The sequence below is a fragment of the Collinsella aerofaciens genome (assembly GCF_040910325.1).
In the GTDB taxonomy this organism is placed as follows: Bacteria; Actinomycetota; Coriobacteriia; order Coriobacteriales; family Coriobacteriaceae; genus Collinsella; species Collinsella aerofaciens_BL.
In genome coordinates this window covers 29,856-78,577 of the sequence record NZ_JBDGAV010000011.1, presented here as the reverse complement: position 1 = coordinate 78,577, position 48,722 = coordinate 29,856, and the positions used below count along the sequence as shown (strand labels likewise).

At 60.8% G+C, this 48,722-nt stretch carries 46 protein-coding genes and 1 pseudogene; 43 read left to right on the top strand and 4 right to left on the bottom strand.

Annotation, left to right across the window (positions count from 1 at the left end; translation table 11 throughout):
• From AB5Z25_RS06205 to rpsJ, 12 genes are all read left to right on the top strand, one after another.
• Nucleotides 1–774 (top strand): pyridoxal phosphate-dependent aminotransferase (locus AB5Z25_RS06205; protein ID WP_368135057.1); only part of this gene is annotated, 774 nt, incomplete at its 5' end.
• Between the two features lie 503 nt (nt 775–1,277).
• Nucleotides 1,278–1,799, top strand: coding sequence for a 50S ribosomal protein L10 (rplJ, locus tag AB5Z25_RS06200; protein WP_117646079.1), 522 nt, complete (start codon nt 1,278–1,280; stop codon nt 1,797–1,799).
• 102 nt (nt 1,800–1,901) lie between these two features.
• Nucleotides 1,902–2,279 (top strand): 50S ribosomal protein L7/L12, encoded by a 378-nt coding sequence (gene rplL / locus AB5Z25_RS06195; RefSeq protein WP_006235005.1) that lies wholly within the window; start codon nt 1,902–1,904, stop codon nt 2,277–2,279.
• Nucleotides 2,280–2,593: 314 nt separating this feature from the next.
• A complete protein-coding gene (locus AB5Z25_RS06190; protein ID WP_195239356.1) occupies nt 2,594–3,502 on the top strand; it encodes a UTP--glucose-1-phosphate uridylyltransferase in 909 nt (302 codons plus the stop codon).
• Nucleotides 3,503–3,789: 287 nt separating this feature from the next.
• Entirely contained in the window at nt 3,790–7,281 is a 3,492-nt protein-coding gene (rpoB, locus tag AB5Z25_RS06185) for a DNA-directed RNA polymerase subunit beta (RefSeq protein ID WP_271738607.1), read from the top strand.
• Nucleotides 7,282–7,287: 6 nt separating this feature from the next.
• Nucleotides 7,288–11,766: a DNA-directed RNA polymerase subunit beta' gene (locus AB5Z25_RS06180; RefSeq protein WP_195503394.1), complete on the top strand. Its 4,479-nt coding sequence runs from the start codon at nt 7,288–7,290 to the stop codon at nt 11,764–11,766.
• Nucleotides 11,767–12,076: 310 nt separating this feature from the next.
• Nucleotides 12,077–12,595 (top strand): RNA polymerase sigma factor, encoded by a 519-nt coding sequence (locus AB5Z25_RS06175; protein ID WP_368135056.1) that lies wholly within the window; start codon nt 12,077–12,079, stop codon nt 12,593–12,595.
• Nucleotides 12,546–13,622: a DUF4179 domain-containing protein gene (locus AB5Z25_RS06170; RefSeq protein WP_156600537.1), complete on the top strand. Its 1,077-nt coding sequence runs from the start codon at nt 12,546–12,548 to the stop codon at nt 13,620–13,622. Before AB5Z25_RS06175 ends, AB5Z25_RS06170 begins: the two co-directional genes overlap by 50 nt.
• Nucleotides 13,623–14,028: 406 nt before the next feature.
• Nucleotides 14,029–14,406: a 30S ribosomal protein S12 gene (gene rpsL / locus AB5Z25_RS06165; protein ID WP_006235012.1), complete on the top strand. Its 378-nt coding sequence runs from the start codon at nt 14,029–14,031 to the stop codon at nt 14,404–14,406.
• A 73-nt stretch (nt 14,407–14,479) separates the two neighbouring features.
• Complete coding sequence (gene rpsG, locus AB5Z25_RS06160; RefSeq protein WP_006235013.1) at nt 14,480–14,953, top strand: 30S ribosomal protein S7; 474 nt, start codon at nt 14,480–14,482, stop codon at nt 14,951–14,953.
• Nucleotides 14,954–14,972: 19 nt separating this feature from the next.
• Nucleotides 14,973–17,072 (top strand): elongation factor G, encoded by a 2,100-nt coding sequence (fusA, locus tag AB5Z25_RS06155; protein ID WP_022094183.1) that lies wholly within the window; start codon nt 14,973–14,975, stop codon nt 17,070–17,072.
• Nucleotides 17,073–17,133: 61 nt separating this feature from the next.
• Nucleotides 17,134–17,442, top strand: coding sequence for a 30S ribosomal protein S10 (gene rpsJ / locus AB5Z25_RS06150; RefSeq protein WP_022094184.1), 309 nt, complete (start codon nt 17,134–17,136; stop codon nt 17,440–17,442).
• A 116-nt stretch (nt 17,443–17,558) separates the two neighbouring features.
• On the opposite strand, the gene AB5Z25_RS06145 is transcribed toward rpsJ, so the two are convergent.
• Nucleotides 17,559–18,335, bottom strand: a complete 777-nt coding sequence (locus AB5Z25_RS06145) for a biotin--[acetyl-CoA-carboxylase] ligase (protein WP_368135055.1) — start codon at nt 18,333–18,335, stop codon at nt 17,559–17,561.
• 176 nt (nt 18,336–18,511) lie between these two features.
• On the opposite strand from AB5Z25_RS06145, the gene AB5Z25_RS06140 reads away from it, so the two are divergent.
• From AB5Z25_RS06140 to AB5Z25_RS06005, 28 genes and pseudogenes are all read left to right on the top strand, one after another.
• Nucleotides 18,512–19,471, top strand: coding sequence for a 3-oxoacyl-ACP synthase III family protein (locus AB5Z25_RS06140; RefSeq protein ID WP_368135054.1), 960 nt, complete (start codon nt 18,512–18,514; stop codon nt 19,469–19,471).
• 52 nt (nt 19,472–19,523) lie between these two features.
• On the top strand, nt 19,524–19,760 hold the full coding sequence (locus tag AB5Z25_RS06135; RefSeq protein ID WP_117583074.1) for an acyl carrier protein: 237 nt from the start codon (nt 19,524–19,526) through the stop codon (nt 19,758–19,760).
• 2 nt (nt 19,761–19,762) lie between these two features.
• A complete protein-coding gene (gene fabK / locus AB5Z25_RS06130) occupies nt 19,763–20,707 on the top strand; it encodes an enoyl-[acyl-carrier-protein] reductase FabK (RefSeq protein ID WP_368135053.1) in 945 nt (314 codons plus the stop codon).
• Entirely contained in the window at nt 20,695–21,621 is a 927-nt protein-coding gene (locus tag AB5Z25_RS06125; protein ID WP_368135052.1) for an ACP S-malonyltransferase, read from the top strand. The genes fabK and AB5Z25_RS06125 overlap by 13 nt, the downstream gene beginning before the upstream one ends.
• 30 nt (nt 21,622–21,651) lie before the next feature.
• Nucleotides 21,652–22,425, top strand: a complete 774-nt coding sequence (fabG, locus tag AB5Z25_RS06120) for a 3-oxoacyl-[acyl-carrier-protein] reductase (RefSeq protein ID WP_368135051.1) — start codon at nt 21,652–21,654, stop codon at nt 22,423–22,425.
• A gap of 36 nt (nt 22,426–22,461) precedes the next feature.
• Nucleotides 22,462–23,712, top strand: coding sequence for a beta-ketoacyl-ACP synthase II (gene fabF / locus AB5Z25_RS06115; RefSeq protein WP_368135050.1), 1,251 nt, complete (start codon nt 22,462–22,464; stop codon nt 23,710–23,712).
• A 3-nt stretch (nt 23,713–23,715) separates the two neighbouring features.
• A complete protein-coding gene (gene accB / locus AB5Z25_RS06110) occupies nt 23,716–24,192 on the top strand; it encodes an acetyl-CoA carboxylase biotin carboxyl carrier protein (RefSeq protein WP_368135049.1) in 477 nt (158 codons plus the stop codon).
• Between the two features lie 9 nt (nt 24,193–24,201).
• On the top strand, nt 24,202–24,624 hold the full coding sequence (fabZ, locus tag AB5Z25_RS06105) for a 3-hydroxyacyl-ACP dehydratase FabZ (protein ID WP_099432064.1): 423 nt from the start codon (nt 24,202–24,204) through the stop codon (nt 24,622–24,624).
• Between the two features lie 10 nt (nt 24,625–24,634).
• Nucleotides 24,635–25,978, top strand: coding sequence for an acetyl-CoA carboxylase biotin carboxylase subunit (locus AB5Z25_RS06100; RefSeq protein WP_035137491.1), 1,344 nt, complete (start codon nt 24,635–24,637; stop codon nt 25,976–25,978).
• A complete protein-coding gene (accD, locus tag AB5Z25_RS06095) occupies nt 25,965–27,689 on the top strand; it encodes an acetyl-CoA carboxylase, carboxyltransferase subunit beta (protein WP_368135048.1) in 1,725 nt (574 codons plus the stop codon). Before AB5Z25_RS06100 ends, accD begins: the two co-directional genes overlap by 14 nt.
• A gap of 40 nt (nt 27,690–27,729) precedes the next feature.
• Nucleotides 27,730–28,944, top strand: a complete 1,215-nt coding sequence (locus AB5Z25_RS06090; protein WP_368135047.1) for a PTS sugar transporter subunit IIC — start codon at nt 27,730–27,732, stop codon at nt 28,942–28,944.
• Nucleotides 28,945–29,094: 150 nt separating this feature from the next.
• A complete protein-coding gene (locus tag AB5Z25_RS06085; RefSeq protein ID WP_368135046.1) occupies nt 29,095–30,249 on the top strand; it encodes a cation diffusion facilitator family transporter in 1,155 nt (384 codons plus the stop codon).
• A 39-nt stretch (nt 30,250–30,288) separates the two neighbouring features.
• Nucleotides 30,289–30,915 carry a histidine phosphatase family protein gene (locus tag AB5Z25_RS06080; protein WP_368135045.1) on the top strand — a complete coding sequence of 209 codons (627 nt, stop codon included), beginning with the start codon at nt 30,289–30,291 and terminating at the stop codon, nt 30,913–30,915.
• Between the two features lie 448 nt (nt 30,916–31,363).
• The gene (gene rplC / locus AB5Z25_RS06075) at nt 31,364–31,984 is read left to right on the top strand and encodes a 50S ribosomal protein L3 (RefSeq protein WP_035137484.1); all 621 of its coding nucleotides are present in this window, start codon (nt 31,364–31,366) and stop codon (nt 31,982–31,984) included.
• Between the two features lie 46 nt (nt 31,985–32,030).
• On the top strand, nt 32,031–32,657 hold the full coding sequence (rplD, locus tag AB5Z25_RS06070; protein ID WP_006235032.1) for a 50S ribosomal protein L4: 627 nt from the start codon (nt 32,031–32,033) through the stop codon (nt 32,655–32,657).
• Entirely contained in the window at nt 32,658–32,945 is a 288-nt protein-coding gene (gene rplW / locus AB5Z25_RS06065) for a 50S ribosomal protein L23 (protein WP_006235033.1), read from the top strand.
• Nucleotides 32,946–33,124: 179 nt separating this feature from the next.
• The gene (rplB, locus tag AB5Z25_RS06060; RefSeq protein WP_138113074.1) at nt 33,125–33,955 is read left to right on the top strand and encodes a 50S ribosomal protein L2; all 831 of its coding nucleotides are present in this window, start codon (nt 33,125–33,127) and stop codon (nt 33,953–33,955) included.
• 32 nt (nt 33,956–33,987) lie between these two features.
• Nucleotides 33,988–34,248, top strand: a complete 261-nt coding sequence (gene rpsS / locus AB5Z25_RS06055; RefSeq protein WP_006235035.1) for a 30S ribosomal protein S19 — start codon at nt 33,988–33,990, stop codon at nt 34,246–34,248.
• Between the two features lie 14 nt (nt 34,249–34,262).
• A complete protein-coding gene (rplV, locus tag AB5Z25_RS06050) occupies nt 34,263–34,634 on the top strand; it encodes a 50S ribosomal protein L22 (RefSeq protein ID WP_006235036.1) in 372 nt (123 codons plus the stop codon).
• 6 nt (nt 34,635–34,640) lie between these two features.
• Nucleotides 34,641–35,351: a 30S ribosomal protein S3 gene (gene rpsC, locus AB5Z25_RS06045; RefSeq protein ID WP_006235037.1), complete on the top strand. Its 711-nt coding sequence runs from the start codon at nt 34,641–34,643 to the stop codon at nt 35,349–35,351.
• A pseudogene (gene rplP / locus AB5Z25_RS06040) lies at nt 35,351–35,764 on the top strand (50S ribosomal protein L16); the annotation flags it as partial. The gene rpsC and the pseudogene rplP, both read left to right, overlap by 1 nt.
• Before the next feature lie 89 nt (nt 35,765–35,853).
• Nucleotides 35,854–36,069, top strand: coding sequence for a 50S ribosomal protein L29 (rpmC, locus tag AB5Z25_RS06035; RefSeq protein ID WP_006235039.1), 216 nt, complete (start codon nt 35,854–35,856; stop codon nt 36,067–36,069).
• Nucleotides 36,070–36,085: 16 nt separating this feature from the next.
• Nucleotides 36,086–36,346: a 30S ribosomal protein S17 gene (gene rpsQ, locus AB5Z25_RS06030; RefSeq protein WP_006235040.1), complete on the top strand. Its 261-nt coding sequence runs from the start codon at nt 36,086–36,088 to the stop codon at nt 36,344–36,346.
• A gap of 118 nt (nt 36,347–36,464) precedes the next feature.
• Complete coding sequence (gene rplN / locus AB5Z25_RS06025; RefSeq protein WP_006235041.1) at nt 36,465–36,833, top strand: 50S ribosomal protein L14; 369 nt, start codon at nt 36,465–36,467, stop codon at nt 36,831–36,833.
• A gap of 13 nt (nt 36,834–36,846) precedes the next feature.
• Nucleotides 36,847–37,152 (top strand): 50S ribosomal protein L24, encoded by a 306-nt coding sequence (rplX, locus tag AB5Z25_RS06020; RefSeq protein WP_368135044.1) that lies wholly within the window; start codon nt 36,847–36,849, stop codon nt 37,150–37,152.
• Nucleotides 37,153–37,719: 567 nt separating this feature from the next.
• Nucleotides 37,720–38,799, top strand: coding sequence for a Gfo/Idh/MocA family protein (locus AB5Z25_RS06015; RefSeq protein WP_368135043.1), 1,080 nt, complete (start codon nt 37,720–37,722; stop codon nt 38,797–38,799).
• Nucleotides 38,800–38,802: 3 nt separating this feature from the next.
• Entirely contained in the window at nt 38,803–39,549 is a 747-nt protein-coding gene (locus AB5Z25_RS06010) for a DeoR/GlpR family DNA-binding transcription regulator (protein ID WP_368135042.1), read from the top strand.
• 224 nt (nt 39,550–39,773) lie between these two features.
• Entirely contained in the window at nt 39,774–41,264 is a 1,491-nt protein-coding gene (locus AB5Z25_RS06005) for a PTS fructose transporter subunit IIC (protein WP_368135041.1), read from the top strand.
• Nucleotides 41,265–41,628: 364 nt separating this feature from the next.
• Here the strand turns inward: AB5Z25_RS06005 and AB5Z25_RS06000 are convergent, their stop codons facing one another.
• Together AB5Z25_RS06000 and AB5Z25_RS05995 are read right to left on the bottom strand one after the other, a co-directional pair.
• Nucleotides 41,629–42,288 carry an RluA family pseudouridine synthase gene (locus tag AB5Z25_RS06000; RefSeq protein ID WP_233502584.1) on the bottom strand — a complete coding sequence of 220 codons (660 nt, stop codon included), beginning with the start codon at nt 42,286–42,288 and terminating at the stop codon, nt 41,629–41,631.
• Between the two features lie 15 nt (nt 42,289–42,303).
• Entirely contained in the window at nt 42,304–44,796 is a 2,493-nt protein-coding gene (locus AB5Z25_RS05995; protein WP_368135040.1) for a U32 family peptidase, read from the bottom strand.
• Between the two features lie 300 nt (nt 44,797–45,096).
• Here AB5Z25_RS05995 and AB5Z25_RS05990 point away from each other — a divergent pair, with 300 nt between their 5' ends.
• Complete coding sequence (locus AB5Z25_RS05990) at nt 45,097–45,474, top strand: RidA family protein (RefSeq protein WP_195232293.1); 378 nt, start codon at nt 45,097–45,099, stop codon at nt 45,472–45,474.
• A 112-nt stretch (nt 45,475–45,586) separates the two neighbouring features.
• Here the strand turns inward: AB5Z25_RS05990 and AB5Z25_RS05985 are convergent, their stop codons facing one another.
• Nucleotides 45,587–46,243: a helix-turn-helix transcriptional regulator gene (locus AB5Z25_RS05985; protein ID WP_233509000.1), complete on the bottom strand. Its 657-nt coding sequence runs from the start codon at nt 46,241–46,243 to the stop codon at nt 45,587–45,589.
• 352 nt (nt 46,244–46,595) lie between these two features.
• On the opposite strand from AB5Z25_RS05985, the gene AB5Z25_RS05980 reads away from it, so the two are divergent.
• Nucleotides 46,596–47,990, top strand: a complete 1,395-nt coding sequence (locus tag AB5Z25_RS05980; RefSeq protein ID WP_006235052.1) for a uracil-xanthine permease family protein — start codon at nt 46,596–46,598, stop codon at nt 47,988–47,990.
• A 195-nt stretch (nt 47,991–48,185) separates the two neighbouring features.
• Nucleotides 48,186–48,722, top strand: a 537-nt coding sequence (locus AB5Z25_RS05975) for an amidohydrolase family protein (RefSeq protein WP_368135039.1), incomplete at its 3' end; no start/stop codon positions are given.

Below are 48,722 nucleotides of genomic sequence, written 5' to 3'. Positions count from 1 at the left end.
GGCCTGTACGAGAGCATCGTCGTGGCCAATCACGCCAAGGCGGTCTTTTTGGATACGGAGCCTGCGCAATTCCAGATTGACGAGGAAGCGCTTCGCGCCCGCGTGACGCCGGCGACCAAGGCCATCGTCATCTGCTCGCCCAACAATCCTACGGGCTGTATCCTCAACGCGGCTTCGCTCGACGCCGTGGCGCACGTGGCGGAGCAGACGGGCATCTACGTGGTCTGCGACGACGTATACAACCGCCTGGTTTATGTGGATGGCTACGAGCGCTTTGCCCAGCGTCACCCGGAGCTTCGCGATCAGACGGTAGTCATCGAGAGCTTCTCCAAGCCCTGGGCCATGACCGGCTGGCGCCTGGGCTGGCTCGCAGCAGCGGCACCCGTCATCGCCGAGATCGCCAAGGCTCACCAATACTTAGTATCGAGCGCCGTCTCCTTCGAGATGGACGCCGCAGCCCGAGCCCTGACCGTCGACCCAACCCCCATGCTCGAAGTCTACCGAGCCCATCGCGAACGCGTACTCGCGGCCTTAGACGCCATGGGCCTCGACGCAGTAGAGCCCGCAGGAGCCTTCTACACTTTCCCGAGCATCAAAAAGTTCGGCCTAACCAGCGAAGACTTCTGCATCAAAGCCATCAAAGAGGCAAGCGTAGCCCTAGTTCCCGGAAACTGCTTCGGAACCGAAGGCCACATCCGCCTAAGCTACTGCGTCTCCGACAAAGATCTGGACGAAGGCCTCCGCCGCCTGTCCACCTTCATTTCAACCTTATAGCCCAACGGGACGCAACACATCAGCCCACCGACCCAAGCATTATGAGTGGGGCGCGTCGCTCAACGGACACGAGGATTCGCAGCAAAGTTACCGCAGCTCCGGTCCGAGGGGCCGGGTTGAGATTTTCGTAGATTCCGCACGAGCCGAAGAGCACTTAATGTGCTCTTCGTGCGAGCCAGGACTTGACCGAGCGAAAATCTCAACCCGGCCCCTCGGACCGGAGCGTATGCAGGGTTTGTGTACGAATCCTCGCGCCCGTTGACCGACGCCGGGGTCCCCGCCATAATACTTTCGGTTCACGCACGAATCCGCTGCCAGAGACAGCCGGCGCAAACGGGCCTTACCCGCGAGCTTAATGGGACTTCCCGCCAGCCGAGGTGGTCGAGTAGATATGTCTTCTCGCCCCCGTCGCTCATGCAGCGCGGGGGCTTTCTTTTTGGACATGCCCCCGTCACGTCCTTGTGGCGGACCGTGCCCGGAAAGAATTCGAGGAGGTGTAATTCATGCCCCAGCAGTACAAAATCGACAAGGTTGCAGAGATCGAGTCCCGTATCGCCGAGAACGCCGGTCTGTTCGTCGTCAACTACAACGGTCTGACGGTTAAGCAGGCTCAGGAGCTGCGTCATCAGCTTCGCGAGTGCGGCGCCGAGATGAAGGTCTACAAGAACAACCTGGTCAAGATCGCTCTCAAGAACCAGGAGCAGCCCGAGCTCGACGAGATCCTCGCCGGCCCCGTCGCTTATGTGTTCTACGAGACCGAGCCGGTCGAGGCCGCTAAGACCCTTAAGGACTTCTCCGCTAAGTCCAAGGGCGTCCTTGAGATCAAGGGCGGTATCTCCGACGGCAAGGCCGTTTCCGCTGATGATGTTAAGGCTATCGCCGAGCTGCCCACCAAGGACCAGCTTCTCGGCCAGATTGCCGGTCTCATCTCCGGTTTCGCTCGCGACATCGCTGTCTGCGTCAACGGCGTTTCCTCTGGTCTCGCTCGTTCGATCCAGCAGGTCTCCGAGCAGAAGGCAGCCTAGTCGCTGTTTTCACCCGCGGCGGCAACGCCGCACCCCTGGCGCATTCGCGCCGTGTTTTAACTGATCTCCGTGCACAGACACGGAAACCGAAAGGACTTAGAAATGGCTAAGCTTACCACCGATGAGATCATCGATGCTCTTAAGGAAATGACCCTTCTCGAGGCTTCCGAGCTCGTTAAGGCTATCGAGGACACCTTCGGCGTTTCCGCCGCTGCTCCTGCCGCCGTTGTCGCCGCTCCCGCTGCTGGCGCTGCTGAGGCCGAGGAGAAGACCGAGTTTGACGTCGTGCTCGAGGGCTTCGGCGACAACAAGATCCAGGTCATCAAGGCCGTCCGTGAGCTCACCAACCTTGGCCTGAAGGAGGCCAAGGAGGTCGTCGAGGGCGCTCCCAAGGCTGTTCTCGAGGGTGCCAAGAAGGAGGACGCCGAGGCTGCCAAGGAGAAGCTCGAGGCTGCTGGCGCTGCTGTCACCCTCAAGTAATCAGGCTTTCTCGCCAGATTTCTTTGCAGACGGGGTTCGCATTGCGAGCCCCGTCTTTTTTGTTTTTCGGTCCCTCGACATCGGTAGCTCAAACTGCCATGTTCTGTGATTTGCGTCGTATCGGGCACCCTGCCGTTGGGCAATAAAATTGCACCATTCGAGCAATAATTTGCGTTGACCTGCTGAAGAATTGTCTCTGCCTTGTAGCGACATATAGTTCCAGCGGTAAGATGCTTAGGTATCGCAATTTGGTCTGCGGCTGTGTGCCGCACGCATGGGGCGCTTTTGCGCCTGCGAAAGGATCTTTGAATAACATGAAGGCAATCATCCCCGCCGCCGGTCTTGGCACGCGTTTTCTGCCTGGCACTAAGTGCACGCCCAAAGAGATGCTGCCGGTGCTCGACAAGCCCGTCATTCAGTATGTCGTTGAGGAGGCGCTCGACCCCGAGGAGGTCGACGATGCCATCATCGTTACTTCTCCCGGCAAGCCCGAGCTGCTGAACTACTTCCAGCCCGATCGCTCGCTCGAGAACCTGCTGCGCGAGCGCGGCAAGAACGCCTATGCCGATGCCGTCGCCCACGCTGGCGGTATGCCGGTCGACTTCCGTTATCAGTACGAGCCCAAGGGCCTCGGCCATGCTATCCGCTCTGCTGCCGACGCCGTGGCAGGGGAGAACTTCCTGGTTCTTCTGGGCGACTACGTTGTGCCTAACCGCGACATCTGCGACAAGATGCTCGCCGTTTCCAAGGAGCACGGTGGCGCTTCGGTTATCGCCGTCGCTGCTTGCTCGCCCGAGGAAGTCAGCCGCTACGGCGTTATCGCCGGCGAGCGCGTCGGTTCGCTCGAGGGCGCCGAGGACGTTGCCGATGCAGAGCCGGGCGCTGTCTGGCGTATCGGCGGTCTGGTCGAGAAGCCCGCTCCCGAGGCTGCTCCGTCCAACCTGTACATCGTCGGCCGCTATCTGCTGAGCCCGCTGGTCATGGACCTGCTGGCAGATCAGCAGGCCGGCAAGGGCGGCGAGATCCAGCTCACCGACGCCATGGCCCGTTCGCTCGACCGCGAGGCCATGTATGCCGTCGTCATCGACCCGCTGTCGGGCTACGACACCGGCACTCCCTCTGGCTGGATGGCCACCAACGCCCTCATGGCTGCAAGCGATCCCCGCTTTGCCGGCGCCTTCTGGGACGCCATCGACGAGCGTGGCGGATTGATGCGCAAGTAAGCCTTCGGACATCGACATTTACGGGCGCGGACCTCGGTTCGCGCCCGTTTTTTATAAGAGCTGCGATTTCCGGCTCTCTGTTCACAGAAAATATATGAACATATGTTCGATACACATACATCTACCTGCGTGTTTTCTGTCGAAAAACTTTGCTACTCCAAAAACTCAATCGCGTCAAGGCTTTTCTTGCCCAACGGTCGCTACCTGATAAACTATTAGGTTGCGATAACTGGCGAAGCTATGCCTCGCCAACCCACCGAGCATTTCCGTGAAGGAGGAAAAACCTGGTGACCTACGCATACACTGCCACTGAGCGCAAGCGCGTCAGCTTCGGGAAAATCCCGGAGGCCATGGAGCTCCCCAACCTTATCTCTGTTCAAAGGGAATCCTTTGAGCGTTTTAAGGACGAGGGCCTTCGTGAGGCGTTCAAGGAATCCAGCCCCATCCAGAGCCAGAACCATGTTCTCGAGGTTACCTTCGGCGAGCATCAGTTCGGCGACCCCGCGCACACCGTCGAGGAGTGCCGCGAGAAGGACATGACCTATCAGGCCCCGCTTCTGACCGACGTCCGTCTCACCAACAAGGAGACCGGCGAGATCAAGGAGCAGCTCGTCTTTATGGGCGACTTCCCCATGATGACCGATCAGGGCACCTTCATCATCAACGGTACCGAGCGTATCGTCGTCTCGCAGCTCGTCCGTTCCCCGGGTGTGTACTACAGCTCCGAGATGGATTCGGGCAAGCAGATCTACAAGGCCCAGATCATCCCGTCCCGCGGTGCCTGGCTCGAGTTTGAGGTCGACAAGCGCGACCAGCTCATGGTCTCCATCGACCGTAAGCGCAAGCAGAGCGCCACGATGTTCCTGCGCGCCCTTGGCATCGCCGTCACCAACGATGACATCATCGAGCTGCTCGGCAACTCCGATGTGATCAAGCGCACCCTGGAGCGCGACACCGCCCTCACTCGCGAGGACGCCCTCATCGAGATCTACCGTCGTCTGCGCCCGGGCGAGCCTCCCACCGTGGACGCTTCCCGCAGCCTGCTCGAGGGCCTGCTCTTCAACCCGCAGCGCTACGATCTGGCCCGCGTCGGTCGTTACAAGGTCAACAAGAAGCTCAACCTCACCACCGAGGAAGAGGTCACGGTGCTCACCGACGAGGATATCGTCGCGACGCTGCGCTACCTGCTGTCCCTCGCTGCCGGCGAGCAGGGCTTCAAGGTCGATGACATCGACCACTTTGGCAACCGCCGCATCCGCACCGTCGGCGAGCTCGTCGCCAACCAGTTCCGTATCGGCATGAGCCGTATGGAGCGCGTCGTCCGTGAGCGCATGAGCTCCCAGGACATCGACGAGATCACCCCGCAGTCGCTCATCAACATCCGCCCGATCGTGGCCTCCATCAAGGAGTTCTTCGGTTCCTCGCAGCTCTCGCAGTTCATGGACCAGGCGAACCCCCTGACCGGTCTGACCCACAAGCGCCGCCTGTCCGCACTCGGCCCTGGCGGTCTTGCCGGCCACAAGTCCGGCTCCAGCCGCCGCACCAACGTGCCGACGGCCGTCCGCGACGTTCACAACTCGCACTACAGCCGCATGTGCCCGATCGAGACCCCCGAAGGCCCCAACATCGGCCTGATCGGCTCGCTCGCCCTCTACGCCCGCGTCAACGAGTACGGCTTCATCGAGGCTCCGTTCCGTCGCGTCGAGAACGGCGTTGCCACCGACCAGATCGACTGGATGACCGCTGACGAGGAAGAGAAGCACGTCATCGCGCCGGCTAACACGCCGCTCGATCCCAAGACCAACGAGTTCATCACGACCGATGCCGAGGGCAAGCTTGTCCGCCCGCACACCGTGATCGCCCGTACCCGCGACTTCGACGGCTCCTTCGGCGCTCCCGCCGACGTGCCCGTCGAGGACGTCGACTACATGGACGTCTCGCCGCGTCAGATGCTCTCCGTCGCAGCCACGCTGATCCCGTTCCTCGAGCACGACGACGCCAAGCGTACGCTGATGGGCGCCAACATGCAGCGTCAGGCCGTGCCGCTGGTTCACCCTGCCGCTCCCTATGTCGGTACCGGCATGGAGCGTCGCGCCGCCCTGGACTCCGGCGAGGTCACCCTGGCCAAGAACGCCGGCGAGGTCATTTTTGCCGACGCCGCCAAGATCATCGTCAAGCATGCCGGCGGCATGGACGAGTATCACCTGGCCAAGTACCAGCGCTCCAACCAGTCCACCTGCATCAACCACCGTCCGCTCGTGCGCGTCGGTGACACCGTTGAGCAGGGCGAGCCCCTGGCTGACGGTCCTTCGACCGATCATGGCGAGCTCGCACTGGGTCAGAACCTCACCGTGGCATACATGCCGTGGGAAGGCTTCAACTACGAGGACGGCATCGTCGTGTCCGAGCGCCTGGTGGCCGAGGACCTGCTGACGACCATCAACATCACCCGTCACGAGATCGACGCCCGCGACACCAAGCTCGGCCCCGAGGAGATCACCCGCGAGATCCCGAACCTCTCCGAGGACATGCTTGCCAACCTCGACGAGGACGGCATCATCCGCATCGGCGCCGAGGTCGGCCCTGGCGACATCCTGGTCGGCAAGGTCACGCCTAAGGGCGAGAGCGCTCTGACCGCCGAGGAGCGCCTGCTGCGCGCCATCTTCGGTGCCAAGGCTCACGATGTCCGCGACACCTCCCTTAAGATGCCTCACGGCGCTTACGGTCGCGTCATCGACGTCGTCCGCTTTAGCCGCGAGAACGGCGACGACCTGGCCCCCGGCGTCAACGAGCAGGTGCGCGTCTACGTCGCCCAGCGTCGTAAGATCCAGCAGGGCGATAAGATCGCCGGCCGCCACGGCAACAAGGGTGTTATTTGTAACGTTCTGCCGGTCGAGGACATGCCCTACATGGCTGACGGTACCCCGATCGACGTTATCCTCAACCCGCTGGGCGTTCCTTCGCGTATGAACGTCGGCCAGCTGCTCGAGTGCCACCTTGGCTGGGCTGCTGCCTGCGGTTGGGATACCGAGCAGGCCGACTCCGACAAGTACGTCCCCGGTCCGTTCTTCACCGCCACGCCCGTCTTCGACGGCGCCAAGGAGGACGAGATCGCCGAGGTCATCCGTCGTGCCAACAAGAACATGCTCAACAAGGCCACCGCTGCCTTTGGCGATCACATGCGCCCCGAGTTCGTCACCCAGCTTGACGAGCGCGGCAAGACCCGTCTGTTCGACGGCCGCACCGGCGAGGAGTTCCGCGAGCCCATTACCGTGGGTACGTCCTACATCCTCAAGCTCGGCCACATGGTCGACGACAAGATCCACGCCCGTTCGACCGGCCCTTACAGCCTGGTTACCCAGCAGCCTCTGGGCGGCAAGGCTCAGTTCGGCGGCCAGCGCTTCGGCGAGATGGAAGTTTGGGCACTGTACGCTTACGGTGCTTCCAACGTCCTGCAGGAGATCCTGACCGTCAAGTCCGACGATACCGTGGGCCGCGTCAAGACCTACGAGTCCATCGTCAAGGGCGAGAACGTTCCTGTCCCGGGTATCCCCGAGTCCTTCAAGGTTCTCGTCAAGGAGATTCGCTCCCTCGCACTGGACATCGAGCCCATGCACGATGCCGACGAGGACGCCTCCGCACCTGTGACCGCCGAGGAGACCTCTGCTCTCGACGACCTGGCTGCGCTCGCCGGCGTTGACGCCGACGTCGAGGCCCAGGATGCCGAGACCGCCGAGGCACCCGAGGCTGTCGCCGCCACGACCACTGATAAGGAGTAGTTGACTGTGGCAGATTTCGAAGCTACTGATTTTGACTCGGTAAAGATCTCCCTTGCCTCCGCCGACCAGATCCGTTCCTGGTCGCACGGTGAGGTCAAGAAGCCGGAGACCATCAATTACCGTACCCTCAAGCCCGAGAAGGACGGCCTGTTCTGCGAGAAGATCTTCGGTCCCGCCAAGGACTGGGAGTGCTCCTGCGGCAAGTACAAGGGCATCCGCTTTAAGGGCATCGTCTGCGAGCGCTGCGGCGTCGAGGTCACCTCGGCCAAGGTGCGTCGCGACCGCATGGGCCACATCGAGCTCGCCGCTCCCGTGTCCCACATCTGGTACTTCAAGAGCCCCACGAGCTTCCCGATGAGCCGTATGCTCGACATCAAGTCCAAGGACCTCGAGAAGGTTCTGTACTTTGCCAGCTACATCATCACCGAGGTCGACTACGAGGCTCGCGAGGCCGACGCTGACGACCTGCGCGAGGAGCTCGCCGCCGATCTGGAAGAGATCGATGCCGAGTGCGCCCGCCAGATCGAGTCCCTCAAGGAGCAGGGCAACCCCGAGAACTTCGACGAGTTCTCCGACGAGGAGCCGCTGACCCCCGAGGAGATCGCCTCCGGCATCGTCGACATCGAGGAAGAGTGCAAGGACGAGAAGCAGCTCCGTACGGACGCCTTCAACGCCTTCATGAAGCTCACCGAGCGCGACCTCATTTCCGATGAGCCGCTGTTCCGCGAGATGACCCGTTACTACTCCATGTACTTCAAGGGTGGTATGGGTGCCGAGGCCGTTCGCGACCTGCTCGCTGCCATCGACCTCCCCTCCGAGGCCGAGAAGCTCAAGGCCATCATCGCCGACGAGGACTCCCAGAAGCAGAAGCGCGAGAAGGCCGTCAAGCGCCTTGAGGTCGTTGACGCCTTCCTGAAGGGCGGCAACAGCCCCGCGAACATGATCCTGGACGTCATCCCGGTCATTCCGCCCGATCTGCGCCCGATGGTCCAGCTCGACGGCGGCCGCTTCGCCGCGTCCGACCTCAACGACCTGTATCGTCGCGTGATCAACCGTAACAACCGACTCAAGCGCCTGCTCGACCTGGACGCCCCTGCGATCATCGTGAACAACGAGAAGCGCATGCTCCAGGAGTCCGTGGACGCCCTGTTCGACAACGGCCGTCGTGGTCGCCCGGTCTCTGGCCGTGGCGGTCGCCCGCTCAAGTCGCTCGCCGAGGCCCTCAAGGGCAAGCAGGGTCGTTTCCGTCAGAACCTGCTGGGTAAGCGTGTCGACTACTCCGGCCGTTCGGTAATCGTTACCGACCCCAAGCTGCTGCTGCACCAGTGCGGTCTGCCCAAGACCATGGCGCTGGAGCTCTTCAAGCCCTTCGTCATGAAGCGCCTGGTCGAGCTTGGCAAGGTCGAGAACATCAAGGGCGCCAAGCGCGCTATCGACCGCGGTGCCACCTTTGTGTGGGACATCCTCGAAGAGGTCATCGACGGCCGCGTCGTGCTGCTCAACCGTGCACCGACCCTGCACCGTCTGTCCATCCAGGCCTTTGAGCCGGTGCTGGTCGAGGGCAAGGCTATCCACCTGCATCCGCTGGTCTGCTCGCCCTTCAACGCCGACTTCGACGGCGACCAGATGTCTGTCCACGTGCCGCTGTCCAGCCAGGCTCAGGCCGAGGCCCGCGTGCTCATGCTCTCTGCGAACAACCTGCGCTCGCCGGCATCCGGCAAGCCGGTCAACATCCCTTCGCAGGACATGATCATCGGTGTGTACTACCTCACCCAGGTTCGCGAGGGTCTGCCGGGCGAGAACCACGTGTTCTCGAGCTTCGACGACGCGCTGCACGCCTATGACTGCCGCTCCGAGGTCGACATGCAGGCCAAGATCCAAGTCCGCGTGTCCGCTGCCGATGCCAACGTCATCAACGAGGACGGCACCCGTATCTTCCGCGTCAAGAACGGCAAGAACGAGTTTGTCGACTACGACGTCACCGGCAACAAGACCGCGCGCTTCGAGACCTCTATCGGCCGCATCATCTTCAACCGCCAGTGCCTGCCCGAAGACTATGAGTTCATGAACTACAAGATGGTCAAGGGCGATGTGGCCAAGCTGGTTGCCGACTGCTGCGATCGTTACCCCGAGGCCAAGGTCGGCCCGATCCTCGACGCCATCAAGTACTCCGGCTTCCACTACGCTACCCGCGCCGGCCTTACCATCTCGGTGTGGGACGCTCTCATCCCTGCCGAGAAGCAGGAGCTGCTCGATCGCGCCCAGGCCAACGTCGACCAGATCAACGAGTACTTCGAGGAGGGCTTCATCAACGAGACGGAGCGCCACATCGAAGTCGTTAACGAGTGGACCGCTTGTACCGACAAGGTTGCAGCGCTCATGCTCGACATGTTCGACGAGGAGAACCCGCTGTACATGATGGCCGACTCCGGCGCCCGTGGTTCTAAGACCCAGCTGCGTCAGCTCGGCGGCATGCGTGGCCTGATGGCAGACATGTCCGGCGAGACGATCGACCTTCCCATTAAGGCGAACTTCCGCGAGGGCCTGCTGCCGCTCGAGTACTTCATTTCGACCTACGGCGCCCGTAAGGGCCTGGTCGATACCGCATCCCACACCTCGGACTCTGGTTACCTGACCCGTCGTCTGGTCGACGTGGCCCAGGACGTCATTGTCCGCGAGGAGGACTGCGGTACGCACGAGGGCGTCACCTACAACCTCATCATCCCCGGCACCACCGACCTCAACACCGACCTCGTCGGCCGTTGCTTCATCGAGGACGTCGTGGCTCCCGATGGCACCGTGCTCTTTGAGCAGGACGGCTACATCGAGAAGGTCGCCGACATCCAGAAGATGGTCGATGCTGGCCTTAAGAAGGTCAAGCTCCGCGCGCTGCTCACCTGCCGCTCCAAGTACGGCGTGTGCCAGAAGTGCTACGGCTGGGATCTTTCCACCCGTCGCCCGGTCGCTATCGGTACTGCCGTCGGCATTATTGCTGCCCAGTCCATCGGCGAGCCCGGTACGCAGCTTACGATGCGTACCATTCACTCCGGCGGCGTCGCTGGCGTCGACGATATTACGCAGGGTCTGCCTACGGTCAGCCGTATGTTCGATATCGTCGGCAACGTCAACGAGAAGATTCTGGGTCGCGAGGCCGAGCTGGCTCCGTACTCCGGTCACCTCTCGATTAAGCCCGAGAAGTCCGAGTACGTGCTGACGCTCACCGACTCCGAGGATCACACCCGTGTCCTCGACGAGCGTCGCGTCCCCGCTTCGGTGCGCTTTATGCCCGAGATCGAGGACGGCTGCGAGGTTCGCGCCGGCGACCAGATCACCAAGGGCTTCGTCAACTTCCGCAACCTGCGCAAGCTGACCGACATCGAGTCGACGATGCACACCTTCGTCGAGAGCGTCAAGGACGTCTACACCAGTCAGGGCGTTGACCTGAACGACAAGCACATCGAGGTGCTCGCACGTCAGATGCTGCGTCGCGTTCAGATCACCAACCCCGGCGACTCCAAGTACCTGCTCGGTCAGTACGTCGACCGCTACGAGTTCGCCGACGAGGTCGAGCGCGTTGCCCGTCTGGGCGGTCAGGCTCCCGTGGCCGAGCCCGTCATCCTGGGTACGCTCAAGGTCGCGTCCAACATCGACTCCTGGCTGTCGAGCGCTTCGTTCATCCGTACCGCCGGCGTCCTTACCGAGGCTGCCATCGAGGGCAAGGTCGACCACCTGCTCGACCTTAAGTCCAACGTCATCGTCGGTAAGAAGATCCCGGCTGGTACCGGCCTCAAGCCGTACGCCAACGCCAAGCTGACGTATCGCACGGCCGACGGCTACGTGGACATCGACGGCCCGGCTTCGCCCAACGCCAAGTCGCTGCCCGAGTGGGCTCCTGTGGAGCTCAAGGACCTGGACGAGCAGCTCCCGCAGCAGCTCGACTGGGCCGGCTACGACGAGTTCGGTGGTGCTGACGGTTCGTTCACCCGCAACGGCCACACCATCTCCGCCGAGAAGGCTCGCCTGTACCTGTTCGACGACCTGGGCGTGTCGCAGCGCTGGACCAACAAGTTCAGCGAGGTCGGCATCGAGACGGTCGGCGACCTGGTCGGCAAGTCCGAGGAGGATCTGCTGCGCATTGATGGTATCGGTGCCAAGGCGATCGAGGAGCTCCGTGACGGCCTGGAGGCCCACGACCTGCTCTACATCCTCGAGAACAACGACGACGTTGCCGACGAGGAAGACCTCTCGCAGCTGCTGCAGATGGTCTTTAGCCCCGACGGTCCGGACGACATCCTGCTGGGCACCTCCGCCGCGCCGACGCATCACGCCGACGCCGACGAGGAGCTCCTGGGCGCCCCGATCGACGACAAGAAGGCTCCCGCCAACGGTGCCATCAACGAGGACATGGCTTCCCTCGACGAGCTGCTCAACCAGCTCGTGGACACCGACGACGCCGAAGAGGCCAAGGACAACGACGAGGAGTAATTAGTTCCGCCGTTCTAACGAACGGCGGCGACCTCCGTCGCTGCGCGGCTCCCAGAGCTACAATCTGTCATTCAAAAGGCAGGGCATGACCAAAAGGTCAATGCCCTGCCTTTTTCATGCCACCTTGTACGCTCTGGGGGCCGCTCGCTTGCGTATGCTCAACCTGTTGCGTTCCGTTGATCCCTTGCCAATAAGGGACAGAGTCATTTTGATAGGTTATTCCTGCTTGAATTTGAAACATTCCGTTCGGTCAAAGCGTATCTATGGTGAGGGCCTCATCGAGAACCATTAACGTCACCGGGAGGTGATTATGGAAGAACAAGCATTTAGACAGGCGGTCGAGGATCACCGTGATGTCGTGTTTCGAATCGCATTGACGTACCTGCGCGATCGTGCCGACGCCGACGATGTTGCCCAGGATGTCTTTCTTAAGCTGCTTAAAAGCGATGGACATTTTGAAAGTTGGGAACATCTTCGTCGATGGCTTATCCGGGTCACGATCAATGAATGCAAATCGCTCTTTCGAAAGCCATGGAGGCGTGTGGAGGATATTGAGAACCTGGCCGATTCGCTTTCGGCGGCGCAGGATGAGACCAAGGCGGTCCTGTCAGACGTTATGCGACTTCCGGAGCGATTCCGCGTTCCCATCGTGCTCTATTACTATCTGGGCTTTTCGACCTCAGAGATTGCCGAGTTGTTGCATGTACCAGCCGCGACCGTTCGAACGCGTTTGGCTCGCGGCAGGTCGAAGCTCAAGTTCATCCTAGAGGAGGACGACCGTGAAATCCAATCAAATCAAGCAGGCCTTCGAGTCCATCCAAGCCGATAGCAATCTTGCAGATCGCGTCCTTAATACTGCTGCGGGTGAGCCGCTTCATCGAAAGGGCCACGCGAAGCCTCTCTATGTTGCCGTAATCGGGTGTCTTGTCGGAGTGTTGGCGACCGGAGGGGTCGCCTACGCAGTTATCAATTCCAGCTATTTTGCCTCAGCTTGGGGAAACCACGGCAACGGGGATTCCATTACCTGGACCAACGGCGGCTCATCGGGAACTAAATATACCTACACCAGAGAGTTTGGCGATGGCATCGCGCCCCAAAGCCTGGAAGGCGCAGTCCAGGAGGTTAATCTGTCCGTCGAGGGCAACGGCTATACGCTTGATATCCATGAGATGGCAATCGACCAAAACGGCTGCGGAGCCGTGACGTTTACGTTGTCCAATCCAAATGGAGTTAACTACTACAAGCCAGCAGCAGAGATTGGCGAACTTGTTCTCTATGGTGAAGAAGAGCAGGGCATCGGCACGCCCGATATGAAGTTCGGCGAGGAATGGCCTGACACACGCAGCACAATTGATAAGGACACATCAAGCGATACTGTCATTAATGGCACGATGTACTTTGCCGCTATGGATCGCGAGCGAGATTTGCAACATGCTGTCACCTGGAATATCCATTGGACCGAGGGTGAAGGTGAGAGTGCGAGGCGGTTTGAGGCGTCGACACCCGAGTTCAATATTGGAGCGTACGTCGATACAAAGGAACTCCGCTCCGGTGACTCGCCTCTTGAGATTAGCCCGTTTTCCATCCAGACGCACATCGATGATTTGGGCTATGAAGCAGTTGATAATAAGCTGACCGTCAGCTACAAGGATGGATCGGAGCAGATTATCGAAGATGACGACGCAGGGCTGTTCAACTTATATTTTTCTTATGGGCGCAATAGCGGAGAGAACATCTGGGTGCCAACGAAGTTGATTGATGTCGATCAAGTTGTCTCGGTAACCCTTGAAATTGTGAGGTATACATCAACAGGGGAGACCGAAACGAAAGAGCCCTTTACCATCGTATATTCGTAAGATTTGGGGTCGCTTCCTACTAGGGGAAGCGGCCTCTTTTGCGTTAAATGGAAACGCCGCCGATTTCCATGCGACAGATGAGAGCAGATTACCGCTGGAGCGCGACGTTTCCCCAGATAAAACCGACCAAAATAAACCTGTCCCTATTTGGAAGGGAACGTTGCCCCGACAAGCACGTCGGATTCCCGGACCGGGCGGCCGCCCCCGCGCACAGAAGGGGATTCCTTTTGTGTAGGCTTTGCGGAAATATACTCATTTTGGGATACGCCCGGCGGCGTGGTCTGTTGACGGCACAGCTAACGCCACGTATCCTATCGAACTGCGTGTTTCGTAGGGGGATGCTGACCCCTCGATTCAAGCCGTTGCACTTTACAGAAAGCTGGAATCATTCGAGAAGGAGTACGCTTTGCCTACTATTAACCAGCTGGTTCGCCAGGGCCGTCGTTCCGTGCCCAAGAAGTCCAAGAACGCTGCTCTGCAGCACAACTCCCAGAAGCGCGGCGTGTGCACCCGTGTCTTCACCACGAGCCCCAAGAAGCCGAACTCGGCTCTTCGTAAGGTTGCCCGTGTTCGCCTTGTCAACGGCATCGAAGTTACTGCCTACATCCCGGGTGAGGGCCACAACCTGCAGGAGCACTCCATCGTGCTCGTCCGCGGCGGTCGTGTCCGTGACCTCCCTGGTGTCCGTTATCACGTCATCCGTGGCGCCTACGACGCTGCTCCGGTCCAGAACCGTATGCAGGCCCGTTCCAAGTACGGTGCTAAGCGCCCCAAGGCCAAATAAGCCAGATAACGTTTTGATACTTTCGCCGTGTGCCGCCTAAGCGCCGCACGGTAGACACTTAAGGAGATTTCACATGCCGCGTCGTGCAGCAGCTAATCGTCGTGAGGTTCAGCCTGACGCCGTTTACAACAACCGCCTGGTGACTCAGCTCATCAACAAGGTCCTTCTTGACGGCAAGAAGGCCACCGCTGAGCGCATCGTTTACACCGCTTTCGAGATCGTTGCCGAGAAGTCCGAGGGTGGCGACGCTCTCGCTACCTTCAAGAAGGCTATGGACAACGTCAAGCCCACGCTCGAGGTTAAGCCCAAGCGTGTCGGTGGCGCTACCTATCAGGTCCCGATGGAGGTCAACTCCCGTCGTTCCACCGCTCTGGGCATCCGCTGGATCGTCAACTTCTCCCGCGCTCGCAAGGAGAAGACCATGGCCGAGCGTCTCGCCAACGAGATCCTCGACGCTTCCAACGGCCTGGGCGCTTCCGTCAAGAAGCGTGAGGACGTCTTCAAGATGGCCGAGGCCAACCGCGCGTTCTCTCACTATCGTTGGTAAGTTAAGGTAAGGAACTAACATGGCTAAGCCTAAGTACAAGCTTTCCGATACCCGTAACATCGGCATCATGGCTCACATCGATGCCGGTAAGACCACCACGACCGAGCGTATTCTTTACTACACCGGCAAGACCCACAAGATCGGTGAGGTCCATGAGGGCGCTGCCACCATGGACTGGATGGTTCAGGAGCAGGAGCGCGGCGTAACCATTACCTCCGCTGCTACCACCTGCTTCTGGAACAAGGACGGTAAGGACTACCGCATCCAGATCATCGACACCCCGGGCCACGTTGACTTCACCGCCGAGGTGGAGCGCTGCCTGCGCGTCCTCGATGGCGCTGTCGCCGTCTTCGACGCCGTTGCCGGCGTTCAGCCCCAGTCTGAGACCGTTTGGCGTCAGGCTTCCACCTTCAACGTCCCCCGCATCGCCTTCATCAATAAGTATGACCGCGTGGGCGCTGACTTCTTCAACGCTATCGAGACCATGAAGGATCGTCTCGACGCTAACGCCGTGGCCGCTCAGGTCCCGATGGGCGCCGAGGACAACTTCTGGGGCGTCATCGACCTGGTCACCATGACTGCATGGGACTTCAAGGCCGACGAGAAGGGTATGACCTACCCCGAGCCGATGGACGAGATCCCGGCTGAGTTCGCCGACATCGCTGCCACCAAGCGCGAGGAGCTCCTCGACGCTGCTGCCAGCTTTGACGACGAGCTCATGGAGAAGATCCTCATGGAGGAGGACTTCACCGTCGAGGAGCTCAAGGCGGCTCTGCGTAAGGGCGTTCTGGCCAACGAGCTCAACCTCGTCTTCGTGGGCTCCGCCTACAAGAACAAGGGCGTTCAGGAGCTGCTCGACGCTGTCGTCGACTACCTGCCCAGCCCGCTCGACGTTGAGGCTGTCACCGGTACCGATCCGGACACCGGCGAGGAGATCCAGCGTCATCCTTCCTTCGACGAGCCCTTCTCCGGCCTGGTCTTCAAGATCATGACCGACCCGTTCGTCGGTAAGCTCACCTATGTCCGCGTTTACTCCGGCCGTGCCGAGTCCGGCTCCTACGTGGTCAACGCTTCCAACGGTCAGCGCGAGCGCCTCGGCCGCATCCTCGAGATGAACGCCGCCGAGCGTATCGACCGTGACGACGCTGCCGCCGGCGACATCGTTGCTTGCGTCGGCTTCAAGAACTCCACCACCGGTGACACCCTGTGCGCCGAGGGCAAGGAGATCGTCCTCGAGAAGATCGAGTTCGCTAAGCCCGTTATCGACGTTGCCATCGAGCCCAAGACCAAGGCCGAGCAGGACAAGATGTCCCTTGCTCTGACCAAGCTCGCCGAGGAGGACCCGACCTTCCAGGTGTCCACCAACCACGAGACCGGCCAGACCATCATCGCCGGCATGGGCGAGCTGCACCTCGAGATCATCGTCGACCGTCTGCTCCGTGAGTTCAAGGTTGACGCTAACGTTGGTAAGCCCCAGGTTGCCTACCGCGAGACCGCTGGTCACGACGTCGAGAAGGCTGAGGGCAAGTTCGTCCGTCAGTCCGGCGGTCGCGGTCAGTACGGCCACGCCGTCATCAAGCTCGAGAAGATGGAGGAGGGCTTCGGCTACGAGTTCGTCAACGCTATCGTCGGCGGCGTCGTGCCCAAGGAGTACATCCCGTCCATCGACAAGGGCATCCAGGAGGCCCTGAACACCGGTGTTATCGCCGGCTTCCCGGTCCTCGACGTCAAGGTCACCCTGTTCGACGGTTCTTACCACGAGGTCGACTCCTCCGAGGCCGCCTTCAAGATCGCCGGTTCCATGGCTATCAAGGACGCCCTCAAGAAGTCCGATCCGCAGCTGCTCGAGCCGATCATGGCTGTCGAGGTCGAGACCCCCGAGCAGTACATGGGCGACGTTATGGGCAACCTCTCCGGTCGCCGCGGCAAGATCGAGGGCATGGAGGATCGCAAGAACAGTAAGCTCATCCGTGCCAAGGTGCCGCTGGGCGAGATGTTCGGTTACGCTACCGACCTTCGCTCCCAGACCCAGGGCCGTGCATCCTACACGATGCAGTTCGACTCTTATGAGCCTGCGCCCAAGTCCATCGTGGACGAGGTCATGAGCAAGAACGCCTAAGTTCGAGCTCCCTGTTACGTAATCCTGCGAGAACATCTCTCGCACTCTTTGGAGGTTTAAGTTGGCTACCCAGAAGATCCGCATTCGCCTCAAGGGCTATGATCACGAGGTCGTCGATCAGTCCGCGAAGCTCATCGTCGAGACCGCTCAGAAGACCGGCGCTCGCGTTTCCGGTCCTGTCCCCCTGCCCACCGAGCGCAACCTGTACACGGTTATCCGCTCGCCGCACGTGAACAAGGACTCCCGTGAGCAGTTCGAGATGCGCACCCACAAGCGCCTCATCGACATCCTCGACCCCACCTCGGGCACCGTTGATTCGCTCATGCGTCTCGACCTCCCCGCTGGCGTCGACATCGACATCAAGCTCTAAGCGATATCGCTCATAGCTTAAAGGGCCCCGCTGCCGTTACGGTAGCGGGGCCCTTTTGTTTTGAGTTTAGATTTTGGGATAGCGAATTCGTCTGCCGAGCCGACGGCTGCGGCGCCCTATTCGCTCAGGGGGCGCAAGGATGCTTCTTCGAAGTGGAAGACGCACAAGCCGCTCTCGGTCTCAATGCATGCGCGGCCGCAATCGTCGACCGTTCTAAATATGCCTCGTGCCAGCTCGTCTCCAGCGGGGGAGCGGGCGATAACGTGCTCCCCGATCCAATTGAGGTGAGCGACATATTCGCCGTGGACGGGCGCGAGCGGACCGGCGTCTTCGTCCTTGGCGTTGAGGCGCTCTGCCCAGGCATCTACAGCGTCTATAACTGCGTGATAGACCTCATCGAGGAGCATGTCGACGGCGGGAACGCTCTCGTTGAGGTCCGAGAGGCCAATTGCCGCCAGGCCGCCATCGGGCACCTCTTGGGGCGTGTAGTTTACGTTGACACCAATGCCGCAGACGGCGAAAGGTTTGCCTTCGTTATCGCGTGCGGCCTCGACCAGAATGCCGCCGAGTTTGCGTCCTCGCGCGACCAGGTCGTTGGGCCATTTGAGGCCAATCTCGTTTGCAAGACCCTGCTTTTCGAGTGCTTCGAGCACCGCTAGGCCGCTGACGGCGGCAAGACCAGAGTACTTTGCGGGATTAACGCATGGACGCAGGACAATCGAAAGCAATAGGTTGCCGGCGGTTGAATCCCACTTGTGGCCGCGCCGGCCGCGTCCTGCCGTTTGCGCGCGGGCGGCAAGTCCTGTGCCGTGCGGCGCACCCTGTTTTCCTGCCTCGAGCAGGTCATCGTTGGTCGATCCGGTTACGTCGACAATCGTTAATTGGGCATCCATAGCGGCTGCTACCTCCTTATTGAATAAGTGAATGACGCAATGGTGTCGAGAGATAGACACAATGTGAAGCCTTTGTCGCATTTGGACAATTTAATGTTAACACGTCAACAAAGACTGAAATGCGCTATCCTCTCTTGGTCGATGTAAACACGTCAACAACTCAAAGGAGGTTAGTGATGGGTTTCACGATTCTTGGAACAGGCTCGGCGCTTCCTGCGCGCAGCGTTTCCAATGACGAGCTGTCCGAGTTCCTCGATACCTCGGATGAGTGGATTTTTACCCGCACCGGTATCAAGAGCCGCCACGTCTGCACCACTGAGTCACTCGACGACCTTGCCGTAGCGGCGAGCGAGCGGGCACTCCAGGTATCCGGAATCGACGCGAGCCAGCTGGATCTGATCGTCTGCTCGACGACGACGGGTGACCACCTTGTTCCCGCTGAGGCGTGTGCCGTTGCTGAGCGCCTGGGTGCCACATGTCCTGCCTTCGACGTTTCGGCGGCTTGTGCCGGCTTCGTTTTTGCGCTCGATGTCGCCGAGGGCTATATCGCCCGCGGTCGCGCCAGGCACGTGCTGGTCGTTGCCGCCGAGCAGATGACGCGCGCGCTCGATTGGACCGACCGTGCCACGTGCGTGCTCTTTGGCGATGGCGCGGGTGCTGCGGTCATAGAGGCTGGGGGAGAGAATCCCCTTGCTGTTGAGCTTTCGACGTCGCCTGACGTCGAAACACTGCGCGTCCCCGGTCTGGTCGGCACCTCGCCGTTTAAGGCCTCCGCAGAAAGCGAGAGTGTGCTGTCCATGAATGGCCGCCGCGTGTTCAAGTTCGGCGTCAACGCCATCTGCGACACGGTCCATATGCTTGCGAGCGATGCGGGCATTTCGGTCGAAGACATCGATCATTTTGTATTCCATCAGGCTAACGAACGAATCCTGAGTCAGGCGGTCAAGCGCCTCGGCGTGCCAGACGAGCGCGTGGTTCGAACGCTGCGCGAGACCGGCAACATTTCGAGCGCATGCATTCCGCTTGCCCTCGACCGGCTGGCAAACGCCGGTGCACTTCACACAGGCGACACTATCGCCCTCGTTGGATTTGGCGCCGGCCTGGATATAGGTGGCTATCTACTTCGCTGGAAGTAGTCGCACATAGGAAATAAAAACGCCCCTAGGGCACAAACAAAGGAGAACTACCATGGCAGATCAGAAGACCTTCGAGCGCGTTTGCGACGTTATCCGCGAGACCGCTGGCCTTGACGACGTCGAGATGAAGCCCGAGTCCACGCTCGAGGAGATTGGCCTCGACAGTCTGGGCACCGTCGAGATCCTCGTCGCCGTCGAGGACGAGTTTGGCATCCAGCTCGATACCGAGGAGAACCCCAAGACGGTCGGCGAGTTCGTCGATACGGTCGAGGCGGCATTGGAGAAGTAGTGATGCTCAAGTCTCCTCTCTGCGATCTGCTCGGCATCGAAAAACCCGTGTTCCAGGGTGGCATGGCCTGGATTGCCGATGCCTCGCTGGCATCTGCCGTGTCCGAGGCGGGCGGCTTAGGCATTATCGCGGCCATGAATGCCGACGCAAACTGGCTGCGCGATCAGATTCACGAGCTGCGCGCCAAGACGGATAAGCCCTTTGGCGTCAACGTTATGCTCATGAGCCCGTTTGTCGACGAGGTCGCACAAGTGGTGATTGATGAGCAGGTGCCCGTTGTGGTGACCGGCGCCGGCAATCCCACCAAGTACATGAAGGCCTGGAACGATGCAGGCATCAAGGTTATTCCCGTCGTGGCTTCGGTGGCGCTGGCGCGTCTCGTGGCGCGTCGCGGAGCCACTGCCGTGGTTGCCGAGGGCACCGAATCAGGCGGCCATATTGGCGAGACCTCGACGATGGCACTTGTCCCGCAGGTTGTCGATGCGGTCGATATTCCCGTGGTTGCGGCTGGCGGCATCGCCGATGGCCGCGGTGTGGCGGCCGCCTTTATGCTCGGCGCTGCCGGCGTCCAGGTGGGAACACGCTTTCTGGTCGCAAACGAGTGCACCGTATCCGAACAGTACAAAGAGCTGGTGCTCAAGGCAGGCGACACGTCGACGCGTGCGACCGGTCGCTCGACGGGACATCCGGTTCGCGCCCTCAAGAGTCCCTTCACCAACGCGTATGCCAAGAACGAGGCGGCGGGCGCAAGCCCCGAGGAGCTCGGGGCCATGGGCACGGGAGCGCTTCGTAAAGCCGCAAAGGACGGTAATTACGAAGAGGGTTCGTATTTGTGCGGACAGATTGCCGGTATGGTCAACGAACGCCAGAGCGCACGCGAAATCGTCGACGATCTGGTCGATGGCGCCGAGCATGTCCTGAAGGGTGCGTCCGCATGGGTAGCGTAGCGTTTCTGTTTGCCGGTCAGGGTGCCCAGCATCCCGCGATGGGCGTCGATCTCATCGAGGCATCACCGGCGGCTGCCGAGGTGTTCGCCATTGCCGATGAGGTGCGTCCGGGAACCAGTGAGCAGTGCCGGAGCGCCTCGAAAGAGGAGCTCTCGCAGACCGAGAACACGCAGCCTTGCGTGTTCGTGCACGACTTGGCTGTTGCCGTCGCCCTGCGCGAGCGCGGCGTGGTGCCTGCCGCTTGTGCGGGATTCTCGCTGGGCGAGGTCGCTGCACTCACCTTTGCGGGGGCGTTCGATACGCGAGCGGGCTTTGAGCTCCTGTGCGAGCGCGCGGCGCTGATGGCCGCGGCTGCCGAGCGCCATCCGGGCGGCATGCGCGCCGTCATCAAGCTCGATGCAGCGCAAGTTGAGGGCCTGGCAAAACAGGCCGGCGAGGACTGCTGGCCGGTCAACTACAACAGTTCCCAGCAGACGGTTGTGGCCGGAGCGCCCGATGCGTTGCAGACCCTCGACGTCCTGGTAAAAGAGGCTGGCGGTCGTGCCATGAAGGTCGCGGTGTCGGGTGCATTCCATAGCCCCTATATGGCCGAGGCGACCTGTGGCCTTGCTGCATATATCGAGGCCGGTCACGCGCCGTCCCCGTTGCTCATTCCTGTTATGGCAAATATGACGGCGGCACCTTATCCGGCGGACCCGCAGGCGGCATCGGAGGTGCTGGCCAACCAGGTGAGTCATGCCGTGCGCTGGGTCGACACGCTGCATGCTCTGCAGGATCAAGGCATCGATACGTTTATTGAGGTCGGCCCCGGCAAAACGCTGTCGGGCCTGGTCAAGCGTACGCTGAGCGACGTTCGCGTGTATTCGTGCGAAACGGCCGAGCAGGTCGCAGCTATTGCCGACGAGCTCGCATAGTCCACAGGGCTGTAACCCGAAAGGAATGACATGGGCAACTTGAACAACGGCGCGCTCGAGCGCAACGACTCACGTCGCGTGGCACTGGTCACGGGCGGCTCGCGGGGTATCGGCCGCGCCTGCGCTGTCGGTCTGGCGGAGGACGGCTTTGATATCGCCGTCGTCTATGCCGGTGGCGGCGATGCGGCGCGCGAGACGTGCGAAGCCTGCGAGGCCGCTGGTGCCACAGCTCGCGCGTATCAATGCGATGTGGCCGACCCCGCTGCCGTCAACGCATGCATGGAGACGGTCCTCAACGACTTTGGCTCCATTTGGGCGCTCGTCAACAACGCCGGCATCACGCGCGACGGCCTGCTCATGCGTATGGGTGACGATGCCTTCGACCGCGTGCTCGATGTCAATCTCAAGGGCACGTTCAATACGACGCGCGCGCTCACCAAGACCTTTATGCGTCAGCGCGGCGGTTGCGTCATCAACATGAGCTCGGTTGTGGGCCTGATGGGCAATGCCGGACAGGCCAACTACGCCGCCTCCAAGGCGGGCGTTATCGGCCTGACCAAGGCGGTAGCGCGCGAGCTTGCGCCCCGCGGCGTACGAGTGAACGCGGTCGCCCCCGGGTTTGTCGAGACCGATATGACGGCAAAGCTTTCGGAGAAGGTTCGCGCGGCAACCGAGGAGCAGATTCCCCTTAAGCGCATGGCGCGCCCCGAGGAAGTGGCCGGCGTGGTGCGCTTTTTGGCGAGTGATGCGGCTGCCTACATTACGGGTGAGGTTGTGCGCGTCGACGGCGGAATGGCGATGTAGAAACCAGGGCCAAAGAACGGCTTGAATGAGGAGACCATGATGGAACAGAGAGTTGCAATCACCGGCATCGGCGCCGTATCGCCGCTCGGAAACACGGCGCTTGCCACCTGGGCGGCCATGTGTGCCGGCACGTGCGGTATCGGCCCGATCACGCACTTCGATACCGATGCGTTTGCCGTTAAGGTGGCGGCCGAGGTCAAGGGCTTTGACGGCAACGACTACTTTGGTAAGCACGATGCCAAGCACCTGGACCCCTGCGTTCAGTTTGCACTGGCGGCGTCGGACGAGGCCATGCACGATGCGGGCTTTGATGTCGAAGGCGCCGTCGATCGCGAGCGCCTGGGCGTCTATGTGGGTTCGGGCGTGGGCGGCATGCAGACACTCGTCGACAACGTCCACACGATTGCCGACCGTGGGCCCCGCCGCGCATCGCCCTATATGATCGCGATGATGATCCCCAATATGGCTTCGGGCAATATCGCGATCCGCCACAAGGCAAAAGGCCCGACCCTGCCCGTGGTGACCGCGTGCGCGACCTCGGCCCATGCCGTGGGCGAGGCGTTCCGCGCCATCAAGCATGGCTATGCCGATGCGATTCTCGCCGGCGGTGCCGAGGCCGCAATCATCCCCGATGCCGTTGCGGGCTTTACATCCTGTCGTGCTCTCACCACTAATCCTGACCCGTCGACGGCTTGCCGCCCGTTCGATGCAGACCGCGACGGCTTTGTGATGGGCGAGGGCGCCTGCGTGCTGGTTCTCGAGAGCATGGAGCATGCGCAGGCGCGCGGTGCGCACATTTATGCCGAGGTCGTGGGCTACGGCAACACCGATGATGCCTATCACATTACGAGCCCCGATCCCGAGGCTGCCGGCATTGCCCGCGCGATATCGCTGGCGGTTGCCGAGGGCGACGTCAAGCCTTCCGAGGGCCTCTACATCAACGCTCACGGCACCTCGACCAAGCTCAACGATTCGTCCGAGACGGCGGGCATTAAGCGTGCGCTCGGCGAGGACGCGGCACGAGCCGCGCACGTCTCGTCGACCAAGTCGATGACCGGCCATATGATCGGTGCCACGGGTGCCATCGAGGTCATGGCCTGTGCCATGGCGCTCGAGCAGGGCGTGGTGCCGCCGACCATTAACTACCACACACCCGATCCCGCCTGCGATCTTGACTACACGCCCAATCGCGCGGTTCGCGCCGACCTTACCTGGGCGCTTTCGACCAACCTGGGCTTTGGCGGGCACAATGCCGCCATCGCGCTGCGTAGATATGCAAGGAGCTAGAGCATGGATTCCAAAAGACTTGCCGAGATAGCCGATGTTATGGAGGACCGCGGCCTCACGCGCGTGCGCGTTGAGGAGCCCGATGGCACCGCGGTCGAGCTCGAGCGCGCGAGCGCCGCACAGCCAGTTGCCGTGCCCATGCCTATGCCGGGTGCCGTGACTGCTCCGGCGGTGGCTCCTGTCGCCATGCCTGCTGCCGCACCGGAGCCCGCCGCGCAGGCGCCTGTCGCCGCACCGGAGCCCAAGGGCACCGAGGTGACCGCTCCCATGGTCGGCGTTTTCTATGCTGCCCCGGCGCCGGGCGACGAGCCGTTTGTGCACGTAGGCTCCAAGGTCAAGGCCGGTGAGACCCTCTGCATCATCGAGGCCATGAAGGTTCTCAACGAGGTGACGGCCGAGGCAGACGGCGAGGTGCTCGAGATCTGCGTGGCCGACGGCGACCTCGTGGAGTTTGGCAGCTGCCTCATGAGGATCGGATAGGTGATATCCATGAACAAAGAAGAGCTCAAGAAGCTGTTGCCGCATCGTGAGCCGATGCTTTTGCTCGACGAAGCCGAGCTAGTGGGCGACGAGGCCCACGGCAAGATCACGATTACGGGCGACGAGTACTTTTTGCAGGGGCATTTTCCGGGAAACCCGGTCGTCCCCGGCGTGATCCAGTGCGAGATGCTCGCCCAGAACTGCTGCGTGCTGCTGATGGGCGATGAGGAGGCGCGCGGCGCGACGCCGTTCTACACGAGTCTGGACAAGGTGCGCTTTAAGCGTCCGGTGCGCCCGGGCGACACGGTTGATCTGGTGTGCTCCATCACGCGTGCGCGCGGGCCGTTCCGCTTTGCGACGGGTACTGCGAGCGTCAACGGTGAGGTTTGCTGCCGCGCCGATATGTCTTTTGCACTCATGCACGAAAGTTAAGGAAGGCTTCATGTTCGACAAAGTGCTCATCGCCAACCGCGGCGAGGTCGCGGTCCGTGTTATCCGCGCGTGCCGCGATATGGGCATCAAGACCGTCGCCGTCTACTCCACGGCCGATGCGGACGCGCTGCACGTGCAGCTTGCCGACGAGGCGTATTGCATCGGCGGCCCGCGTCTTGCCGAGAGCTACCTCAACGACGATGCTGTGCTCACCTGTGCCGTGAAGTCGGGGGCTAAGGCAATTCACCCCGGCTACGGTTTCTTTTCTGAGAAGGCGAGCTTCGTGCGCGACTGCGACAAGTATGGCCTGGCGTTTGTCGGTCCTTCGGCCGAGGTGATCGACAGCATGGGCGACAAGGATGCCGCACGTCGAACGGCTGCCGCGGCGGGCGTGCCCATCGTGCCGGGCTGCGATTTGCTCAAAAGTCCCGAGGAGGCAACGGCCGAGGCCGAGCGCATTGGCTGCCCCGTGCTTATTAAGGCGCGGGCGGGCGGCGGCGGTCGCGGCATTCGCAAGGTCGAGCGCGTGGAAGACGCGGCAAAGGCCTTTATTGAAGCACGTGCCGAGGGTGAGGCCGTTTTTGGCGACGGCGAGTGCTACATGGAGAAGTTCGTCGCGCCGGCGCACCACGTCGAAGTGCAGATTATGGCCGATAAGCAGGGCCATGTGTTTTCGCTCGGCGAGCGCGAGTGCTCGGTGCAGCGTCGCAACCAAAAGCTGATCGAGGAGAGCCCCGCGCCGTGCCTCGACGGACACGACGACATTCGTGCTCGCATGCACAAGGCAGCGCGTGACCTGGCTCGTGCCGTCGGCTACGAAGGAGCCGGTACCATCGAGTTCCTGTATTCGGACGACGGCAATTTCTACTTTATGGAAATGAACACGCGCTTGCAGGTGGAGCATCCGGTTACGGAGTTTGTGACCGATACCGACTTGGTCAAGTGGCAGCTGCGCGTGGCAGCCGGCCAGCCTCTGCCCTTTGAGCAGGAGGACATGCCGGTCCGCAACCACGCCATGGAGTGCCGCATCAATGCCGAAACGCCGGACTTTCTGCCGTCATGCGGAACGGTCACCGCGTTGCGTGTGCCGGGTGGTCCGCGCGTGCGCTGGGATTCCGCCATGTTTACCGGTGCGAAAGTTCCGCCGTACTACGACTCCATGCTCGGCAAGCTCATCGTGTGTGCGCCCACGCGTGACGGCGCCATTCGCAAGATGCGCTCGGCCCTGGGCGAGCTCGTGATTGAGGGCGTGAGCGAAAACAGCGAGCTTCAGCTCGACGTGCTGGCAAACGACGAGTTCTTGTCGGGCATGTATCACACCGATCTGATGGGGCATCTCTATGCTGATGAATAGAAAAGCGAAGACGGTCAATGTCCTTGAGGGGCCGATAACCGAGTCGTGCGCCGAGTTTCCCGCGCGCCACGTGTTTATCAAGTGCCCGGAGTGCCGCCGTGTGATTGATGAGGCACGCCTACACGACAACCTCGAGGTCTGCCCTCGTTGCGGAAAACACTTTCGCGTGAGCGGTCGCGCGCGCATGCGCATGACGGTTGACGAGGGCACGTTTGAGGAATGGGATGCCAATCTGGCGTCGGAGGACTTCCTCTCGTTTCCCGGTTATGCCGACAAGCTCAAGAGCGTGAGCGAGCGTTCGGGCGAGCGCGATGCCGTTGTGTGCGGTAGAGGCAAAATCTGCGGTTGCGATACGGCGCTCTTCTTTATGGACGCCAACTTTATGATGGGCTCGATGGGTTCCGTGGTGGGCGAGAAGATCTGTCGCACATTTGAGCGAGCGACCGAGCTTGGATTGCCAGTTGTCGGCTTTACCGTTTCGGGCGGTGCGCGCATGCAAGAGGGCGTGACATCGCTTATGCAGATGGCCAAGATTTCTGCGGCGGTTAGGCGCCACAGCGAGGCGGGCGGCCTGTATATCACGGTGCTCACCGACCCCACGACCGGAGGCGTAACCGCGAGTTTTGCCATGGAGGGCGACATTATCCTGGCCGAGCCCGATGCCCTGACGGCATTTGCCGGCCCGCGCGTGATCGAGCAGAACATGCACAAGCGCCTGCCCAAGGGATTCCAGCGCTCCGAGTTTTTGCTGGAGCACGGCTTTTGCGATGCCGTTGTTCCGCGTGGCGAGATTGCGCTCACGGTAGGCGAGCTGTTGGCGCTGCACGAAGGGCATGCGCCCAGCCTGGGGGCACCGCATGAGATCGTGCATGCGGGTCGCCGCGGCAAAAAGCTGGGACACTTGTTTAAGCGCTCGCCGGCACCAAAAACCGCGCTCGAGATTGTCAAGCAGACCCGCTCGGCAGATCGCGCCACGGCGGGTGAGATGATCTCGCTGGGCCTGGATGGATTTGTGGAGCTGCACGGCGACCGTTACTTTGGCGACGACGCCGCTGTGGTGGCTGGCATTGGCTGGAAAGACGGACGCCCCGTAACGGTCATCGCCATCGAGCGCGGCACCACGACCAAAGAGCGTATGCGCCGCAACTTTGGCATGGCGCATCCCGAGGGCTACCGCAAAGCGCGTCGCCTTATGCGCCAGGCCGAAAAGTTTGGTCGACCGGTTCTGTGCCTGGTCGATACTTCGGGCGCGTTTTGCGGCATCGGTGCCGAGGAGCGCGGTCAGGGCGAGGCGATTGCCCAGAATCTCGTGGAGATGAGCGGCCTTAAGACGCCGATTGTCTCGGTGGTGACAGGCGAGGGCGGCTCTGGTGGCGCGCTGGCGCTATCCGTGGCCGACCGCATCCTGATGCTCTCGAGCTCGGCCTATTCGGTCGTGAGCCCCGAGGCCTGTGCGTCGATCCTGTGGAAGGATACCGAGCGCGCGAATGAGGCCGCCGAGGCGCTTAAGCTCACAGCCCCCGATCTGTTGGCGCTCGGCATCATCGACGACGTTGTCGACGATAGGGGCCTGTCGCATGAGGAGATCGCCGGCGCCGTCATGTCCTCGGCATTTGCTGCCTTCGATACGCTTGGGCGGCTCGACGACGCGACCCTCACAAACCTCCGCTACGAAAAGTACCGCGCAATCGGTCAGTACCGCACGATGTGACAAAGGGTCAGTCCGCATGTCACATTGAGAAAGGCGTTCCATGTCACAAGTTTCTAGAACCTCGTTTACAACGACGGTTTCATCAAACGCCATGGCCGTGGTGGACTATCTGTCCAAAAGCATGATGTCGGCGCTGCCCTTTATTGTCTGCGCGGCGTTGTTCCGCACCGTCGCCGTCATTATGGGCGAAGGCATGCTGGGCCTGTGGTCTGCCGATTCCGAAATCTATCGCCTGTTCTACAGTTGGCTCTATAACGCCGGCTACTACTTTTTGCCCATTTATCTTGGTTGGGCGGCCGCCCGCCAGCTCGGTTGCTCGGAGCAGCTGGGCATGATGCTGGGCGGCGTATTGATTGCGCCCGATCTGCTTAAGCTTGTCGATGCCGCATCGACGACGGGGGCATCGATGACTTCCGTGTATGGTCTGCTTCCTGCGCCGGTCAACGATTACACGACGACTGTTATTCCGGTTCTCATCTCGGTGCCCGTGCTATGGCGAGTGGAGTGTTTCTTTAAGCGCGTTATCCCTAAGGCCGTGGCGTTTTCGTTCGTCCCGTTTGCGACCATGCTTGTCATGGTTCCGGTTTCGCTGTGTATTACGGCGCCGGCGGGCAGCTATCTGGGCATGCTGTTGGGCCAGCTTATGTTTATGCTTGGCAATTCCGGTGGCATCGTATCGTTGCTCACACTCATGGGGCTTGCCGCGGGCTGGGAGTTCCTTAAGATCGCGGGCGTCAGCAACGTCGTCCTATCGCTCGCCTACGCGCAGTTTATGAGTATGGGAACGGATCCGTGCATCCTGATCGCCGCGACGATGGCAACGTTTGCCGTTTGGGGCATGCCCTTTGGTGCGTCGCTCCGCGTTGCGGATAAGGACGAGAAGGCGCTCATGCTGGGCTATTCAATCTCGGGTGTTCTTGGCGGCGTAAGCGAGCCGGCGCTGTACGGTTGCGGCTTTAAATATGGCAGGTGCCTGACGTGCATGGCCATTGGCGGCGCCGTCGGAGGCCTTGTTGCGGCCGTGGGCCACGTTACGGCCTATACCATCGGCATGACGAATGTCCTCATGGTCATTGGCTTTGCCACAGGTGGTTTTTCGAACCTGCTGTGGTGCTGCTTTGCCGGCGGTGTGGCATTTGCGGTGTCTGCGGCGCTGAGCTACTGCTTTGGCGTGGTGCCGGCGAAGGGGCAGGCGACGGGGGACGGAGCCGATTCGTCCGAAACAGTGGCGAGTGCTGCTGAAGCAAGCGCATAAACCTGTGCGACAAAAGGACGATCCCTTTGTCGTGTTCCAAGGCCGCGGCCCGTGTGGGCTGCGGCCTTTTTGTATCTGGGGGACAAAGTGGCTACACTACAATCCGGTCAAGCAATAGATATATAAGTAGTACCGTGGGGGCGGATGCAGATGTTCGAGTGGATTGTTAGGCGCGCGCAGGGCGATCGTGCGCGTGTGGGCACGTTAGCGGGCATGGTGTGTATTGTCGCCAATGTGACGCTTTGTGCTGCAAAGGGTGCCATTGGTGTGGTTTCGGGATCGGTTTCGATTGTGGCGGATGCCATGAACAACCTGTCCGATGCCAGCTCGAATATCGTGAGCGTGCTGGGCTTTAAGCTGGCGAGCAAGCCGGCCGACCCCGAGCATCCTTACGGCCACGGCCGCTACGAGTATCTCTCGGGTCTGGTCGTGGCGGCGCTCGTGCTGCTGATTGGCGTTGAACTGGTGAAGTCCTCGGTTGAGCGCGTCATCCACCCCGAACCTGTCGAGTTCTCGCTTGCCCTGGTGGCAGTTCTAGTGCTTTCGATGGTCGTAAAGCTTTGGATGGCGGCCCTCAACCAAAAGCTCGGCGATCGCATTGAGTCCGAGACGCTGCATGCGACCGCGCAGGATTCCAAGAACGATGTTCTTGCCACGGGCGCCGTACTGGCGTGCGCAATTGTTTCGCAGGTGACGGGCATCAACCTTGACGCTTGGGTCGGCCTTGCCGTTGGTGCCTATATTGGCTGGAGCGGTTTTGAACTCATCCAGGATACGGTGAGCCCGCTTTTGGGCCAGACGCCCGATCCTAAGCTGGTCAAGCACATTCGAGACAAGATCATGAGCTATCCCGGCGTTTTGGGCGTTCACGATTTGATGGTTCACGACTACGGCCCGGGCAGGAAGTTCGCAAGCGCTCACGCCGAGATGGCAGCCGAGGCCAGCCCGCTGGAAAGTCACGACACGCTCGATAACATCGAGCAGGCGTTTAGGAACGAAGACGGCATGATTGTCACGCTCCATTACGACCCCATCGTGACCGACGATCCCAAGGTGGCGAGCATGCGTTTACGCATTAACGCCATGGCCCAACAGATCGATAGCCGCCTTTCGATTCACGATCTGCGCTGTGTGCCGGGTCCCACGCACACCAACGTGATCTTTGACTGCGTGCGTCCCTCGGATCTGCAGATGAGTGCCGAAGATGTAAAACACGCGCTGGCACAACGGGTCGAGTCGGAATACCCCAAGTCGATTGCCAAGATCACGATCGACGAAGACTACGTAGGCCATACCCACGAGTAGGGCTGCGCCGGTAAAGCTAGGTATACAGAAGGGGAGAGCATGAAGCGTCTATATCTACTCCGCCATGGTCAGACGGAATTCAACGTCAAAAAGCTCGTCCAGGGTCGCTGTGATTCACCGCTCACCGATTTAGGCCGTCAGCAAGCCGGGATGGCAGCCGCATGGCTCAAAGCCCACGGCGTCGTTCCCGACAAAGTGGTCTCATCACCCTTAGGCCGAGCCATGGACACGGCAAGTCTCGTCGCATGCGAACTCCTCGGTCCGGATGCAGCAGTCGAGCCCTGCGAAGGCATCATCGAGCGCAGCTACGGCACCTTCGAAGAAGGCCCCCACGACGCCCTGCCCACCGACGTCTGGGACCCCGGCGAGGACCTGATTCCATTTGGAGGAGAGGGAAGCCAGGCACTGCAAGAGCGCATGGTAGACACCCTCACCAATCTCATGGGCGCTGAGGGCATAGAAACCCTCCTAGCAGTAAGCCACGGCAGCGCCAGCCGCCAATTCATCAAGGCTGCAGCCCCAGAGGGCTTCGAGCTCCCAACAAAACTCCCCAACTGCGCCATCATGATCTTTAATTTCGATGAGGCAAATCCACAAGCAGAAGGCGAGTCTCATCAATGCAAGTTCACCCTCCAGCAAATTGTGGATCCCCAACAAAGTAATTAGCTGAGCGAGCAGAGTTAAGCAGACATCAACGTGTCGTCTCCCGAGCTTGGCAGAGGGGCGGCGAAATATATTAAGTTTGTCGCGAGTTCCGCACGCAAAGGAAAGCACTTAATGTGCTTTCCGTCTTGCGCAGGACTGTAGAGCAGCAAACTTAATATATTTCGCCGCCCCTCTGCCAAGCCCAGGCGACTCCACGCACTTTACCTGCGTAAACAATGTGAGTGAAATATGAATCTCGATGGATACGCCCGCAGCCGTGTATACTAAACAGCTGTGTGAAACCAGGGGAGTATTCTGGCTGGACAAAATGCCTGCTTAATAGGGTTGTCAGGTAGTCCGGACGCAATACAAGGCTGGGGAGCACGTCGTGTAAGTAGTGGTCCTCTAGGGGCGTACGCTCGGTGGTGTACGCATTGTCCCAAGACCACGCGAGAGTTGGGATCATATCTTGATCAGCATGATTCTCGGCCGCAAGATTGGCATGACCCAGGTTTGGGACGAGGACGACAACGTCGTTCCCGTCACGGTCATCCAGGCTGGCCCCTGCGCTGTCTCGCAGGTTAAAACTCAGGCAACCGACGGCTATGACGCCGTCCAGATCGGTTTCGGCGACATCAAGGCCAAGAACGTGAACAAGCCCATGGCTGGTCACTTCGCCAAGGCTGGCGTCGAGCCTGTCCGTTTCCTTCGTGAGGTCCGCGTCGAGAACGGCGAGGAGCACAAGGTCGGCGAGGTTGTCACCGTCGCTGATTTCGCTGATGTCGAGAAGGTCGACGTCATCGGTACCTCCAAGGGTAAGGGCTTCCAGGGTCGCATCAAGCGCTGGGGTCAGCGCCGCGGTCCTATGACGCATGGTTCTCACTTCCAGCGTCACCCCGGTTCTATCGGTCAGTGCGCCTATCCTGCGCGCGTCCTCAAGGGCGTCAAGATGGCCGGTCACATGGGTAACGAGCGCGTTACCGTCAAGAACCTTTCCGTTGTCCGCATCGATGCCGAGCAGAACCTCATCTTGGTCAAGGGCGCTGTCCCGGGTGCCAAGAATGGTCTCGTCGCCATCCGTATGGCCTAAGGGCCCAGCCCATTTAGCCCAGCGTCATACCAAGGAGAACACTTAAATGGCAAAGTTTGAAGTAAAGAACAGCGAGGGCAAGAAGGTCGCCGAGGCCGAGCTCGCCGCTGAGGTGTACGGCATCGAGCCGAACATCCACGTTATGCACCACATCGTCAAGTGCCAGATGGCCTCTTGGCGTCAGGGCACCCAGTCCGCTAAGGGCCGCTCTGAGGTTTCCGGTGGCGGCAAGAAGCCTTGGCGTCAGAAGGGCACCGGCCGTGCCCGCCAGGGTTCCATCCGTGCTGCCCAGTGGCGTCACGGTGGCGTTGTCTTCGCCCCCAAGCCCCGTTCCTACGCTAAGCGTATGAACAACAAGGAGGTCAAGCTGGCTATGCGCTCCGCGCTGTCCGCCAAGCTGGCCGATGGCGAGCTCGTGCTCGTCGACGACTACGGCTTCGAGAAGCCTTCCACCAAGGCTGCCGTCGCCATGCTCAAGGCTCTCGGCCTTGAGGGCAAGCGTCTGACCATCATCGTTCGCGATGAGGACGTCAACGCCTACCTGTCGTTCCGCAACATTCCCAAGACGTTCATCATCACCGCTGACGAGGCCAACACCTACGATCTCGTCAACAACAACGCCGTGCTGATGCCCGCCGACATCGCCGCTCACTTCGGGGAGGTGCTTGCTTAAATGACCGCCCACGAGATCATCATCCGTCCGATCGTGTCCGAGCGTTCCTTCTCCGGCATGGAGCAGAACAAGTACACGTTCGAGGTCGCCAAGGATGCTAACAAGTATCAGATCAAGGACGCTGTCGAGGAGATCTTCGGCGTCAAGGTCGTTCGCGTGAACACCCTGACGGTCAAGCCCAAGACCAAGCGCGTGCGCTATGTCGCCGGCAAGACCCGTTCTTGGAAGAAGGCCATCGTCACGCTGGCCGAGGGCGACACCATCGAGGTCTTTGGCAACCAGGCCTAAGACTCGCTGCTGTTGAGTGAGCTCATGCCTCCCAAATAGGGGAGGCGAGAGCTCAAGGTTTTGGGCGTATAAAATGGACACGCCCGGAGCCGTGTATACGTCCGGTGTCATCGCACCCGAGGCAGAACCTCGAATCCCTGTCTGCGATGGCTAACGGATTCCTATTGAAAGGGATTGTAATGGCTGTAAAGCACCTTAAGCCGACCTCCGCTGGTAGGCGTTGGCAGACGATCTCCGACTTCTCCGAGATCACCTGCACCAAGCCCGAGAAGTCTCTTCTCGAGCCCCTGCCCAAGAAGGCCGGTCGTAACAACAACGGCCGCATCACCACCCGCCACCAGGGCGGCGGCGTGAAGCGTCGTTACCGCGTGATCGACTTCAAGCGCAACAAGGACGGCGTGCCCGCCAAGGTTGCCACGATCGAGTACGATCCGAACCGTTCCGCTCGCATCGCTCTGCTGCACTACGCTGACGGTGAGAAGCGCTACATCCTGGCCCCCAAGGGCCTCGAGGTCGGTCAGACCGTCATGTCCGGTTCTGACGCCGACATCAAGCCGGGCAACGCTCTGCCCCTCGCCGACATCCCCGTCGGTACGCTCATCCACGCCGTCGAGTTCCAGCCGGGCAAGGGCGCTGCTATCGCCCGTTCCGCCGGTAACTCCTGCCAGCTGATGGGTAAGGAGGGCAAGTACGCTATCGTCCGTATGCCTTCCTCCGAGATGCGCCGCATCCTCGTTACCTGCCGCGCCACCGTCGGTGAGGTCGGCAACGCCGATCACTCCAACATCGTCATCGGCAAGGCCGGCCGTAAGCGTCACATGAACGTGCGCCCGACCGTCCGCGGTACCGTCATGAACCCTGTCGACCACCCGCACGGCGGTGGCGAGGGCAAGAACCACACCTCTGGTCGTCCCTCTGTTACCCCCTGGGGTAAGCCGACGAAGGGCCTTCGTACGCGCAAGAAGAAGAAGGTCTCGAACCAGCACATCATTCGTCGCCGTAAGAAGTAATTTCGGATACCGAGTTTTAGGAGAAAGCACTTATGAGCAGAAGTCTCAAAAAGGGCCCGTTCGTGGAGACTCGCCTTCTCTCGCGTATCACCGCGATGAACGAGGCTGGCAAGAAGGACGTCGTGAAGACCTGGTCCCGCGCGTCCACCATCTTCCCCGAGATGGTTGGTCACACCATCGCCGTCCACGACGGCCGCAAGCATGTGCCCGTGTATGTTACCGAGTCCATGGTTGGTCACAAGCTCGGCGAGTTCGCGCCGACTCGTACGTTCCGTGGCCACAAGGCCAAATAGGGGGTTAACCGTAAATGGCAACTAAGTCTATTGAAACTGAGGCCACCGAGGTTCGCGCCGTCGCTAAGTACGTGCGTGTTTCCCCCAGCAAGGCCCGCCTGGTGGTCGATCTGATCCGCCGCAAGCCTGTCGCTCAGGCCTTCGACATCCTCCACTTCTGCGACCGCGCCGTCGCCGTGGATGTCGAGAAGGTTCTCCGTTCCGCCGTTGCGAACGCCGAGAACAACAATGGTCTGCGTGCCGACAACCTGGTTGTCGCCGCTGCCTATGTTGACGAGGGTCCGACGCTTAAGCGCATCCGTCCCCGCGCCAAGGGTTCCGCTTCTCGCATTCTGAAGCGTACTTCCCACATCACCGTCGTCGTTGCTCCTCGAAAGGAGGCGTAAAGCTGTATGGGTCAGAAAGTCTACCCCACCGGCTTCCGTCTTGGCATCACCGAGAACTGGCGCTCCCGCTGGTTCGCAGAGAAGGATTACGCTAAGACCCTCGGTAACGATCTCGAGATCCGCAAGTATCTCGAGAAGCGTCTTTCCCGCGCAGCTGTCTCCCGCGTCGAGATCGAGCGCGCTGGCGACAAGGTGAAGGTCATCATCCTCACCGCTCGCCCCGGCGTTGTCATCGGTAAGAAGGGTGCCGAGATCGATACCCTCCGCACCGAGCTCGAGAAGGTCGCTGGCGTCTCCAAAGGCCAGCTCTCCGTCGACGTTGTCGAGATCAAGCGCCCCGAGCTCGACGCCAACCTCGTTGCTCAGTCCATTGCTGAGCAGCTCGAGGGCCGCGTTGCCTTCCGTCGCGCTATGCGCAAGGCTGTCCAGTCCGCCCGCAAGGCCGGCGCTAAGGGCATCCGTATCCAGTGCTCCGGTCGTCTCGGCGGTGCCGAGATGGGCCGTCGTGAGTGGTACCGTGAGGGTCGCGTGCCTCTGCACACCCTCCGCGCCAAGATCGACTACGGCACGGCTGTCGCCAGCACCACCATGGGTGCCTGCGGCGTGAAGGTCTGGATCTACCTGGGCGAGAAGCTCCCGGGCCAGCCTGTTCCCAACCCTGCACTCGAGGGCTCTTCCCGTCCTCGTCGTCGTAACTCCGAGAGGAGGGGTCAGTAGTGCTTGCCCCTAAGCGTATTCTTCACCGCAAGGTGCAGCGTGGCTCCATGAAGGGCCAGGCCAAGGGTAATACCGAGCTGCATTTCGGCGAGTTTGGTATCCAGGCTCTCGAGGCCCATTGGATCACCAACCGTCAGATCGAGGCCGCTCGTATTGCCATGACCCGCTACATGAAGCGTGGCGGTCGTGTCTACATCACGATCTTCCCCGATAAGCCCATCACCAAGAAGCCTGCCGAGACTCGCATGGGTTCTGGTAAGGGTAACCCCGAGGAGTGGGTGGCCGTCGTCAAGCCCGGCCGCATCATGTTCGAGGTCAAGGGCGTGCCCGAGGAGGTCGCTCGCGAGGCTCTGCGTCTTGCACAGCACAAGCTTCCCATCAAGACCAAGATTGTTGCTGCCAAGAACGCTGAGCAGCGCATCCAGAAGGAGATGGCTGAGGAGGCTGCTCTCGAGGCCAAGTGGGCTGCTGAGGACGCCGCCGCCGCCAAGGAGGAGAACTAATGAAGCCCGCAGAGATTCGTGAGCTCTCGGACGCTCAGCTCGTTGAGAAGCTGAAGGAAATGCGCGCCGAGCTCTTTAACCTTCGTTTCCAGATGGCCACCAGCCAGCTGGACAACACCGCTCGCGTCAACACCGTGAAGAAGGACATCGCTCGCGTCCTCACGGAGCAGCGCGCCCGCGAGATCGCAGCGGAGAAGTCCGCTGTCGCCGAGTAGGACCTAAGGAGAGAACATGACTGATTCGCGTAACTCGCGTAAGGTCCGTACGGGTGTCGTTACCTCCGTCTCCGGTGCCAAGACCATCGTTGTCACCATCACCGAGCGCAAGCGTCACCCCAAGTACGGCAAGATGATGACCAGCTCCAAGAAGCTGCACGCTCACGACGAGGAGTGCACGGCTGGCGTGGGCGATACCGTCCGCGTTATGGAGACCCGTCCTATGTCCAAGATGAAGCGCTGGCGCCTCATCGAGGTCGTCGAGCGCGCTAAATAAGCAGTCGCTCTTACGACTTGTACGTTTCCGAAGATGTGCGTATGCCTGGCTTGCATACCACGGGCCGTATAAAGGCTGCGCACCTCTCTTCGGTTCTTAGTTCGGAGGAACATCTACCATGATTCAGATGCAAACCATGCTGAACGTCGCCGACAACTCCGGCGCTCGCAAGATTCGCTGCATCAAGGTGCTTGGCGGTTCCAAGCGTCGTTATGCAGGCATCGGCGATGTGTTCATCGGTGCTGTCCAGGAGGCTACCCCTGGCGCCAACGTCAAGAAGAAGGACGTTGTCCGTTGCGTCGTCGTTCGCACCGTTAAGGAGATCCGCCGCAAGGATGGCTCCTACATTCGCTTTGATGAGAACGCCTGCGTTGTCATCAACAACGATGGTTCGCCCGTCGGCACCCGTATCTTCGGGCCCGTCGCTCGCGAGCTTCGTGACAAGAAGTACATGAAGATCGTCTCGCTCGCTCCCGAGACCCTGTAGTTAGGGGAGATATATGTATATCAAGAAGGGCGATAAGGTCCAGGTTCTCTCTGGTAAGGATCGCGGCAAGCAGGGCGTTGTCCTGCGTGCTCTCCCCGCCGAGAACAAGGTCGTTGTCGAGGGCGTTTCGGTCGTCAGGAAGGCCGTCAAGCCCAACGCTGCCAACCAGCAGGGCGGCATCGTTTCGCAGGAGGCTCCCATCGACGCCTCCAACGTCAATCTCGTTTGCCCCGAGTGCGGTAAGGTTACCCGCGTCGGTCACGAGAAGGACGGCAAGAACAAGCTGCGCGTCTGCAAGAAGTGCGGCCACAAGTTCTAAGCTGCCCGCAACATCAAGTTGCTAGCAAAGGCCCGGGTGCCACGGCACCCGGGCCTTTTTCTATCCCTACTCATTGGGTACTCATTGGGGACAGACTTAAATGAGTGGCCGTTGAGGACGTTCTTAAACGGCTGGTCATTTGGGACAGCCTTGTGCTAAGTTGCGGTGAAATAGGGACTGATGAGGGGCTCTAGAGGGCCAAACAATCCCTTTTTCACCGCAACTTAGGTGAGGTCTGTGGTAATGCGCGGCAATCGGATGAATGCGGCAGGAAAGGAACGTCCCCATGTGCCAGCATCCGGGGACGTTCCTTTCCTGCCGGCAGTTTGGGACAGTCCTTTGTGGTCAGATGATTCGTTACGTTCGTTTTCTTCTGGGGATCACTTGGTGCGCAATTCTGCGTACTTGAGTGCGCAGGATTGCGTGAACGTGCGCAGAAATGCGCCGTTTACGGTTGAATAATGACCGTTTGGCGGTAATACGCGCAGAAGTACGCACATACACGCGTATTTGTGCGAATATAGAGCCGTCAGAAATGAAAGACGTTCCATGACACAGGAGGCACTCATGGCAGATTCCAAACAGGCTCCGCTCGATGCTGCGGCGGCCGCAAAGGCTGCGTTCGCTTCGGTTCAGGACAAGCCGTTCCCTAACGACATCTTTACGGCTCCCGAGCTCCGTTGGGCCGTGATCGGTTGCGGCGTTATCGCCAACCAGATGGCTCAGTCCCTCGCCCTTGCCGGCCGCAAGCTCGCGGGCGTTGCCAACCGCACGGTGTCCAAAGCTCAGGCTTTTGCGGAGCAGTATGGTGTCGAGAAGGTTTACGACACCGTCGACGATCTCTACGCCGACCCGGACATTGATGCCGTTTACATCACCACGCCGCACAACACGCACATCACTTATCTGCGCGCCGCGCTGGCCGCTGGTAAGCACGTGCTCTGCGAGAAGGCCATTACGCTCAACTCCGCCGAGCTCGACGAGGCCCGCGCTATCGCCGACGAGCACAACGTGGTCCTTATGGACGCCACCACGGTGCTCCACATGCCCCTGTATCAGGAGCTGCGTCGTCGCATGGATGCGGGCGACTTTGGCCGCATGAACCTTGCCCAGCTCAACTTTGGCAGCTTCAAAGAGTACGGCGACCTGACCAACCGTTTCTACAACCGTAATCTTGCCGGCGGTGCCATGCTCGACATTGGCGTGTATGCGCTTTCCGTCATGCGCCTGTTTATGGCCAGCCAGCCCACCGAGGTCGTGTCTCTGGGCAACACCTGCGAGACCGGTGTCGACGTCGCGGGCGGCATCGTCTGCCGTAACGCCGAGCAGCAGCTGGGCGTTGTGAGCCTTACGCTCCACTCCAAGCAGCCCAAGCGTTCGGTCATCAGCTTCGATAAGTGCTATATCGAGGTCAACGAGTATCCGCGCGCCGATCACGCGACCATCGTGTGGACTGCAGACGGTCACCGCGAGGAAGTCCACGCTGGTATCGAGGCCTATGCCCTGTGCTATGAGATGGCCGATCTGGAGAAGGCCGTTGTCGGTGACGATTCGAAGCACGAGCTTCTGGGCTATGCTTCTGATGTTATGGAGCTCATGACCAAGCTCCGCGCTGATTGGGGAGTTGTGTACCCCGAGGAGGAGTAAGAGATGCTTGCGGAAGATAGGCTCAACGCAATCGTTTCGATGGTACAGCAGGCTGGCTCGGTTACCGTGCCGGAGCTTGCCGAGGCCCTGGGCGTGACGCCGTCTACCATTCGACGTGACTTGCAGACGCTTGATCGCGCGCACCGCATTGCCAAAGTGCATGGAGGCGCCACGAGCCTTGAGCGCGCGCACGTAACGCGCGACCTGACGATCAGCGAGCGCAGCGACCTCCACAACGACGACAAGGAGCGCATCTGCGCCCGTGCCGCGGCTCTCGTGGAGCCCGATAGCTTCGTGTATATCGATTCGGGCTCGACGACGCTCGGGCTCATCGAGCATCTTCCGCATCTCGAGGGCGTCACCTATGTGACCGATTCTGTGCTCCATGCTCAGCATCTTGCCCTGCGCGGCATGCGCACCGTGGTGCTGGGCGGCGAGCTCAAGCCCGAGACTGAGGCGCTCGTTGGTCCCGATGCCCTGGCAACCCTGGACCGCTACAACTTTAACTGCGGTTTTTGGGGTTCCAACGGCATTGCCGCCGAGCAAGGCTTTACGTCGCCCGATATCGAGGAGGCGCAGGTCAAGCGTATCTCGATGCGTCATACCGCTAAACGCTTCGTAATCTCGGACGCCAGTAAATTTGGCATGGTGGCGCCCGTCAAGTTCGCGGACTTCCGCGATGCAACGATCATCACCGCGGGCGAGGTTCCCGCCAAGTACCAGTCGATGGACAACGTCATCACGGTCTAGCGACAGGGGCAGGACAAGGCTAAAACCACCACAAAGGTGCCTGTCCCCATTGTGGTGGTTCCGATGGCCCCGCCGGGCATGGTTGCCCAGTACCCCTGTTTCCATACGACGTGATCATGTCCGTCGGAGCTATCGGCTCTAATCAAAACGCAAACACAAGGTAATACGCAGGTTTTGACCCTCTGGAGGGGAGGGGTGGGCCTGCTTGTGCAAAAGGAGGAAACATGTCAGCTACAAACGAGAAAACGGGAGGCGGCACCTACGACGTCGTTGCCATCACGGCGTGCCCGACAGGCATTGCCCATACGTTTATGGCAGCAAAGGGGCTTGAGGACCAGGCCGCCAAGATGGGCGTGAGCATCAAGGTCGAAACTCAGGGCTCGGGCGGCGCCAAGAACGTGCTGACGGCCGCCGACATCGCGGGTGCTACGGGCGTCATCATCGCGGCGGACAAGAACGTCGAGCTCGATCGCTTTGACGGCAAGCCGGTCTATTCGTGTGCCGTAACGCGTGGCATCAACGACGCCGAGGAGCTCATCAACATCGCACTCGCAGGCAATGCGCCCATTCACCACGTGGCCGGTGGCGCGTCCGCTCAGCCCGCCGTTGAGGGCGAGTCCGAGGGCCTGGGCCGCAGGGTCTACAAGGACCTCATGAACGGCGTTTCGCACATGCTGCCCTTCGTCGTTGGCGGTGGCATCCTTATGGCACTTTCGTTCCTGCTCGACCAGGCCGGTCTGGGCACGAGCGCCTACGGTCACAGCGCGCCGGTCGCGGCCTTCTTTAACCTAGCGGGCAACCAGGCGTTCAACTTCATGCTGCCCATCCTCGCGGGCTACATCGCCATGTCCATCGCCGACCGTCCGGGCTTGGCGGCGGGCTTTGTGGGCGGCTGGATCGCCAAGCAGGGCTTTACGCTCGGATATCTGACGACGGCCATGGACGCCGACGCTCAGGCCCAGCTCGTTTCCGCGGGCTTTTTGGGCGCGCTGCTGGTCGGCTTTGCCGCCGGTGCTATCGTCAACGCGCTCAAAAAGGTGGCAAGTGCGCTGCCCGAGTCGCTCGACGGCATCAAGCCCATGCTCATCTACCCGGTATTCGGCATTCTTCTGACCAGCCTGTTCATGATGGCCATCAACCCCATCATGGGCGTCATCAACACTGCCATCACCGGTGCGCTCAACGGCCTCTCCGGCACGAGCATCGTCCTGCTAGGCATCATCTGCGCCGGCATGCAGGCGACCGACATGGGTGGCCCCATCAACAAGGCTGCGTACGTCTTTGGCACCGCCGCCCTTGCCGAACAGACCGTGCAGGGCAACATGATTATGGCCGCCGTCATGGCCGGTGGCATGGTTCCGCCTCTGGTGATCGCCCTTTCCACGACCTTCTTTAAGAACCGTTGGACTGAGGCTGATCGCAAGGCCGGCCTGGTGAACTACATCATGGGTCTGTCGTTTATTACCGAGGGCGCCATTCCCTTTGCCGCAGCCGATCCGCTGCGTGTGCTGCCCGCCTGCATCCTGGGCTCCGCGACCGCCGGTGGCCTGTCGATGCTCTTCGGTTGCGCCAGCCCCGCTCCGCACGGTGGCGCGTGGGTCATCGCCGTCATCACGAACCCGGTGCAGTACCTGCTGGCACTTGCCATCGGCGCCGTGGTCGGCTGCCTGGTCCTGAGCTTCCTCAAGAAACCGCTCGACAAGACTGCCGAGTAACGGAAACTAGATAGTTTTCTCAATAGAAAAGCGGCAACGTCCATTGGGGGCGTTGCCGCTTTTCTGTCTGCCGGTTTGTCTCGATCTGTAACATTTAGACCGTTTAAAGTGGGCCAGATGTTACAGATTGAGATACTTCTGAACCGCGTCAGCCCTTTGTCTCGATCTGTAACATCTGGGGCCGATTTTGCCGAGTTATTGTTACAGATTTAGATTTTGCCTTGCGGGGGATTCGAATGTCTCGATCTGTAACAGATAGACCGGAAAATGGGTTCTAACTGTTACAGATTGAGATCTTCTGCGACGCGGCGAAACCATTGCGGCAAAACCACCACAAAGGTGCCTGTCCCCTTTGTGGTGGTTTTTAGGGCTCCCAGGGGCAGGGGGCTTCGATGTGGATGTGCTCGCCGGTTACGGGATGCGTAAAGGACACGCTGTGGGCGTGGAGCATCAGGCCGCAGGGGCGCGGCGTTCCGTACAGGTCGTCGCCAACCAGGGGGTGATGCTCGCTGGCCAGGTGCACACGGATCTGGTGTTTGCGACCGGTGAGCAGCTCAACATCGATATACGAACGCGTGGGCAGGCCACGACGGCTCTTAAGACGCTTGAGTACCTTGACGCGCGTCTGAGACGGCTTGCCGCTGGCGCCAACGCGCATCTTGCGGCTATCGTGGCGGTCGCGGGCGATGGGCTTGTCGATGAGTTTTTCGTTCCAGTCGATCTTGCCCTCGGCGAGCGCCAGATAGTGCTTTTCGAACGCGTGGTCGATGACCATCTGGTCAAAGGCGGGCTGCGTCTGCTTGTCGAGCGAGAACAGCACCACGCCGGTGGTGTCACGGTCCAGGCGATTGAGCGGCTGCATGTCGGTCGCGGCAAAGCCGTCGCCCATCGCCAGCAGCAGGTCGCTGGCGTAGTCGGTGAGCGTGCGTTCACCGGTGCCGTCGCCGTGGACGATCATGCCGGCGGGCTTGTCGATGGCCATGAGCCAGGCATCGCAGTAGAGGACTTGAGGTTCTTCGTTCACGTGTAAGCCTTTCGGTTAGCTGATTCCCACAAACATGCAGCCCGAGGTCGCCCCGCGCAGGCGGACGGCGGGCTTGCGGCCGGCTTGAGCCGCCTCGACGGCGCGACGGACGCGAGCGACGGCACGGCCAATCTCATCGGCCTCGAGCAAGGTTCCGTCGACCATAAGACGACGGACGCCGGCGTCGAGCAACTGCGGTACCTGCGGCGTGAGGTCGATGGGGTAGGCGTCGTACAAGCGAGAGCGGCCGTGGATGTCGGTGTGCACGGGCATGACCTTTCCGTCGATATTCTTGAGCGACAGCTTGCGGGCGCGCAGACGGCAGCTGGCACAATCGTGGATGCAGCCATTGGCCACCTGCAGGATGCAATGCTCGCTTGTCATGACGCGCGGGCGGCCAAAGACGGTGATGCCCAGAGCCGCGGGCGCGGCGGCGCCGAGCGAGACAATCTCGTCGAGTGTGATCTCGGGCGAGAGCCAAAACGCACCGGCTCCGCGCTTGGCAAGCGCCTCCATGCAGGGCGTGTTGTGCACCGGCAGGCAAGAGCGAATCTCGGCCGTGGCGCCAACCTGGGAGGCCAGGGCAAGCTCAGAGATGTTGCCAATAGCGACCGTAGCGCCGGCAACAACCCACGGGTCGACGCGTACGTGGTCAACGGCACGGCAGACCTCGTCGAGCACGGGCACGATGCCCTGCTCAAATGCGTCGGCGGGGGAGAGCTCGGCCGCATCGAGCGCGTCGGTGGTCATGTAGATGCGCGTTGCACCCTCCGCTCGCGCTGCCTCGGCGGCCTCGAGCGAGGTGACGGTGGCGCAGATCTGCGGCTCGTCGCGGTAGTGCTCGGGCATGGGCCGCGTACATTTGTCGAGCACCGGCAGCTCGAGCGTGCGGGCACGCTCGTCATACGGTGCCAGAATGGCCTCCTCCAGCGCCTTGCAGGCGGCGGCGCGCACCTTGTGCACGGCGGAGAAGCCCATGCCGCAGCCCTTATCGAGCGCCACATCAAAGCTCGCGGACTCAAAGGGCGAGGACCCCATGCGGCCCACATGCTCTACCAGATCGGACGCCTCGACCGCGCGGGTCTTGGCGGCCTCGACGGTAAAGCCCGTGGCCGTGGCCGTAAGCGAAGGGGCGTCGCAGCAAGTAAGCGTGACGGCAAACGGTTCGCCCAAACGCGCCACAACGGTTACATCAACGGCGCGGCGGCGCAGCACATCGCGCTTGAGCGCGGCGCCGGCAGCGTCAATGGCGCGCTGGCTTCGAATCACGCGCACGCGGCAGCCCTCGGGCATGCTGCGAGGCACGCGGCACTCGATGATGTCACCGGCGGCGGCATCATCGGCGGCAATGGTGGTCAGGAACTGGTCAAACTCGTTATCGTGGCGAAGCTCCAGCAGGTCGCCCTTGCCCACGGGCTCAAACAACTCAATGCGGGCGATGGCGGCGCGCCGACGGCGGTCGTCGGGCTTGAGGCCGCGCACATCGCGGTTGGCCGGGCGGCTGCCCAGCACCGTGCCCACGATCTGGCCGCGGTTGTTGGAGCGCTCGTAGCTCATCATCTCGTCACCCGAGGTACCGTCTTGGTAGGCGTGCGTAAAGTCGCGGTTAAAGCAGCGCTTGAGCTGTCGCTGGCGGGCCGCATCCTCATCCTTAGAGGTCGAAACATCGGCCAGCATGTCATCAATCTGATGACGATACACGTCGACGATGGAATACACGTAATCGGGGGCCTTCATGCGGCCCTCGAGCTTGAGCGATGCGGCGCCGGCGTCATACAGACGGCGAACAAGCTGCGAAGTGTTGGTGTCGCGCGGGCACAGCGCGCGCTCGCGACCGGCAGGGGAGAGCGAGCGGCCGTTCTCGTCAATTAGCTCGTAGGGTAGGCGGCAGGGCTGGGCGCACATGCCGCGGTTGGCCGAGCGGCCAGCCATGGCAAAGCTCGACAGCAGGCACAGACCCGAGTAGCAAAAGCAGATGGCACCGTGGCTAAAGACCTCAAGGTCCACATCGGGCGCGGCGTTGTGAATGGCGGCGATCTCGTCGATGGAGAGCTCGCGCGAGAGAGTCACGCGGTCGGCGCCCTGCTCACGGCACCAAAGGGTTCCGCGGTCGTCGTGGATGTTCGCCTGGGTCGAGATGTGTGTCTCGATGCCGGGCATGGTGCGCTTGACCTCAAAGAACAGACCCCAGTCCTGGATAATGAAGGCGTCGGCGCCTAGCGTGGAGCAGCGATGGATGAGTTGCAGCGCATCGCCCATCTCGGACTGCTTGATGACGATGTTGACCGTGACGTAGACGCGCGACCCGGCTAGATGCGCGGCGCGGCAGGCTTGCTCAAAGGCCTCGTCGGTAAAGTTGGTTGCCTTGCGGCGGGCGTTGAAGCTGCCCATGCCGCAGTAGATGGCGTCTGCCCCGGCAGCGAGCGCGGCGGCAAAGGGCTCGGGCCCTCCGGCGGGCGCCAAAAGCTCGGGTCTGCGGTTGGTGGTTCGACTGGCGGTTGCGGTCATATCCTGCCTTTCAAAATGCTCAGATATTCAAAAGTATAGTGGTGCCGTTGCGGCAGGCGATGCCCGTGCTCCAAGCGGGATAAAGTCTTCAGCAGCTTAGGCTGGCTGACCCCGTGGAGAACCGTTCAGCTGCCAACGGGCGCCGTTGGGCGATAAAATATTCTCTCCAGCTGATAATATTCTTGCATCAAACAGAAACCTTGAGTACTATCCCAAATCAAGCGCGGTGTTCAGACCGAATTGTGCCTCCCGGTGCGAACGCCGCGCTCACGCTCTCTATCTGATCGTAAGGAGAAAAACATGAGCAAGACCGTCGTGTCTTCCGATAACGCACCCGCAGCCATCGGACCGTATTCCCCCGGTATCCAGACCGGCAACATGGTGTTCCTGTCCGGCCAGCTGGGCATCGACCCCACAACTGGCAAGATGCCCGAGGGCGTCGAGGCCCAGGCCAAGCAGTCCCTTGCTAACGTCGAGGCCCTGCTGACTGCCGCCGGCGCTACGTTTGCCGATGTCGTCAAGACCACGGTCTACCTGGCCGACATTGCCGACTTCGCTGCCGTGAACGAGATCTACGCCTCCAAGTTCGAGGCCCCGTTCCCCGCGCGCAGCGCTTTCCAGGTTGCCGCCCTTCCGGCTGGCGGTCTGGTCGAGATCGAGGTCGTCGCCGCTCTCTAAGGCGTTGGCAACAACTAAACATGACATGCAAAAAGACCCTGCAGCGCGTGCGAGCTGCAGGGTCTTTTGTTAAGTAACGGATCGCTTGTGGAGCCGCGCTCCATTTTGCTCGTTAGCCCTCCTTGCGAACTTTTTGCAGGTAGCGGTAGACGCTGGGCTCCGAGATGCCCAGCGCGGTGGCGGCGCAGGCCACGGCGCCCTTGAGCATGAACACCCCGTTGCCGTTGAGGTGGCGAATGACGTCCACGCGGTCGCTCTGACCAAGCGACGCTACATCCAGCCCGCGCGCGCTCAGCAACTCGGCAATGCTGCGGTCAATGAGCTCCTGTGTGGACTCCGAAAGGCTTTCGACCTCGATAGGGGCGGGCTCCGTGCGCGTCGGCGCCGCGTCGAAGCACGCCATGAGCTGCTGCGCCATGGCGTTGATGGAGCGTACGGTCGAGAGGTCGGTGTTGACGCAGAGCATACCGACGATCTCGTCATTCTCGCGGATAAAGTACGTCGCCGACTCCAACGTCTTGCCGCCGGCACCGCGCCCCTCGTAGCCCGTAATAAACGGCAGGTCGCGATACTTGGCGTCGTGCATGATCTTGAGTGCCAGATCGGTGGCGGGACCGCCGACCTTGCGGCCGCTCACGATGCCGTTGCGAATATCGACGATGGCGTGGTCGGGATCCGAGAAATCGTGCAGCACGATTTCGCTGTTTTTGCCGAGTATCTGCTCCAGAAAATCGACCATCGGCAAAAAGCGGCGTACGGTCTCGTTCACGGGCAACTCCTTTGGGTGAAAACGGAAATGTTCATAACAATTTTTTCTCATGGTAACACGCTGCCCACCATCTCGCATATTCGCAGGTACATTGCGTAATACAGACGAACGGTAGGAATTTGGCGGTAAACGGTCGACCAAAAGAAAAGTTAGATGTTATTTTGACCAGATACTTTCCTGACCTGCGGAAATGCGTTATTTCAGCTGAAGAATAGTCTGATAACAAAAAATTATTATTGAGAATGAGAATCATCTTTAATACGATATGCAATGAAGGCACAACCTCAACCCCGCACTGCGTCACAATAGAGCGTTAGATGCGAAAACAACTACTTCGAGGATTGGTGGTCAAATGACCCAGGAGACGGTTACGAACGGCACTGAAGCCCTGTTCACTCGCGAAGGTATGCCTCCCGTTAAGGAAATGATCCCGTGTGCCCTTCAGCACGTACTGGCATCGTTTGCCGGCATCATTACCCCGGCGGTCATCATGGCCGGCGTCTACGGCTTTAATAGCCAGCAGAGCACCGACATCATCCAGGTCGCGCTCATTCTTTCGGCGATCGACACGGCCCTTCAGGCCTTCGCTCCCTTCCGTCGCATCGGCGGCGGCCTGCCCATCGTCATGGGCGTTTCGTTCGCGTTTCTGCCGGCCCTGCAGGCCATGGGTGCCTCGGGCTTTAGCTTTGGTGCGCTGCTGGGTGGCGAGATCGTCGGCGGCGCCGTCGCGGTCCTCTTTGGTCTGGCCTACAGCAAGATCAAGTGGCTGTTCCCGCCTGTCGTGACCGGTACGGTCATCTTCTCCATTGGCGTCTCTCTCTATCCCACGGCTGTCAAGTATATGGCCGGCGGTATGGGTACGCCGCTGTGGGGCACCCCGCAGGCCTGGTGCGTCGCTCTTATCACCTTCGCCGTGGTCTTTGCGCTCGCCAACTTTGGCAAGGGCACGCTCAAGCTGGGATCCGTGTTCTTTGGCATGATCGTTGGCATGATCGTTTCGATTCCCTTTGGCATGATCGACTTCTCCAGCGTTGCCACCGCTCAGGTCTTCGCCCTTCCCAAGCTCATGCCCTATGCGCTCGAGTTTGATCCCGAGGTCTGCATTACCCTCGCCGTCGTGTTCCCCATGGTTGCCATCCAGGTTATCGGTGACGTCTCCGCCGCCTGCCTGGGCTCCATCGACCGTATGCCCACCGAGCGCGAGCTCTCCGGCGCTATCGTGTCCCAGGGTCTCACCTCTATGGTCGGCGGCCTGCTGGGCGGTCTTCCCACCAGCGCCCTTGGCCAGAACGTGGGCATCATCTGCTCCAACAAGGTCGTCAACAAGTGGGTCTTTGTGATCATCGCGGCCGTCTTTGCCATCGCCGGCCTGTTCCCGCAGCTCTCTGCCGTCCTTTCCGCTATCCCGCAGCCCGTCATCGGCGGCGCGACCGTCGGCGTCTTTGGCACCATCACCATGAACGGCGTGCGCATGTTCACCCGCGAGGGCCTCACGCAGCGCACCACCACCATCGTCGGTACCTCCGTCGTCTTTGGCCTGGGTATCTGGATGGCCAGCGGTTGCCTTGCCGGTGAGGGTATGCCCACCTGGGTGCCCACCGTCATCGGCTCCAATGCCGTAACCCCCACCGCCATCATGGCCATTGTCCTTAACCTGATCCTTCCGCAGACGCCGGTCGTGGCTCAGCACATCGATGCTGCCAAGGACGCTGCCGTGGATCTGGTCTTGCCCGAGAGCAAGAAGTAACCAATTCGGTGCTATTCGTCGGCGGGCGCATCGCCTCGTCCGCCGACGTCATGCGGTGCCAAGCCGCACTTCAAAGGGTTTGTCCCTTTGGTGAAGCGTTGACGGGAGAGGGCCCGTTTCCGGTGTAGGCCGGCGCTTCGCACTCCGCCATGTCAGAGGTGTCAAACCCCGCCCCTGATGTTGAAGGGAGCATTTATGCTTCTGGTCGCTAACGGTTCCGTCTTTACCCGCAATGCTCAGGCCCCGTTCATTCCAAACGGTGCGGTCGCCATTGACGGAGATACGATCGTCGAAGTAGGTCCCGAGTGCGAGCTCAAGGCCAAGTACCCGGATGCCGAGTACGTCGATGCCCGGGGCAACCTCATCATGCCCGGACTCATCAACTGCCACACCCACATCTACTCGGGTCTGGCCCGCGGCCTCGCCATTAAGGGCTGCAACCCCACCAACTTCCTGGAGAATCTTGAGCAGCAGTGGTGGAAGATCGACGACAACCTGACGCTCGACGGCACCAAGGCCAGCGCCTATGCCACGATTCTGGATTCCATCCGCGATGGCGTTACCACGATCTTCGATCACCACGCGAGCTTCTGCGAGATTCCGGGCAGCCTCTTTACCATTAAGGACGCCGCTCAGGAGCTTGGCATGCGTTCGTGCCTGTGCTACGAGGTCTCCGACCGCCGCGGTCAGGAAAAATGTGACCAGGCCATTGCCGAGAACGCCGAGTTTGCC

Excerpts from the sequence above, each read along its gene's own strand:
- fabK (WP_368135053.1), top strand. The coding sequence starts at position 19,763 with ATGCTCAAGTCTCCTCTCTGCGATCTGCTCGGCATCGAAAAACCCGTG.
- fusA (WP_022094183.1), top strand. The coding sequence starts at position 14,973 with ATGGCTAAGCCTAAGTACAAGCTTTCCGATACCCGTAACATCGGCATC.
- fabF (WP_368135050.1), top strand. The coding sequence starts at position 22,462 with ATGATGGAACAGAGAGTTGCAATCACCGGCATCGGCGCCGTATCGCCG.
- AB5Z25_RS06135 (WP_117583074.1), top strand. The coding sequence starts at position 19,524 with ATGGCAGATCAGAAGACCTTCGAGCGCGTTTGCGACGTTATCCGCGAG.
- AB5Z25_RS06010 (WP_368135042.1), top strand. The coding sequence starts at position 38,803 with ATGCTTGCGGAAGATAGGCTCAACGCAATCGTTTCGATGGTACAGCAG.
- AB5Z25_RS05990 (WP_195232293.1), top strand. The coding sequence starts at position 45,097 with ATGAGCAAGACCGTCGTGTCTTCCGATAACGCACCCGCAGCCATCGGA.
- rplV (WP_006235036.1), top strand. The coding sequence starts at position 34,263 with ATGGCAACTAAGTCTATTGAAACTGAGGCCACCGAGGTTCGCGCCGTC.
- accD (WP_368135048.1), top strand. The coding sequence starts at position 25,965 with ATGCTGATGAATAGAAAAGCGAAGACGGTCAATGTCCTTGAGGGGCCG.
- AB5Z25_RS06100 (WP_035137491.1), top strand. The coding sequence starts at position 24,635 with ATGTTCGACAAAGTGCTCATCGCCAACCGCGGCGAGGTCGCGGTCCGT.
- rplJ (WP_117646079.1), top strand. The coding sequence starts at position 1,278 with ATGCCCCAGCAGTACAAAATCGACAAGGTTGCAGAGATCGAGTCCCGT.
- AB5Z25_RS06015 (WP_368135043.1), top strand. The coding sequence starts at position 37,720 with ATGGCAGATTCCAAACAGGCTCCGCTCGATGCTGCGGCGGCCGCAAAG.
- AB5Z25_RS06125 (WP_368135052.1), top strand. The coding sequence starts at position 20,695 with ATGGGTAGCGTAGCGTTTCTGTTTGCCGGTCAGGGTGCCCAGCATCCC.
- AB5Z25_RS06005 (WP_368135041.1), top strand. The coding sequence starts at position 39,774 with ATGTCAGCTACAAACGAGAAAACGGGAGGCGGCACCTACGACGTCGTT.
- rplX (WP_368135044.1), top strand. The coding sequence starts at position 36,847 with ATGTATATCAAGAAGGGCGATAAGGTCCAGGTTCTCTCTGGTAAGGAT.
- AB5Z25_RS06140 (WP_368135054.1), top strand. The coding sequence starts at position 18,512 with ATGGGTTTCACGATTCTTGGAACAGGCTCGGCGCTTCCTGCGCGCAGC.
- fabG (WP_368135051.1), top strand. The coding sequence starts at position 21,652 with ATGGGCAACTTGAACAACGGCGCGCTCGAGCGCAACGACTCACGTCGC.
- rplW (WP_006235033.1), top strand. The coding sequence starts at position 32,658 with ATGACCGCCCACGAGATCATCATCCGTCCGATCGTGTCCGAGCGTTCC.
- rpmC (WP_006235039.1), top strand. The coding sequence starts at position 35,854 with ATGAAGCCCGCAGAGATTCGTGAGCTCTCGGACGCTCAGCTCGTTGAG.
- rpsS (WP_006235035.1), top strand. The coding sequence starts at position 33,988 with ATGAGCAGAAGTCTCAAAAAGGGCCCGTTCGTGGAGACTCGCCTTCTC.
- rplD (WP_006235032.1), top strand. The coding sequence starts at position 32,031 with ATGGCAAAGTTTGAAGTAAAGAACAGCGAGGGCAAGAAGGTCGCCGAG.
- AB5Z25_RS06085 (WP_368135046.1), top strand. The coding sequence starts at position 29,095 with ATGTTCGAGTGGATTGTTAGGCGCGCGCAGGGCGATCGTGCGCGTGTG.
- rplL (WP_006235005.1), top strand. The coding sequence starts at position 1,902 with ATGGCTAAGCTTACCACCGATGAGATCATCGATGCTCTTAAGGAAATG.
- rpsG (WP_006235013.1), top strand. The coding sequence starts at position 14,480 with ATGCCGCGTCGTGCAGCAGCTAATCGTCGTGAGGTTCAGCCTGACGCC.
- rpsC (WP_006235037.1), top strand. The coding sequence starts at position 34,641 with ATGGGTCAGAAAGTCTACCCCACCGGCTTCCGTCTTGGCATCACCGAG.
- AB5Z25_RS05995 (WP_368135040.1), bottom strand. The coding sequence starts at position 44,796 with ATGACCGCAACCGCCAGTCGAACCACCAACCGCAGACCCGAGCTTTTG.
- AB5Z25_RS06145 (WP_368135055.1), bottom strand. The coding sequence starts at position 18,335 with ATGGATGCCCAATTAACGATTGTCGACGTAACCGGATCGACCAACGAT.
- rplB (WP_138113074.1), top strand. The coding sequence starts at position 33,125 with ATGGCTGTAAAGCACCTTAAGCCGACCTCCGCTGGTAGGCGTTGGCAG.
- accB (WP_368135049.1), top strand. The coding sequence starts at position 23,716 with ATGGATTCCAAAAGACTTGCCGAGATAGCCGATGTTATGGAGGACCGC.
- rplN (WP_006235041.1), top strand. The coding sequence starts at position 36,465 with ATGATTCAGATGCAAACCATGCTGAACGTCGCCGACAACTCCGGCGCT.
- fabZ (WP_099432064.1), top strand. The coding sequence starts at position 24,202 with ATGAACAAAGAAGAGCTCAAGAAGCTGTTGCCGCATCGTGAGCCGATG.
- AB5Z25_RS06090 (WP_368135047.1), top strand. The coding sequence starts at position 27,730 with ATGTCACAAGTTTCTAGAACCTCGTTTACAACGACGGTTTCATCAAAC.
- AB5Z25_RS06080 (WP_368135045.1), top strand. The coding sequence starts at position 30,289 with ATGAAGCGTCTATATCTACTCCGCCATGGTCAGACGGAATTCAACGTC.
- AB5Z25_RS06190 (WP_195239356.1), top strand. The coding sequence starts at position 2,594 with ATGAAGGCAATCATCCCCGCCGCCGGTCTTGGCACGCGTTTTCTGCCT.
- AB5Z25_RS05980 (WP_006235052.1), top strand. The coding sequence starts at position 46,596 with ATGACCCAGGAGACGGTTACGAACGGCACTGAAGCCCTGTTCACTCGC.
- AB5Z25_RS06175 (WP_368135056.1), top strand. The coding sequence starts at position 12,077 with ATGGAAGAACAAGCATTTAGACAGGCGGTCGAGGATCACCGTGATGTC.
- rpsQ (WP_006235040.1), top strand. The coding sequence starts at position 36,086 with ATGACTGATTCGCGTAACTCGCGTAAGGTCCGTACGGGTGTCGTTACC.